This window comes from Chitinophaga sp. SVR4-12A (assembly GCF_056754765.1).
In genome coordinates this window covers 1,095,761-1,153,431 of the sequence record NZ_JBPGWP010000002.1, presented here as the reverse complement: position 1 = coordinate 1,153,431, position 57,671 = coordinate 1,095,761, and the positions used below count along the sequence as shown (strand labels likewise).

Below are 57,671 nucleotides of genomic sequence, written 5' to 3'. Positions count from 1 at the left end.
ATCCATATAACAATGCACCTTCATCGATGGCCATCCAGTTGAACATATCCAGGATAAGCCGGTAATGTTGCCGGGCGTACGTAGTATCGCGAACGGGCAGTCCATTAGAAAAACAGATGGGCTCATGATGAGCAATTCTATTTCTAATGCCGTTAATTTTTTCTAACTCACCAAATACAAAAGTATTATCGTATTGCAAAGCTGGGGTGCTTTTGGGTTTAGCTGGGAAGATAGCCAACAGCGTTTTGCCAAACGCAGCATATTGATGTTTTGCAAACATATACCGCCAAAACCCAAAATCCATTTTAGCTATTAATTTTGGATGGCAATAATTTACTGTCAGATCCGAAACAGCTTTGTTAATGATGGCCTGGGTTTTTACACACTTGGGAGTATCCAGCGCTCCGCCTGCGGCCCCGGCGGCTCTTAACCAATCATTACCTCCGGAAACTTTATAGTGGCGATCGATAGCGTTCCGTAATGCCACTTCAAAGCATGAAATGATCGTAAACAGTTCCTGAGAAGCCTGAAGGTTCAGCCGGTACAATTTCATTGCATTACGTGTGTGGCCACCCGTTGCCGTAAAATACCTGACAAGCCGCTCAGTAGACATTATAGCTTCAAAATCCCTGTACCTCACGCTATTGATTCCAATAAATTTTGCTAATTATCAAAATAAGGCTATCTTTGATGCATAGTTCCCGGTTGTCCCTGGCTTGCCAAACTTCCGGGTTTTTTTATGCCTGTACATTTCTGCAGATAAATTACCAGAGCCTCCTGGTATCGTTCCATTGTTAGTACGTAACTTATCTTCATACCTCAAAAAAAAAGTTTTTGTAACATAAAGCGGTTAATAAGAAGTTAATAAGATCTTGATTTTTAATACCTCCTTCACTACTATTTCATATCCATAAGTTGTTCGAATATTCTTATCTTTAATCAACTTAGAACACAGGATCAAGACCCCGAATCATGTTCCCTACCCTACCACATAACCGCATTATTAAATTCGCATATGGCATTGTATTTTAATCAAATACAACAAGGCCCGCAAACGCACATCCTTATCATCGGCGTTGGCGGCTACCCTTACCTGAATGGCGGTACCAAAGCCGTTCCGCAAACATTCGATGGCGCACAGCTACTGGGCCAATTGAGCTCACCCCCTGTATCGGCAGAAGCTTTTTACAATATGGCCCTGGAGCTGCACAATGAAGGCGCCTGGATCAAGCCCCTGGGCAGTATCAATGTACTGGTATCCCCGGACCCTACGGCCGGCAACCTTTTCGCCGGACAAACACTGGAGCCGGCCACCATCAGCAATATCGAAAACGCTTACCTGGATTGGAAAAAGCTTTGCAACAGCGATTCGGAAAACGTTGCCATCTTCTTCTTTTGCGGCCATGGGCTGGATAAAGGAGAACACTATCTGCTGGCAGAAGATTTTGGCCAGCGGGCAGACAATCCCTGGAAAGGCTCCTTCGCGTTTGATATGACACGACGCGCCTTCTTCTCCTGCAAGGCCCGCACGCAGCTCTTTTTCGTGGACGCCTGTCGCCAGCTTACCTCGGATATGCTGAAAACAGATCTGCCCAGTAATCCCATTGAGCCGCCCAGCCTCCTGGCCAAAGATTGTGCATTCAACCTCACCCAGAAAGCAGCTGCGGCCAATGAGAGCGCCTATGGCAAAAAGAACGAAGTTTCCTTTTATACCAAAGCGCTTATAGGCGCGTTGAAAGGCAATGCCAGCAACAATGATATCGGGGAATGGCGGATCGCTACCGGCACCTTGTCTTATAAAATGAACAGCTTCTTACAACTGGAAGCGCCCGGACAAGGCTACCCACAAAGATGTATCAGCACTACAAGCGACACAACGGATATCATCCGTTTTACCAAGCCGCCCATGGTGCCGTTAAAAGTGACCTGTACGCCGGATGAAGCCCTGGCCTTCGCGCAATTATCCTGCCTGGACCCCAATACCAACCAGGGTGAAACGCGGGCCCCGGAAGGCAATCCATGGGAAACCAGGATCAAGGCAGGCCTTTATAAGATCGAAGCCAGCTTCAGCGGAGGAGAATATAAATCCAATTCCATCTTCAGGTTAGTAACGCCTCCATCCGTTAACCAGACATTAAACTGCATGTAATGAGCACTACCTCAAAAACACCGCAGGGCCAATTACAGATCGTGGTGGACAGCCACACGCCCGAATCAGCATACATTCCCAAACATCTGCAGATCATGGGGGCAGACCTCAGCGTGCAGCAGTCGGCCTGGATGAATAGCAAAACCTGGGAGCACGACTTACAGCCAGGTGTATACATGGTACGCCTGAACCTGGCCTCCGGGAAACACCTGGAACAGGTAGTGCAGATTCAAGAGGGACAAGCTACCACATTGGATTTCGATATCGCCCAGTTTAGTCCGCGGGAATCCCAGGAATGGGCCTATCTGACCAAGGCCAGTGCGGGCAACAACCCGGATGGTCCGGCCTTCAGAGGCGCCGGCAATAAAGAATCAGCGAGGTTTTTGAATAATATTAACGGCTACCGCTGGCAACTGAAGGACGCTGTCTGGACCCTCGTGAACGATATTCCTATCAACAATGCAATGATCGATGAGTATGGAGAAACTTATACCTTCCAGGTGCCCCAGGAAATGCAGCTGTTGGAAGTGGAAGTGCCGGGCAAAGCCTCCGCTTTTGTATGCCTGCCGCCCTCCGATCTGGCCTGCATGATAAAAATTGCGGAAGGCCCGCAAACGGTAGTGCCGGAGCTCGATATTTCCATCAGTACCCGTAATGAAAAAGCACAGGTATTACTCTCGCTGATCATGTCCGGCGATATGGCAAGGGCTAAAAGCCTTTCCTCGGTGAAGGATGCCGCAGCGCTGTTATACAGTAAAATGCAGGACCCTGCCGCAGCAGCCATTGGCGGCTACTTCCTGCTTAAAACAGGTGAGCTGCAAAAAATGCATGACTGGGCCAATAACCTGGCCGACTGGTTCACCTGGATGCCTGATGGCGCTATTATCCATGCCTGGCAAGTGATCCAGGAAGGTGGCCCTAATATCAACATCAAGGCCATCAGGGACCGACTGATTGAAGCGGTGAACCGGGGCATTCCTATTTATACAGAAGGCCTCCGCCTGCTCTACGATGGATTGACGATGCTGTCCTTCGAGCACAAGCAGGAGGACCAGGCGGTAGAAGAGGCGCTCAGCCGCATCAAACAATACATGGCCTATGCAGACATGAGCCAGGAAACCACCACTTTCTCCGGCGCCTATCCCGACCAACCGGGCGGCAGTAAAAAGGAAGCTGCGATGACCAGCAGGCCGGTAAAGAAAATAGATTAAACTATAACAGACACCCCATGAAATTCAATGTCAACTTTCTGCCTGCGAAGTATGGTGATTCCATCTGGATCGAATATGGATCAGCAGGCGATACAAAAAGGATCCTGATCGACGGAGGCACCAGCGGCACCAAAAAGCATATCCGCGAACTGCTGGATGCCATCCCCGGTGATAAGCATTTTGAGCTGATCGTGGTTACGCATATTGACCGCGACCACCTGGAAGGCATTTTAAGCCTGTTGGAGGAGGATGCGCTGGATTTCACGGTAGACAACATCTGGTTCAATGGCTGGAATCATCTGCCCGGCAATGATCCCATAGAGCCCTTTGGCGCCGTGCAGGGCGAAAAGCTGACCGCTTCTATTCTAAAACATCAACTGCCCTGGAATAAAAGATTTGGGGGAAAGGCGGTGATGATACAACATGACCAGCCTTTACCTAAAATAACCCTGGATGGCGGTATGCAGATCACCCTGCTCAGCCCTACCCTGGAAAATTTGGCGGTGCTGCGCGACAAATGGGAAAAGGAACTGGAGAAGGCCAATCTGATCCCCGGCTTCGGTTTGGCGGAACCGCAGGATGATGGCATCGAGCCCTTCGGCGTAGACGAGCCGGATGTAGAAGCGTTGTTCCAGGAGGAATTCCATGAAGATGAAGCAGCCGCCAATGGCAGCAGCATTGCCTTCCTGGCCAGCTATGGCGGCAAGTCTGTGTTGTTTGCCGGCGATTCCTTCCCCGGTGTGGTATTACGCTCGCTGAACAGGCTGTATGAAGGCAAGGCGCCGGTAGACCTGGTGAAGCTCTCGCACCATGCCAGCGCGCATAATACCAGTCCGGAGCTGATCGCCAAACTGGATTGTAAGCGCTTTGTGATCTCTACTAATGGGTCTATTTATAAACATCCCTCGCAGGTGACGGTAGCAAGGGTGATCCGGCTGCAGGGCCCGGGCACGGAACTGATCTTTAATTATAAAACAGCGTATAACCAGTGCTGGGATCTTGAGCGCCTTAAAGGAGAAATATAATTATGTGGCTACGTTTCCACAGCATGAAGGGATAGAGGTAACAGTCTGATATCATATCATAAATATAATGGTAAGGTAATTTTCACAGGCACTTTCCGGCCTCCGCATTTTCCTATTTTCCATTTAGGCATTTTATATATCACCTTTAGTAGCTCTTTTTCGGCGAAAGTCAGTTCATCCTGTTTTTTCCCTTTGATTCTGGCTCCGAGAACAGCACCATGTTCATCAACTACAAACTGTATTTGAAAAGAAGCCTGAAAAACATCCTGCTCAGGATAATGAAAGTTTTTCGCTATAAAATTTAATAAGGCTGGAGGCCCGCCAGGATACTCGGGTTGTTTATCAACAAAAGTATAAACTTTCAATTTTGCTAAACTGTCATATTCATATGGACAATTTTCCGCTTCGTTTCCCGCTGGCTTACTATTATCTATAAGTAAGGGCAGTAAAAAGATAATAAGACATATTGCTTTCATAACCATTGTCTATTGCTGCCTGTCGTGTTGGATATCCGTCTGAGCATTACTACTTAAATAAAAGGAAATAAATAACCGGGCTAAAAGATAAGACGACTGCTTCATGGGTATAGGATGCCTGTTAATTTCTTAAACGGCTGATTTGTAAATGCAAGATATATAAAATTGACAAATAGCATTCTGCCGTGGCACATGATATCCTGCGAAAAAGTATTATTATTGTTTAATAAAACAATTAAACAATGAAACGAGTAACAGGGATCGGGGGCATTTTCTTTAAATGTCAGGACCCGGAGAAAATGAAACAATGGTACAAAACACATCTCGGGTTTGACACCAGCCAATACGGGGCAAAGTTTGAATGGCAGCAGGCATCAGACGCAACAGAGAAAGGATATACGCTATGGAGCCCGTTTCCCGACAAGACCAAATATTTTGAGCCTTCATCGAAGGACTTTATGATCAATTACCGGGTTGAAAACATCGAAGCACTTGTTGAAGAATTAAAAAAGGAAGGAGTAACGGTGTTAGACGAAATAGAAACGTTTGACGAATATGGAAAGTTCGTCCACATTCTTGACGTTGAGGGCAACAAAATTGAGCTGTGGGAACCGAGCACCAAATAGTACGCGTACTTTCCCGGCAATTCCTTTTTCGATATAAAAAGAATTGCCAGGAAAACACCGGCATTCATCTTTTCAATAAAAGAACTGCTCCAGCACAATCTTCCCATCCCTCACTTCATACAGCATAATCTGGTGGATCTGTATCATTCCATGCCCCTGCACGGTCAGATCCTTTTCCCGCACTACGGCAAAATGATTACCGGTTACAATGGGCGCGCTGGTATAAAGTCTGTGTACTGCTTCTATCCGCTTAATAAACCCATCCGCTTTTTTGCGCACGTCTGCCTTACCTTCGGCATCGTCAAAGTATGGAGAACCTGCGGGCTCTATGCTCCTTACATTGTCTGCAAAGAATTCATCCTGTATCTCATACCATTTTTCCTGCTGGGCCAGTTCATGGAAGCGGGCAGCGACTTCCTCGGTGGTCATTACTTTTTGTTGTACGTTTTCCATGGTCATTATTTTTTAGCTTGGATATTGTACAACAAAAGTAGATTGCGGGTATCATTCTGCGGGGGTGCAAAATAGACATTATGAAGGGCGAATTTGGACATCTTACATTTCAATTTTTCTAGCCGGCAGATCCGGCGGTACCTCTTTAACGATCGCATTGATACTGTCCATATTCGGCTCTGACCATCCCCGCCTGTTAAAGGTGGAACTTTCCGAGATCCCTTTCCGCAGCTGTGCTTCGCAGTAATTGATTACCTGGTCCAGGGAGGAAAGGGCTGTCTTATTCGCCGGTTTATCCAGCTGTGCGAGGTTCAGGTATTTATAGCCCAGCAAAAATTTGTAGGCGTTCAGGTAATCTTTATTATCATAGTAATATTTCCCCATAGAATAATAAATGGCGGGGTTCTGCGTGCCGGATTGCCCCAGGATCGTGAGGCTGTATAATGCACAACAAACCGTTAAAAGAATTTTACGCATGATCATTTAATTTTTAGACTATCTGTCAATGCAGGTTTTACATCGCTGCCGGTAACGGTTGGATTGCCTGGTTGTGAATAGGAAGTGCTGTCGAACTGCAGGCCTTTATAAGTGGAAATGGCCAGGATAAAAGCGCCAAACAGGACGAAGAAGGTGCCGGGCGCCGCTTTCCTGATCAATAGTTTCTTGTCTCTCCAGGTGGCTTCTACATCTCCCGATTTATCAAAAACGCCCTTCACAAACAATTTATATCCCATCAGGATGATGAGTAAGCCGCTTAGCGTGATGATGATCTTGTACAAAAAGATATATAATGCGTACTGGTCCATGTGAGCAGTTTTATTCTTTGCAATCGCCGCATTTTGAATAGTCGATCGTTCCTTTGCTGGCATCGTCCCAGCCCTTTTCTATCATCTTTGCTCTTTTATATTTGTTGGGATGCGACTCTGAATCTTGCTCAGACCCATAGACCATGATACATTTAATAGAGGCACTTTTAGCCGCTCCTAACTTCATCAGTGCAAAGCCGCTCCAGTAATCTGCATCCAGCTCATCATCCAGTGGACTTTCATGGCGGCCAAACCCGGCAATGTGGTGACCGATCTCGTGTGATATGATAGAGATAGCGGCCCATTGGGTGGCGGCGTCTTTATCAACTTTATTCAGAAACAGATGGTCGGCGATGAGCACTCTTCTGCCATCCAGGATAGTGGCAAAGCAATTATCTTCTTTACTGGCGATAAAAACGGAGATGTCGCCGGTAAACCCGATCTGTTTTTTGATGGCCTGTACCACCTCGGGGATCCCTGAATCGTCGCCCATATGCGCTTCCCGGCTGATAAACTGCTTAGCGGTTGTTCTGTCGGCGCCGAAATAACCATCCTTGAGGCTGAAGCCGCAAAAGGGGACACGCCTGCTTTTTTTAACAAGCTGCTGGCCCTTCATCGTTGTGGAAAATAGTAAACCAAGCGACAGGAGGATCAGCACATAGCGTATAAAATACCTTTTCATACACCTGGTTTGAGTGGGTTAATGCTTTCTGTACCCGGAGGCTGTTTTGGGAATGGTGATCCTGACGGCTTTTGAGTCGTCCACATCTACGGTCAGGTCTTTGATCTCTTCCGTATTGATTTTATTATTTGCGTCAGTGCCCTGCTTTACCTTCGGTGCGGGCCCGCCGCTGCTCTCTGAAGGAGATTGGGTAGTACAGCCTTTGACGATCTGCGTGTACAGTGTATTTACATAATTGGCCTGCTGGTAGTACCAGACGTTGAGCTGGTAATACCATTGATAGCGGCAATATTGCACCAGGGTGGGATTGTTCACTACGCCGTAGGCGTTTACTTCCGGGCACTGGTTGGGGATTGCCGTCCAGTAATAATAGACATACAGCTGGTTTACCTGCGTGGCATAGTTCTGCAATTGCGTCACTGCATCTGCACAGTTCGTGGATTGCGAAAAACAGCATGCAGCAGGAAATAGTACGGCAATGAAAGTGCCCGAAAAAGCCTTTTTCAGCTGCTGACAAAATTTTGGGGCGTCCATACAGGGGGAAATTTAATGTTAACAAATAAAGGCCTTAGAAGCATGATCTTTGGGCTAACAACGAAATACGTGCTCACATGACTCATGCAAGGTAGGAAAAGTGGAATACCGCGGGAGAAAATTGGGTAAAAAGGATATTTTAGTTTGGGAACGTAGGAAAATAAAAAGTATGGTGTCTTATTAGGAGAAATGATACTTTAAGGTTAAGTAGATATTATGATTTACACACTTGGGACGGTTCATAGATTTTTTTTCGAGTAACCGCTTTTAGCAATAAACGCCTTGTCGTCCTTTATCTCAAGAATATCTTTTACTGCCTGCTTCTTATCGAACATATATAAAAATTGCCTGAATTGCCTATATTTCCTCCGCAAACTTATACCTATACCTATGCAAGCAAATAAGGCTATCGTCAGGACGTCACGAGTTGTATATATTTTCCCTGCTATGATGACATCTTTTCTGCTTATTGTTTATATTGTTAACATCAGGAAGCTCTTAATAATAAGCCTGTTTGGCACCGTGTTGCTGGCTATTGTACTGCTATGCCTTAATATTCCATGCTGGTATAGGATGCTTGTCAGCCGGGTTGCTATCGTTATCAATAATGACGGCATTTATTATCGAAAGGGATTAGTATGCTGGGCTGACATCAAAAGCTTTCAAACAATTGACGAAGATACAGGTGATGGCCCTTCATCAACGCTTATAATAACTTCCTGGGACGGCACCCTGGATCTGCGGATCAATATCACCGAATTAACTACTGATGCAAATCAAATAAGGAAATATATCTCCACTTTTACAACTAATCCTGAAGTTGTAGACGAAGGACATTTCCAAAGGATAGCAAGCGGTATATAGGTATTCCCTATTCCCTCCTGCTCTCCACCGTATACACAAAGCTATCCGCCCTGTAATACCCCAGGTTATATTCAATCGGCCTTTCTCCCTGGTCATACACAAACCGTTTCCTGAAAAGTATCGGGCTGCCCGGCTCCACTTCCAGCTTGCCTGCCAGGAACTTATCCGCCGATTTCGCAGTGATCTCTTCTTTAGACAAAGTGGCTATTACATGGTGATCTCTTTCGAGGATATCATACAAGGGGCGTTTAAAATCTTCTTCACCGGTCAGGCCTACACGCGGATGGAAATACGAGATAAAATATACAAAGGGGCCTTCTGCCTTGCCGCGCAGGCGTTCCAGCTTCAGGATCTTCTTGTCTGTTCCGATGCCAAAGAAATTGGCCACGCCTTCATCCGGTGTTACCCAGGTAACATGCAGCTCAAAGTTCCGGATGGTGATGCCCCGGGCCGTCATTTCCTGTGTGAAGCTCAGCCAGTTCTTGGATTTGGAGCTGATGGCCGGCTCGGCCACTTTTGTGCCGATACCTTTCTTCCGTACCAGCAATCCTTCATATACGAGTTTGTTGAGGGCCTGCCGTAAGGTAGACCTGGAGATTGCCAGCTGCTTGGCCAGCTGTACTTCATTAGGTAAGAATTTCCCATTTGCGTATTGCGGGTCATTAATAATCGCGCGCAGCAAGTTTTCCGCCTGGAGATGCAGCGGAAGGGGATTTTTGTGATCAATACTAAAGTTCATAGTCGCATTAGGTAATGCGCAAATTAGTAAAAAATCTGATGTGCCTGCCTGCCACTTTGATGGTATGTCTGGTCATGATAAACAACGATCAGGATGCAAAAATAGTATAAAAGCATCCTAAATAGCTAATTATCAATCCAAACTCAGCAATTCCGTCCGCCTGTCATAATTTTTTATATCTACTTGCAAAAATAGAATTATGTTTATATGTTTGTACATATTAAATCGGGCTATTCGCATGAGGCTCATCTTTACATTTCACGTTATCGGCTTTTTACTCTGCTCTCAGCTCTCTTTTTCGCAAACGGGCAATGATCAACTGGCAGCTTCCATCCTGGCAGACAGCCGCCTGGATACTATTCAGGCACGCGCACTCCACCTGCTCACGGGTTTTACCGCCGGCACCTCCTATGGGGAAGTATGGATCAGGGATTTTAACACCTTTATTAATGGCTCCCTGAAAGTACATCCGCAGGAGAAAGTGAAGGATATGCTGCTGCTCTTCTTCAAAATGCAGGGCCCTACCGGCGATATCGTAGATGGAATGATCGACTCCACCAAGGCGAATGTCAATTATAAATTCCGCTATTTTAAACTGGCCCCCGGCTGGGCCGCACATAAGAACACGGTGGAAACGGACCAGGAATCTTCCCTGATCCAGGCCGTGAAGAAGTACATCGATGCCACCGGCGACCGCTCCATCCTGAGCGAACAAATCGGTGGAAGATCTGTCATCCAGCGCATGGAAGCCGCGCTTAATTATATACTACAGGAAAGATGGTCCCCTAAATACGGCCTGGTAACCGGCGCCACTACGATAGACTGGGGCGATGTACAACCGGAAACGGGCTGGGGCGTAGCGATCAACGATAAAACAAAATGGGCCATCGACATCTATGACAACGCAATGTTTGTGCTTGCCCTGCAGGACCTGCAGGCCCTGTTGCCCCCCAATTACAAACCCCTGAAGGATTGGAAAAATATTGAAAACCAGGTGCGCGCCAACGTCCGCAAACACCTTTGGCTCAGCAACACACAAAAGTACCTGCCACATCTCTACCTGGATGGCAGTCCCTTCTCCCCTGCTTTTGACGAAAAAGAGATCCTATATACCGGCGGAACCGCCTGCGCCGTACTGGCAGGCTTTCATACCCCTGAAGAAATAGCCGTCATCAACCAGCAAATGGTACAGGCAGCAGGCAAAGAGAGTCATGCTACCATCGGCATCACGGTGTATCCTCCCTATCCGCTAAAAGAATTTCCGAATATGAAGCCGTATCTGTATCAGAACGCAGGCGACTGGACCTGGTTCGGGGGACGCATGATACAGGCATTAATTAAAAATGGGTTTATAAAAGAAGCCAACGCCGAACTGGCCCCCATGATAGACAGGGCCATTGCCAACAAGGGCTTCTTTGAGTGGTACGATGTACAAACAGGTCAACCAAAAGGTTCAGGGGATTTCAGGGGGAAGCAGGAGTTCTCTACGATGTGATTACTTTATTACGACAGTGGGCCATGCAAAATAAATAAGTCGTCAGTCGTCAGTCGTAGGTCATCAGTTTGTTAGCTGTTAGTTATTGGTATCCACTAATCACTAATGACTAACAACTGACGATTTACGACTGACAACTGGCAACACCTCACTTTTAAACATCCTTTCATAAACAAAAAAACCAGGTTATGAAACAAAGGTTCATTTTTGTCATCGCATGCATGCTGCTTGCAGTAAATGCGATGGCGCAGCTCCGTATAAGCGGGCGGGTTAAAGATGCAAAAGACGCATCGCCATTGCCCAACGTGACCATCCAGGTAAAAGGTACCAGCACGGGTACCATCACAGATGTAGACGGGAAATATTCCATCAACGTGCCTGACAACAACGCCGTATTGGTCTTCTCCTACACCGGGTATACCTCGCAGGAAGTCCCGGTAGGCGCACAAACCACGCACGACGTAGGACTGGAACTGAAAACCAACGTACTGACAGACGTAGTGGTAGTAGGTTATGGTACTGTCAGAAAATCAGACCTCACCGGCGCGGTGAGCACCATCAAGGCAGAACAGCTGATGGACAAGCCCGTGCCCAACGTCTCGCAGGCGCTGCAGGGTAAGATCCCCGGCGTAGACGTAAACATTAACAGCAGCGCCCCCGGGCAAACGGCGAAAGTGCGGGTGCGTGGTATCGGCTCCATCAACTCCAACATCGACCCCCTCTATGTGGTGGATGGTGTGATCGGTGTAGACGCCAACCAGCTCAACCCAAGCGACATCGCCTCCCTGGAAGTGCTGAAAGACGCCTCTTCCACCGCTATCTTCGGGGCCAGGGGCTCTAACGGCGTGATCCTGGTGACCACCAAACGCGGGATACGCGGCGACGGCGCTCCGCGCATCTCCTACGAAGGCAATGTGAACGTGAGCACACTTGCGCGTCATGTGAAGACACTGAATTCAGAGCAGTTCGTGAAGGTGTATAACGAGGCCTTCGCCAACGCCACCAAATTTGATCCGGCAGGTGGTACCTGGGCTCCTCCGGCCCCCCTGAACCATGCCACCTTTCCGCTGTTGTTCGATGCAAACGACAAACCACTGTACAATACCAACTGGGAGAAAGAAGTGTACAAACCGGCCGTATCTAATAGCCACTATCTGCTGATGCAGGGCGGCAGCGAGAAATCGGCCTACAGCCTTTCCCTGGGGTATCTGGATCAGGGCGGTCTGATGACAGAATCCTGGTTCAAGCGATATTCTGTGCGGTTAACGATGGATAACGACGTCAACAAATGGCTCACCGTTGGCGGCAACATCTCTTTCATCTCCGGCAAACAAAGGGTAGTATCTGATGCCAATGGCGCCCTCAACGTGCCCCGCATGGTGGCGGAAGAAGTGCCTATTTTGCCAGTGAAATATCCTGACGGCACCTGGGCAGGCAATAACGACATCGCCGGCCTGGAAGGTGGTCCTAACCCGGTGCACATCGCACAGAGCAGGTACACCATCAACAATACCCTGCTGACAATGGGAGATGCTTACCTCCTGTTCCACATCACCAAAGACCTCGATTTTAAAACAGACATTGGTTATAACCTCAACGGACAAAAGAACAATTTCTACTCAGGTATAGACTTGCCCCACCTGTCGCAAGACCAGAGCGGCGAAGCAAGCATCACCAATTTTACCAATACTTACTGGCAATCTGAGAACTATCTCACCTGGAATAAACAGATCAATGCCCGCCAGAAACTGACGGCCTTGCTCGGTATCTCCTTCCAGCAATACAACCAGGAACAATCTTATGCAAATGCCCAGAATTTCACCTCGGACTTCTTCCAGTGGCATAACCTGGGCGCCGGTTCCGTACGCAACGACATCACTTCCTCGGATTATAAATGGACGATGAACTCCTACTTTGCCCGTGTTACGTACAACATCGACGGGAAATACCTGTTCACCGCTACCGGCCGTTACGATGGTTCTTCCAAGTTCGGCGAGGACAACAAATACGGTTTCTTCCCCTCTATTGGCGCTGCCTGGAATATCTCTGAAGAGGATTTCATGAAAAAATATGGGTGGATAAACAACCTGAAGGTACGCGCCAGCTATGGCCTATCCGGTAACCAGGAAATACCGCAATACCGCTCGCTTGCACAGATCCAGCCAGACAATACCGTACTGGGAGGCGCTAACCAGGCCAGTTTGCTGCCAGGCTATATTGGCAATTCCGGCCTGAAATGGGAACGCTCCCTGCAGTTTGACGCCGGTGTGGAAGCAGCGCTGTTCGATGGCCGTATTAATATGAACGTAGATTACTATCGCCGTACCACCAAAGACCTCCTGTTGCAGGCGCCCATCGCCTGGTCCTCCGGTATGGTGGATGCCAACATCTATCAGAACGTAGGTTCTGTGCGCAACTCCGGTATCGAGGTGAACCTGCATACGGAAAACATCAAGACCAAAAACTTTTCATGGTCTACCGATTTCATCTTCGCTTCCAACAAGAACGAGATCCTGAAACTGAACCAGGGCAATGCAGACATTTTCCCTGGTCCTAACTTCCTTGGACAAACGAACGTGCTGCGCGTAGGCTCGCCCATCGGCTCCTTCTACGGCATGACCCGCCTGGGCACCTATAGTGAAGACGAAGCTGCAGAAGCGGCAACGCAGGGGTTAAAGCCCGGCGACAGAAAATATATCTATAACAAAGACGGCAGCCCCTATTATAGCATCATCGGACGCGCCTATCCCAAATGGACAGGCACTTTCTCCAGCACGATTAATTATAAAGGTTGGGACTTCTCATTTGACATACGTTTTGTACAGGGTGTAAATACTGCCGCTACCTTCAAGCACTCTACAGAGGATCGCCAGACACTGGCCAACAGCCTCGCCACCGTACTGGATGCCTGGACCCCCCAGCACCAGAACACCATGATCGCACAGGTACGCAGCTATAAGTTCACACAGGATTCCCACTTTGATACCTGGTGGGTAGAAGATGGTTCCTACATCCGCGGACAAAACTTCACGCTGGGTTATACCCTGCCGGAATCTTTCAATCAGCGTACAGGCATTACCAAATTACGTATATACGCCAGCGTACAGAACCTGTTCCTGATCACCAATTATACCGGCTACGATCCTGAAGTGGATACTTTCGTTTCAGGTTATGGTTCCAATACCGGTTTTTCACAGAACCTGGACTTCTTCTCCTACCCCAGGCCCCGCGTATGGAACCTGGGCGTATCATTAGGCTTCTAACAATTCAAACTGAAAACAATGAAGACATTAAAACATATCCTGGTAGCGGCTTTGATACTCCTGAGCTTTTCGTGTAAAAAGTTCCTGGAAGAAAAGCCTACCGGTTTTATCTCCCCCGGCGCCGATCTTGCCGGTGAGAAAGTGGCCCGCGCCTTTACCAACGGCTGTTATCAGAACCTGCAGGGATTGCTGAACGGCCAGTCCGGATCCTATGGCGGCAATACTTACAACCTGCTGGAGTTCATGACCGGCAAGGCCAATAGCGACCTCGGACAGACAGGTTTCGTGAATTTCCAGAACCTGATCTACAATAACACTTCTTTTTATGTGGATACCTGGTGGCAACACCTCTACCTGGGTGTAGGCGCGTGTAACAATGCGCTGCAATACATCCCTAAAGTGAGCGGTGTGGCGGATGACGTTAAGACCAACATGATGGCCGAAGCGCATACCCTGCGGGCCTTGTTCTACTTCTACCTGGTACGTATGTACGGCGCTGTGCCGATGGTGACCAACGTACCAACCAGTGTGGATGAGATCAATATGCACCGTACACCGGCGAAGGCGATCTATGACAGCATCATCATACCGGACCTGCTGGCAGCTGAAGGATCTACACTCGCCTGGCAGGACAATAACGGTTATGTGTCCATGGGCGCCGTGAAGTCGATCCTGGCAGACGTATACCTGACCTACGCAGGTGCAGCCATCAATGGCGGTGCCCAGTATTACGCTGAATCTGCCAAACGCTCCAAGGAAGTGATCGATAACGGTGGTTATTCTCTGTTTCCCCGCTATACAGACATGATTAACCCGGCTAACAAGAACAGGGGTGAATTCATTTTCCAGGTGCAGTACTCTGCCTCCGTGCCCGCGCCTAATCCGCTCACTCCGCTACTGCTGCCTAACTATGCAGGGATCTCTTCCTATTCAGATGAATACGGATCAGTATACCCCACGCCACAGTTCATTGCTTCTTATCCTGCGGGGGATAAAAGGGTGCAGGAAAGGCAGTTCTTTTTTACAAAGTATAAAAAGCATAACGCCGCTGATACCGTGAAGTTCCATGCCCATTATGTGTATAAGTACTTTGATTCCGCAGCCGTAGCCAACGGCGCCAAATCGGACCTGAACTATACCCTTTACCGCCTGGCAGATGTGTACCTGCTTTATGCAGAAGCTTCCAACCGGGCAGAGGGCGGGCCGAATGCCAATGCCATTGCTTATGTGAACGCCATCCGTGCGCGGGCAGGTTTGGCACCTATCGCAGCGATGCCGCAGGCCGCCTTTGAGCAGGAAGTATGGCTGCAGCGTTATTACGAGCTCTGCTTCGAGAACAAGATGTGGTTCGATATGGTGCGTACCCGCAAGGTGCATAATGATGTGACCGGGGCCTGGGACAATTTTGTGGGTCATAAAACAGTGTTCAACGCCACTTTTGGTGAGAAACAACTGTTGTTCCCGCTGCCAAAGCAGGAAACGGATGTAAATCCGAATCTGCTGCCGAACAACCCGGGATTCTAATATCATATGTTCATACATATATAGGATTTTAGGTTGTTTAAAAGTTGGGAAAAAGGTTCAGTGTACGGGCGATCTACAGCTCGTCCGTCCTGAACCTCCCACCAAACCAGACCAGGGTGTTCGTTCTCCGTCATTGCGAGGAGCAACAAGGGTTAGCGCGTGGGACGACGAAGCTATCTCACAAACGGCAAATGGCGGTAATGGTGTTTACTGCTCAGTATTTGCCGTTTGTGAGATTGCTTCGTCGCAGCTCCCCGCAAGGGCTCCTGGCTCCTCGCAATGACGGAGGATGAAGACTTGTCTCTTCCCGGCAATGTTCAATGGCTGGCTCAAGGAAAACTTGCAAATCTCCAAATATGTCCATATGTTTGTACATATACCTTTTGCGGATGAAACTCAGACATCTCTTCTTTTTTTCCTGTTTATTTTCCACGTTTTGCTTTGCGCAAGCGCAAAAAGATTTTACCTCTATTGAGTTGCAACCTACTGTAGCTTACCTCAAACCTGACAATAGCCGGATGGTACGCCTGCTTTTCCACGGGGGCCTGAGCTATGCTGCCGGCAAGCTGGTATATTCCTTTAATGGCCGCCAGGATAGCCTGGACATTCCTGCTGCGGCCCAGGGTATCTCTGTATTTGAGATTCCCCTGCCCGGCGATCCGGTCAATAAAGATGCCCAGCTGTCTGTAAGCCTCCGCTCCGGCAAGCAGACTTACGGCGCGCGTTGTATCGTTTCTCCTGCCCGCCGCAACTGGAATGTGTACGTGATGCCGCATTCCCATGTAGATGTAGGCTATACCAACGTACAATCTAAAGTGCTGGCCATCCACATGAACAATATTGACGAAGCCATCAAAATAGCGGAACACTCCGCTAATTACCCGCCCGAGGCCCGCTTTAAATGGAATACGGAAGCCATCTGGGTGGTAGAGCATTACCTGGCCCAATCTGATGCCGCCAAACAGCAACGCTTCTGGGACGCTGTACAGAAAGGATGGATCAACCTGGACGGCGGCTATGGCAATATCAATACCAGCGCTACCAGTCCGGCGCAGCTCCTGCACATGTTCTATACCGGCACCCGGCTGGCAAAAGACCATGGCCTGCAGGTACAAACCATGTTCCAGGGCGATGTGCCCGGGGCCTCCTGGGGCCTCTCCGGCCAGTCGGACATCAGCGGCATTAAATATTTCCTGAGCGCACCCAATGCCTCAGACCGTATCGGCAGTGCCGACACCTGGCGGGATCATCCTTTTTACTGGGTCTCCCCTTCCGGTAAGCAAAAGTTACTGTTCTATCAATCTTCTCCCTATTCCATCGGCTATACGCTGAAGGGCAGTAAGATCCCTAACTTCTTTACCAACGACGATCCCCAACCGTATTTCACCGGCAAGCCCTCCGAGAACTTTCTCAATCCCTTCCTTTTTGACTACCTGGCCAGGCTGGAGCAGAAAAGTTCTCCCTATAACATGACCCTGCTTACCTGGGCCATGAGCGACAACGCGCCTATCGATCCCGAGCTGCCGGAAGCCGTAAAGGCCTGGAACGAGCGCTACGCTTCTCCCCGCCTGATTATCACCTCTGTAAAACAATTCTTCCAGGACCTGGAAGCCAATTATAAAGATCAGATTCCCGTCATCGCTGGTGATTATACAGAGTTCTGGACAGACGGCATTGCCTCTGCCGCACGGGAAACCGGCTTAAACCGCCGCGCTTCCGACGAGCTGCAGCAGGCTGCCGCTATCTGGGCAATTCGTAATAAGCCTGGCTACCCGGCCCGCGATTTTGACTCCGCCTGGACCAACATCGTCATGTTCAATGAACATACCTGGGGCGCTTTCAACAGCGTATCCCACCCTGAATATCCGAAGGTTATCTCCCAATGGGCCTATAAACAGGCCTTTGCATTGAGAGGGGATTCACTGACGAAGGTTTTGCTGGCCAAAAGCACCGCTGCAGACAATACAACCGTCAATGCAGTAGATGTGTATAACACGCTGGCGCAGGAACGCAGCGGACTGGTCACCATTCCGGCTGCGCTTAGCAGCGCGGGCGACCTGGTAAAAGACAGTAAAGGTAAAAAAGTGCCTTCCCAGCGCCTTTCCAGCGGCGAGCTGGCCGTCTTTGTACCAACGCTGTCGCCCTTCTCTAAACAACGTTTTACTATCCATACAGGCGCTGCTTACAGCAACAGCCGCGCAGCTGTTACGGATCACACCCTGCAAAACGGCATCTATTCCATCACCCTGGATGGCAATACCGGCAATATTATCCGGCTCACAAAGAAAGGCATTGAACAAAACCTGGCGGACTCCGGCGGTTTAAACGAATACACTTATTTACCCGGCGATTCCCTGGAGAAGATCCAATACGCGGCAAAGCCCAATATCAGCATAAAGGAAAAAGGACCGCTGGTGGTAAGCCTGCTGGTATCTTCCGAGGCGCCCGGGGCCAACAAGCTGCAAAGAGAGATCCGCCTGGTGGCCGGTATGGATCGCGTGGAGCTGATCAACACAATCGATAAAAAAGCGGTTCCTACGAAGGAGAGCGTGCACTTTGTATTCCCCTTCAATATTCCCGGCGCACAGGTGCGCTACAGCATTCCCTGGGGAAGCATTACTGCGGAAGCTGATCAGCTGCCGCATACTAACAGGAACTGGTATACGCTGCAGCGATGGGTAGATGTTTCCAATGGCAATATCGGCATCACCTGGTCAAGCCCGGATGCTCCGCTGTTCGAGATTGGCCGTACCACCACGACGGCAGGCCTGGTAGGCGGCCTGCACGATTCTCCCCTATGGAAAACATTTACAGAGCAACAGCCTGCCATCTCTTCCTGGGTGATGAATAACCTCTGGCATACCAATTTCCGCAGAGACCAGGAAGGACCTGCTACTTTTCGTTATTACCTGCAGGCGCATAACAAGGGTTATGATGCCGCTGCCGCAAATGAATATGGGCTGGACAATCATCAGCCTTTGATAGCAGCGCCTGCTGCCGGTGCGGCAGACGAATCACTTTTCTTTAGTATTTCCGGCCCCGGTGTTTATGTAGAGAACATCAGCCCTGCCCGCAATGGCAAAGGCGTGGTGTTACAGCTCGTAAACCCATCATCCATACCCGTCGCCGTTACCTTGTCCCCCAGGGATCGATCATCCCTCCTGGTACGGCAAAGCAATTTGCTGGAAGAAGACGGTGCAGAGATGGGCAAGACCTTTACCCTGCCTGCGAAGGACCTTATCATGATACACGTAGCATCAAATTGATTGGAAGAATGAACGAAAACAAGACAGCAACCATGGCCTGGCGACAATCTACCCAGCCTGTAATGCCCGCGCGGCGCAGTACCCAGCGACCTGTAGGATACGACCTCTATCCCGCACATGCGCTCGGCGAGGGAAAGATCCATGCCGGGCATGCAACACTGGCAGACTGGATCGCCACACAGCAGATAGTATTAATAGACGGATTCGCCGGCATCTTCTGGGACACCCTGCACGAAGCCCTGGACACGGAACTGCAAAACCGCGGCCTGCGCATCAGCTGGCATTTCATGCAGGACGCACAAAAAGATCCGGGCATTATACAAGCGCTGGTGGCTCCCTTCATTGGAAAAGAAGGCGAAGTATGGGGCACGAAAACAAGCCTTGGCATCACGGATTTCTTCGAGGCGGATAAACTGTCACCCCAGCTGGATACCAATGCAGACGTCAATATTATCATCGGTACCGGCGCAGCGCTTACCCATTCTGAAGCGCCCCTTATCTATATTGACATTCCCAAGAATGAACTGCAATACCGTATGCGCGCGGGAGCTGTCGCCAATTTCGGTGCGGTATCTGCCATCGCTGCGGATGAAATGTATAAACGCGCCTACTTTGTGGACTGGGTAGTGCTGAATGAATACAAACGCAACCTGCTTAACCGGATCGATATCATGGTAGACGGCCAGCGGCCTGACACGCCCACCTGGATGTTCCTCCAGGATCTGCAGCAGGGTATTGACCGCCTCAGCCGTTCCCCCTTTCGCGTGCGTCCCTGGTTTGAACCGGGCGCCTGGGGCGGGCAATGGCTGAAGCAACACATTCCGCAGCTGAACAGGAACGTCGTGAACTATGCCTGGTCTTTTGAGCTGATCGTTCCGGAGAACGGGGTGGTGTTTGAAAGCGATGGCTACCTGCTGGAGATCCCTTTTGAGTGGATGATGTACTATCGTCATGCCGCTATCCTGGGCCGCCATGCCGCCATCTTCCGCTATGAGTTTCCTATCCGCTTTGATTTCCTGGACACCTTTGACGGCGGGAATCTTTCTATTCAGTGCCATCCCACTTTTTCTTATATCCGGGAGCATTTCGGCGAAACCTTTACCCAGGATGAAACGTATTATATCCTGGACTGTAAGGAGGACGCGGCGGTGTACCTTGGCCTGCAGGAAGGCATCGATGCAATGAACTTTAAACAAGCGCTGGAAGAGAGCCAGGATCATAACAAAGCGGTAGACATTGAACAATATGTACAACGGCTACCGGCCCATCAGCATGACCTTTTCCTGATCCCGAACGGTACTGTGCACAGCGCCGGCGCTAACAACCTGGTGTTGGAGATCAGCGCGACGCCGTATATTTTTACTTTCAAGATGTACGACTGGCTGCGGCTTGGACTGGACGGCAAGCCGCGGGCCATCAACATTGCGCACGCCTTCAACAACCTGGATCTTAGCAGGCAGGGAGCAGTAGCCAGAGAGCAGTTAATATCCACGCCCCGCGTCATTGAGCAGGGGCCAGACTGGCAGATCGTTCACCTTCCTACCCATGCCGCTCATTTTTATGATGTACACCGCCTGGAATTTGATAACGAAATAAGCATTCATACAGACAATTGCTGCCTGGTGCTGATGTTGGTGGAAGGCGCTTCCATCACGGTAAGCACGGCAAACGAAACCACGACTGTTTATCATTATGCAGAAACCTTTGTAATACCTGCCGGAACAGGCGCCTGCCGTATAAAGAACCAGGGCAGTTCGCGGGCGAAGTTGATCAAAGCTTTCTTAAAACAGGAACATTATGTTTTCAGCAACATCACATCCGGCCGCCATGGAAACGCTGTCCAACAATAAGCTGGCGTACATCACCTTCATTGCTTCGCTGGGCGGTTTCCTCTTCGGCTTCGACATGGCCGTGGTATCCGGCGTGCTGCCATTTGTACAACAGCAGTTCGGCTTATCTGCTGCGCAGGAAGGCTGGTTTGTGTCTTCTGCGCTGGCCGGCTGTATTGCAGGCGTGCTATTCGCCAGTGAGTTCACCGATCGCCTGGGCAGAAAGAAGCTGTTGCTCCTGGCAGCATTGCTGTTCCTGCTGACGGCGCTCGGCTGCATTGTGCTACCGACCTTCTCTTTACTGATTGCCGCCCGTATACTGGGCGGTATGGCGGTAGGCGTTGCATCCAGCGTGGTACCGCTCTACCTGTCGGAGATTGCGCCTGACAGCAAAAGAGGGCGCCTGGTTACTTTTTATCAGCTGGCAGTGACCATCGGGATCTTTGTTGCTTACCTGAGCAATGCGCTTTTGTTACAATACGGATCAGGCTTCCTATCTGGCCTGGACCTATGGAGAAAGATGTTCGGCGTAGGTATGTTGCCTGCCCTGCTCTTTCTGCTGGGGCTTACGGGCATTCCTGAAAGTCCGCGCTGGCTGAAGCAGCGACAGGTACAGTCCACCGCTGCTGCAGGCACTTATCGTCAACTATGGGCGCCGGCTTTACGCAGGGCTTTGCTGATAGGCATCCTGTTGCCATTGTTCTCGCAGTTCAGCGGGATCAATGCCATCATCTATTACGGGCCTACGATCCTGCACAATTCCGGTATTACCCTTAGTAATTCTTTACTGAGCCAGCTGTTTTTCGGGGCGGCCAATGTGCTTTTCACGCTGATCGCTATCTGGAAAGTAGATAGTCTGGGCAGGCGTCCTTTGTATCTCTGGGGCACGGCGGGAGCGGCCCTCAGCCTGATCTTCACCGGGGTCTGTTTTTACACCGGGGCTACCCAGGGCTTGTACCTGCTGTTTTGCGTACTGGCATTCCTGGCCTTCTTTGCTTTCTCTATTGGCCCGCTGAAGTTCGTGATCGCTGCGGAGATCTTCCCTGATCATATCCGTGCAAAGGCTTTGTCTTTCAGCATCATGGTGATGTGGGTGGCAGATACGATCGTGGGACAGCTAACGCCGATGCTCTTACATTCATTTGGCACGGCGCAGACCTTCTGGTTCTTTGCCTTGTTCTGCGTGCTGGCATTTATTACGGTATACCGGCTGATCCCGGAAACAAAGGGACAATCTTTTGAACAGATCCAGGCACACTGGAACAATATAACACACTAAGTATGAGCAATGCTATTGTTTTGGGGGTAGACATTGGTGGATCGCACATCACCACCGCGCTGATAGATCAGCAGAACGGCGCGCTGCTGCCCGGTTCCTGGCATCGTGAACGGATCAACTCACGTGCGGGGGCAGATGAGATCATCCGCAGCTGGAGCAGGGTAATGAAGCAAAGCCTGGAGGCCGCGCCGGGTGTCTATCGTGCCGGTATTGCCATGCCGGGCCCTTTTGATTATGAAGCCGGTGTGTCGCTCATCAAAGGACTGCATAAGTATGACTCCCTGTATGGGCTCAACGTAAAACACCTGCTGGCAGACCAGCTGCATACGGAAGCGCAGTATATACATATGGCCAATGATGCGCAATGCTTTTTGCAGGGCGAGCTGCTGAGCGGGGCAGCAAAAGGCTACCAGGACATCACCGGTTTAACCCTGGGCACGGGCTTTGGGGCGGCCATTGCGGAGAAGGGCATTGCCAGGGAATGCCGGTATTTTGAAATGCCTTTCCTGGAATCTACAGCGGAGGAGTATTTCTCTTCCCGGTGGTTCATTAAACGATACAAGGAATTGACCGGTAAGCAGCTGGCCAATGTAAAAGAGATTGCAGCCGACGTAAAAGATACGCCGGACGCCATGCTTATATTCCACGAATTCGGGTCCAACCTGGCCTTGTTCCTTTCGGAGCTTCGCCCGGTACCAAAGGTGGTCTTGCTGGGCGGTAATATTGCGCATACCTATGCGCTGTTCAGTCCTGCTTTACAGGATAAGCTGAATGAATACGGCCTGCAGATCACCTTTGTTTTATCTGCATTGGATGAAAGGGCGACTTTGTTCGGTGCGGCAGGCATAGCGTAATTATGGTTATCTTCGGGTAATTGTGATATGCTATGTTCTTCCATTTCCGGAATAAATTTCCTCAACTAAACGCCTATTGGGATAAATACCTGCCTTTTCAAAAGCGGCTGGAAGCGCCTGCAAAGACGGTGCTGCTGGAGGAAGGGAAAAAGTCGCAGCACTATATCTTCATAGAGCAAGGCTGTGTACGTGCCTATTTTGATAAGGACGGTGAAGATAAAACCATGCAGTTCTTTTTCGAGAACGAAGGGCTCAGCTCTTTTGACAGCTTTGTGAACAATGTTCCCAGTCCAATTACGATCGAAACCATTGAGCCTTCCGTGCTCTATCTGCTACCTAAACGCTACGTGATGCAATTGCTCAATGAATTAAGCACAGAGCCGGGCTTTGCGGAGATGGTACTGCAGATGACGGCCCAGCGGCAGGTTCATTATATCAATGAATTTGTATCCTTTATCCGCGACACGCCGGAAGAACGTTATCAGCGCCTGCTGAAAGAACGGCCCCATATTATCAAACGCGTGCCCCAGCACTATGTCGCCTCCTACCTGGGCGTCAGCAAAGTGCACCTCAGTCGTATTAAAAGTAAGCTCGCCAAAGGAAAAACGCGTTTCTGAACTTGATAACATATGTTATCGTCCCCTGGCTGCTGCCTGTTCTAATTTTGTGTCAACAAAAAAAAAGAAATGAAAGCAGCAGTAATGTATCAGCCAGGCGAATTGCCTCAATATGTAGAAGTTCCTGAGCCGGTTGCCCGGAATGGCAACGAGCTATTAGTAAGCGTGAAAGCCGCGGCCGTGAAACACCTGGACAGAGGCAGGGCCTCCGGTAAACACTATTCATCGGGTTCCGATGCCAAAGAGCAGGGCCGTGTGATTGGCGGCGACGGTGTTTGTTTATTGCCGGATGGCACCCGGGTATACGCCATCGGCGTCAGCGGCATGCTGGCAGAAAAAGCCACTATTGAAAAAGATCGCTTTGTTCCGATTCCGGATGGGCTGGATGATGTTACCGCAGCCGCATTGCCCAATGCCGTTATTGGCGGAGCGATGGCCCTTAAATTCAAAGCAGATATACAGGCGGGCGATGTAGTGCTGATAAACGGCGCAACGGGTGTTACCGGCCGGATAACGGTGCAGCTGGCCAAATACTACGGGGCAGGGAAAGTGATTGTCACGGGTAGAAATACAGCATCACTGGAAGCACTGCGGGCACTGGGCGCGGATGAGATCATCAATATCTCACAGGATGAGGAGGCTTTTAAAGCGCAGCTGACAGCCATACATACGAATACTCCCTTTGATGTCATCATTGATTACCTCTGGGGACATACGGCAGAAATGATCCTGGCGAGTTTAAAAGGTAATGGTTCCTTTACTAATCGCGTCAGATATGTATCCGTAGGTAGCATGGCCGGGGAACTGATCACATTGTCCGCCGCCAATCTCAGAAGCGTTGACCTGCAGCTAAGCGGTTCCGGGATGGGCGCCTGGTCAAAGCAACAGGTAAGACAATTGCTCAGTGAAATATTACCGGAGATGTTTGCATTGGCGGCTGCTGGCAAGCTTACTATAGAAACGGTAGCGGTCAAACTGGAGGATATCGGGGCGTTGTGGAATATGGAAGTACCGGGTGGGCAAAGGCTGGTGGTCACGATTTAATTAGCGGGTATGATAGCAGCGTTGTTAATTGCCGCATGGTCGTTTATTGTGCTGGTGGTGCGAAAGGTACGCAGGAAGCAATGAACAGGAAGGAGCCTGTTCATTGCCTGCCAGTGTATCCCCTCCATGTTACCATTGGTTGCCGACGTTCACCTCGCCGGCAGGGATTAAAAAACGGGCCTTGGCTGGCGTGACCGCCCGGCGCCGCCCCATCAAAGCCCTGCCGTCCACCCGCCCTCGTACGCCCCATCTTCTTCCTCACAGCCAGGCGCAGCCCGTTTTTAATCCCTCCGGCACTGGCCCCAAAACCGCCTTCTAAACCGTCCCTTACCAACTACTGCGCTCCATCCCCCACAAGTGTAAAACTTACGCTTTATTCCCCCAAAATTCCCTATTTTACCCCCTTAGCATCATTCACGTTCATTTTTTTAAATCTATTTTCACAATGCCACGTAAAACACTCATCGTCCTTTTTTCACTCGTCGTCCATTCCACATTCATCACGAGCGCCTCGGCGCAAACACTCAAAACCCGCTGGGCCTCCAAAGTATCTTCCACTGCTCCACTGCCGGAATACCCACGGCCGCAGCTGGAAAGAAGCCAATGGCTCAACTTGAACGGCCCCTGGCAATACGCCATCCTGCCAAAGTCACAGGAAACCGCTCCTGCTTCCTTCGCCGGCAATATCCTGGTGCCTTACGCGGTAGAATCTGCCCTCTCCGGCGTGCAGAAAACCGTTGGTAAAGACAGTATCCTTTGGTACAAACGCACTTTTACCGTACCTGCTAATTACAAGAATAAGAACATCCTCCTGCACTTCGGCGCGGTAGACTGGCAAACCGATGTATATATCAACGGTAAACACGCCGGCACCCACCAGGGCGGTTATGATCCTTTTACTTTCAACATCACCTCCCTGCTGAAGAAATCCGGCACGCAGGAAATCGTTGTAAAAGTATGGGACCCTTCCGATCAGGGCCCTCAGCCCCGCGGTAAACAGATCATCAAGCCGCACGGCATCTGGTATACGCCCGTTACCGGTATCTGGCAAACCGTATGGTTAGAGCCTGTAGCACCTACGTATATCGCCTCCCTGAAGCCCGTGCCTGACATCGATAAACAATCCCTCCAGCTGGCGGTGAACACCGAAAACCTCCAGCCTGGCGACCAGGTAAAGATCACTGCCCTTGACGGCGCGCAGCAGGTGGCAGAACAAACGCTGGACAATGCCGCTGCCGCCACTCTGAACATCGCCAACGCGAAATTGTGGTCGCCCTCCTCTCCTTCCCTGTATAAGCTGAAGGTGTCTATTCTCCGCAAAGGCAAGGTAATAGACGAGGTAAAAAGCTATTTCGCCATGCGCAAGATCTCCATGGCGCCTGATCAGCAAGGCACCCAGCGGATGCTGCTGAACAACAATTTCGTGTTCCAATTCGGTCCGCTGGACCAGGGCTGGTGGCCTGACGGGCTTTATACCGCCCCTACCGACGAAGCCCTGCGTTTCGACATCGAAAAGACCAAAGAACTGGGCTTTAACATGATCCGCAAACACGTGAAAGTGGAACCTGCCCGCTGGTATTATTATGCAGACTCCCTGGGCATTCTCGTATGGCAGGACATGCCCAGCGGCGACCTGGGTAACAGGTGGGATAACCGTCCAGGGATATATGGCCGCGCTACAGATAAAGACCGTACACCGGAATCTGAAAAGATCTACCGTAGCGAATGGAAAGCGATCATGGACGCCGTTAATTTCTTCCCCTCTATCGTGGTATGGGTGCCGTTCAACGAAGCCTGGGGCCAGTTTAAAACAGAAGAGATCACCAAATGGACCATGGAATATGATCCCTCCCGCCTGGTGAACAGCGCCAGCGGCGGTAACTTCTATCCCGTTGGGCATATCATAGATCTGCATAACTACCCCGATCCTGCTATGCCAGACGAGAAGATCTTCGGCGCTAAACAAGTGGTGGTGCTGGGCGAGTTCGGCGGCCTTGGACTGCCCCTCGACGGCCATACCTGGCAGCAGAAAGATAACTGGGGCTATCAGAGCTTTAAAAATGCAGACGAACTGTTTAAAGTATACAGCGGCTTCTGTGAGCGGCTGAAAGATCTCATTCAACACGGGCTTTCAGCAGCCGTTTATACGCAGACCACCGATGTGGAAATGGAAGTGAACGGCCTGATGACCTACGACCGCGAGATTATCAAAGTACCGGCGGAAAAGATCAGCGCAGCCAACAAGGCAGTTATCAGCAGTAAATAAAATTAGTTTGAGGTTTGAAGTCTGAGGTTTGAGGTTCGTTAAAAGTTAGAGGTCTAGATCAGGTATGCAGGGCCAAACTACTTGTTTCAGATGAACTTCAAACGTCAAACTTCAAACCTCAGACTTTTAAAAAAATTGTTCCGCCTGAAAAGGCGGAACGTTTCATCCCTCAAATATATAGACACTTCCCCGGCTAGGAACCAGGGTTGTGACCGGAATCTTTAGGTCCATTGTAAGGTCTGCTATAAATTTCCGCATAATATCCGGATGTCTTGGTAGACTTTCGGATCAATTTTTTGAGAAAAGAGTGGAAAATCGGGTCAGAAATGCCGGCGGATAATAGCTAAAATTTGGCTAAACGGCAAATTTCAGGTATCTTCACTGGATTTTAATAGTATTTTAACTATACCCGTGGGACAACAGAAAAACCTCAGGTAAATTTCTTAATAAAGATTAACGAACATTGAACTTTCACGAATTTGGATTTGACGACGATCTGCTGGACGGCATTTATGCCATGGGCTATGAAAAAGCCACTCCTGTACAGGAACAGGTAATACCACCCATCATTGCAGGCAGGGACATTATTGCATCGGCGCAAACAGGTACCGGTAAAACCGCCGCATTCCTGCTGCCCGTGCTTCACAACCTGCTTACACAACCCCGTGATGAAAAGAGTATCAACGCAATGGTGATCGTGCCTACACGCGAACTGGCCGTCCAGATCGCACAAACGCTCGAAGGCCTTACCTACTACACCTCCATCAGCTCTATAGCCGTATATGGCGGCACCGGCGGCGCTTCCTTCGCCGCAGAGAAAAAGGCGCTGGCTACCGGCGTGGATATCGTTATCTGCACCCCCGGCCGCATGATCGCCCACCTCAACATGGGCTATGTGAACGTAAAGCAACTGAAATACCTGGTGCTGGACGAAGCAGACCGCATGCTGGACATGGGCTTCTTTGACGATATCATCAAGATCATCTCTTACCTGCCCAAAGAAAGGCAGAACCTGATGTTCTCCGCCACCATGCCGCCTAAAATAAAGCAGCTGGCGCTCCGCATCCTGCAGGAGCCGGTAGGTATCTCCATCGCCCTGAACAAGGCGCCGGAGAAGATCGTACAGAAAGCCTTCCTGGTGCATGAGCAGCAAAAGGCGCCATTGATCAAGCATGTGCTTTCACATCAGCAGTTTGAAAGCGTGATCATCTTCTGCTCCAGTAAACAGAATGTAAAACAGCTGTACGCAGAGCTGAAGCAGGCGAAGTTCTCCACAGAGCTGATCCACTCCGACCTGGAACAGGAAAAGCGCGAACAGGCCTTGCTGGACTTCAAGAACAAAAAGCTGAAGATACTGGTAGCTACGGACATCCTGAGCCGGGGTATCGATATCGAAGATATTAACCTGGTCATTAATTACGACGTACCTAAGGATGCGGAAGACTACATTCACCGCATTGGCCGTACGGCCCGCGCCGCCTCAGACGGTACCGCCTATACGTTTGTAAGTGGCAAGGAACTGGGCCGCTTTGCACGTATAGAAAGAACATTGGGAAAACAGGTGCCCCGCGGCGAAGTGCCGGAACAATTCGGTCCTGCCCCCACATCCCATGCAAGGCCCGAAGGAAGGCCGGGCAGGAATAACAACGGTAAGCCTCGGCGCAATGGTCATGGTAAACCAGGTGGCGGTAACGGCAGACCGGGTGGCAACGGAAGGCCTGACGGGAATAGTAATGCCCACGCTAATGGTAACGGCGCTCCACAGGGCCAGCGGAAACCGAAGAAGAAACCATCAAATAATTACAACAATAATAAAAGCAGTTAGCAATACACTAACTGCTTTTTGTTTTTACCCCATCTGATCTCTGCAAAAAACTCAAATCTGCACTGGTAACAGTATCTATGCCTGCACTAACTTTACGGCAGACAGCACAAACAAATACTATGCAACCAAAACAAAAGATCTACCAGGTAGACGCCTTTGCAGCAAAAATGTTCACCGGCAACCCGGCCGCTGTATGTCCCTTTACAAGCTGGCCGGATGAGCAGCTGATGCAAAACATTGCCACAGAAAACAACCTGGCGGAAACCGCCTTCTACGTAAAAAAGGAGAACGGATACGAGATCCGCTGGTTTACACCCGCCGCAGAGGTAGATCTTTGCGGGCATGCTACCCTGGCGGCAGCCTATGTGCTGTTCAATCGCGAAGGGCACCAGGGAGACCGCATCGATTTTCATTCCCCCCGCAGCGGCCCGCTTACCGTTACCAAACGCGGTGAGCTGCTCACCCTCAACTTCCCTACCGATGTTTTTGAACCGGTAGCACTATCGGATGAATTGCTGGCAGGCTTTAATTTAAAGCCCCTGGAAGCGTACAAAGGCAAAACAGATTACATGCTGGTCTTTGAAAAAGAAAGCGATATCCGGGCGATCGTACCAGGCTTTCCTGAGATCGCCAGGCTGCAGGCCCGTGGCGTGATCGTGACGGCTAAAGGAGATCAGGCAGATTTCGTTTCCCGCTTCTTTGCGCCGGCCGTAGCGGTGGATGAAGACCCTGTTACCGGTTCTGCGCATACCACCCTTATTCCTTACTGGGCCAAAAAACTGGGGAAGAATGAACTGACCGCTATGCAGCTGTCTAAGCGCACCGGCCAGCTGCAATGCAGGTACCTGGGTGACCGCGTAGAAATAGGCGGCTATGGGCAACTGTATATGGAAGGGGAAATCGTATTTGCTTAAAGCACATGGATCTTATTGCGTAGTATCCGCCGCTCTGTTTCTGATTGTGTTTGGGTGATCGCCGTTTCAAAATACTGTTTTGCTGCTGCAGGAAGTCCCAGCCTTGCATAGAGCTCTCCCAGCAAGCTATTGTAGAGGTAGAAGGATGTGAGCTTCGGAAGATCGCTTATTTGCTCTAATTCCTTCAGTGCTGCTGCCGGCCCGTATACCTGCATAACAACAACCGCCCTGTTTAATTCCGTTACCGCAGACGGCGCCATTTCGCAGAGATAATCATAATATTCCAGGATCCGTTCCCAGTTTGTCTGCGCGTAGCTATCCGCCGTGCAATGTTCATAGGCGATGGCTGCTTCGAGGTGATAGCGGCTGATCACATTGCCAAATGCTGCGCGCTCCATATAGGCGTTCCCGGAAGCGATCAGCTGCCGGTCCCACTTGCGGCGGTCCTGGTCTGGCAGCAGAATGATCTCCCCGCTGGTGGTGAGCCGGCTTTCCGTACGGGACGCATGGAAACACATCAGCGCCATTAAAGCAAAGGCGCCCGGTGTTTGCGTATAGTCATTCTCGGTAAGCAGGCGGCAAAGCAACATCGCTTCTTCCATCACATCCCTGCGGATCAGGTCTTCTGAATGCGTGGAGTTATATCCTTCGTTGAACAGCAGGTAGATGGCATTTAGTACCGCTTCTGTACGGTGCTGTATATCGGCAATGGAGGGGATCTCCAGTTTGATCCTGTTCTCGCGGAAGCATTCTTTTGTACGGTACAGTCTTTTGGAAATAGTGTCCTCTGAAGTAAGAAATGCTTTTGCGATCTCCGCGGTGCTAAAGCCACAAAGGGTTTTCAGGATGATGGTCACCTGGTTCTCTTCAGACACCCCGGGATGGCAGCAGGCGAACATCATACGCAGCATATCATCTTTTACAGGGGCTTCCTGCCAGAAATGGTCCATAGTTGCACTGAGGGAGTAGTTGGAAGTAAGTAAAACGCGTTCATCGTCGCTGAAATCAAATTGTACGGAATGCTTATTCCGCCGGATAATATCAATGGCCTTGTTCTTGGCCACGCGGAACAGCCAGGCGGAAGGGTTGTCTGGAATGCCTTTGTCGGCCCAGGACTGCATGGCATGCAGGAGGGTGTCCTGCACTACGTCTTCGGCAGTTTCCAGGTTCTCTGCGCCGAAGATCTTTGTGAGCACAGCCACCATCTTTCCCGCCTCGCGACGGAAAAGATGGTCTGTAAGCTGGTTGATATGATCAGGTGAAATGGCCAATGGATCAATTATTAGGTGCTACTTCGCGGATTTCCATCACCCCTTCGTATTCAAAAATGGGGTTGTCTTTGGCGATCGCTACGGCTTCTTCCAGGCTTCCTGCCCTGACGGTGACAATACCATTCACGATCTTTTCGTCTTCTGTCAAAGGCCCTTCACTTAGCAGCTGTTGCTTTCCACTCATCACTGCTCCGTTGCGTTGCAGGCGCACTACGCCATTCAGCTGGCCATTGCCGGCGATCTGCCCTATCCACTCCTTGGAGCGGAGCAGGATCTGCTGCAGCTCTTCCGGCGAGGCTTGCAGGAAGCGTGGCCCTACCCTGAATAATAACACGTAATCTTTCATGCTACCGGTTTTTAGGGTAAGACCATATCAGGAGGCAATTTCCCTGATCTCTGTACTAACGTCATCGTGCTCAAAGATAGGGCATCCTTTAGCGAGGCTAATGGCCTGATCAAGATCCGCTGCTTTGATAACGAGATAACCGGCAACAATCTCTTTGCCTTCGGCGAAGGGGCCATCGGTCAGCTGCGCTGCTTTACGGCCTTTCAGTACAGCCCCGGTGCCGCCGCCTACCAGTCGCTGGCCCTGCGGAACATGGCCGCTTTTCATCAGGCCTTCCATCCATGCCCTCCAGTTGTCGGAAATAGGCTGTCCGGGTTGAGAGGTGGGCACATACTGTGGTCCTCCGCGGAATAATAACAGATAGTCTTTCACTTTGTTAAGTTTTAGTGTTAATTAATTGCTTGTACACTTAAATGACGAATGAAAGAACAGGAATTTGGACATGCGTAATAAAATATTTTGCTAAGGTTTTGCTCTTTCATATTGCAGTGGCCAGTTGATCTTTTCTTTGAGCTCCTGTGCGGCCTGCAAAGGGAAATAAGGATTACGCAGAATTTCCCTTGCCATGAAGATCATATCTGCGTCACCGTTAACCAGGATGGTCTCTGCCTGTATAGCGTTGGTGATCATCCCCACGGTGCCGGTAAGTATCCCGGTCTCTTTCCTGATCCTGGAAGCGAAAGGCAGCTGGTATGCCGGTCCTACAGAGATATGCTGATGTTCTGAGAGGCCACCGCTGGATACATCCAGCAGGTCTACGCCTCTATCTTTTAACAGACGTGCCAGTTGTACCGACTCATCCAAATTCCAGCCGCCTGTTACCCAGTCTGTAGCGGAGATCCTGACAAAGAGCGGCAGTTCATCCGGCCAGACGGCTCTTACGCTGCCTATGATCTCGAGGAGCAAGCGGATACGGTTCTCAAAGCTACCGCCATAATTATCTGTACGATGATTGCTTAAGGGCGACAGGAACTGATGCACTAAATAGCCATGGGCCGCATGCAGCTCTATCACTTTAAACCCGGCCTGTAAGGCTCTTTTAGCGGCCGCTGTGAAGTCTGCAATTACTTTGCGGATACCATCGCTGTCCAGCGCTACGGGTGTAGGATACGTTTCAGAAAACGGTATCGCGGAGGGGGCAAAGGTGGTCCATCCGCCATGTGCTGCTTCCACTTTTCCGCGGCCTTTCCAGGGCACATTGGTGCTGGCCTTACGGCCGGCATGAGCCAGTTGTATACCTGGTATGCAGTGCTGTGCAGCGATGAACGAGGTGATCTGTAAGAGTTTATCAATATGCTCATCTTTCCAGATGCCAAGGTCATGCGGCGAAATCCTGCCTTCCGGCGATACTGCAGCGGCTTCGGTAATGATCAGGCCTGCGCCACCTGTTGCGCGTGTGCCCAGGTGAACCAGGTGCCAGTCGTTGGCAAAGCCATCGGTTGAAGAATACTGGCACATGGGAGATACCGTGATCCTGTTTTTGAATTGGACAGTCTTTATGGTAAGTGAAGAAAATAGTTGTGACATATGTTTCCGTTAAATGAACCTGCTGTTAAAGTAAATTTTTTTCGTCAAAATGCGCAACGTATAAAAATCTTCACTAACTTTGAAATACAAAGTGCTTTTAAAACTATGATTACACAAAACAAAAGGCTTATCGGCATCGTGCTCACCGTAGTGCTGATATTGCTGATCCCTTTGATTGCTATGCAGTTCACCAGTGAAGTAGACTGGTCTCCGTTTGATTTCCTGGTGATGGGTATCTTGTTGCTCGGTACCGGGCTTGCCTGTGAGCTTGTATTGAGAAAGGTGAAAAAGACAGCTTACAGAGTGGCGATTGTTGCGGGGATACTGGTGGCTTTACTGCTTATATGGGCAGAATTGGCGGTGGGTATTTTTGGGACGCCGTTTGCGGGCAGTTGAGAAAATTAATTCTTATTTGGCAATGAGTAAGCCGGTGACGAGGCCCAGCGCAACTCCGCCTAAACCGAACTTCAATGCATTGGCATTCCTTCTGCGCGCTTCTTTCTTCAGCTGTTCCTGGGTTTCGTCCAGCAATTTCTTTGTATTCTCAAGGCTCGCTGTAACTTTCTCCAAACGCCCGGAAGCATCTTTTAACCTGTTATCTGTTTGATCCAGGAATTTAAGGTTGCTGCTAACAAGCGAATCAAATTCCGCTTTGAGCTGCTGATAATAATTTTGCCTGATGTTCAGCAAGCTGTCTTTCTGGTGAATAATAGACATAAAAGAAAGCACGATCTCTTCACCGGAATTAGAGTCTAATCCCGGGCTTTCGTAAGACTGACGGTAAAGGGCAAAAGTGCGCTTATTGAGTAGATAGGCCGTATCATACAAGATAACGGCGTGATCGTTACGCTTCAGCGTATAAACGCGGAGCCCGGTACTGTCGCTGTAGATCTTTGCGGCTTGTTGTGCTGAAGCGGCAAAGCCGGACAAAAACATGATGGTGCAAGATATTGTCCTCAGTATATGCATATATTTCATGATGGTCAGGGAACTATTTCTATTACAGGTCGTGTTTTCTTCCGGAGTGTTTCAAGGGAATCCAGTTTATGCTTTAACTTTTCCCACTCAGCATCTATCCGCTTTTGCACGCCTGCTTCTTCCTGCTCCTTCTTTGTGTTGATGGTAGCCACACGGGTTTGCGTGTTCTGAACTGTATTTCTGAAGACGTTAAGGTCTGACCTTACACTGTCAATCCCGTTCTTTGCCGCAGCAACCTCCTTCATGGCGGCTTCAATCTGGCGCTGTGATAATTCTATATTCTTTTGGATCTCCTTCAGCTGGCTTTTTCCCATCCAGATCAGGATAACATTCAAAATAGTAACGGCCAGTACAACGATGATAATAATGCGTGGTGTTCTCTCCATTTAGGGGTCGTTAGTTAGCCAGGTAAAAGGGATTCATGTTATACACTGGATAAAAATAATGTTTTTTATATTCAAAATGATTTATTTTTGTTTGCATATCATTTCAGCCAAAATATATTCTATACCATGAAGCTAAGAGCAACCCCAGGCATAATAGTTTGCCTTTTCATTGTTTTGAAGGGACATTTGGCGGCAGGCCAGGAAGCGGGAGACACAACAGGTAAAAAAGATTGCTGTGATAAAGATGCGCAGACGTTTTTGTATTATGCCCTCTTAGGCCCCGAAAACATTAAAAAGGATACGATTTTCCTGGAAAAAAATGTTTATATCTACAAAAACAAAGTCAATAAGCAGTTATTCTTCAAGAAAAAAGACCAACCGCCTTTTCATATTCCGGCCTCTGCCTATAATGATCTCAGCGATTATATTTTCACGAATTTCCTGCCCACCGATGCTTATAAGATCCTGGAGCGTATGGCATCTATGAACGGACTGCTCAAAAATGCACGCCTGGGAATGGATATTGCCAGCCACCAATCCGGTGTACCTATCAACTGGACAAAGGTGAAGAAGGATACGGTGAACGCTCCAATACGCTTCGTGTTCATTCGTTCTACACTCGGCTATAACAATAACTTCGATCCAAAGCTGGAAGAACATTATAAAGCCGCCACCAGCAATGGCTACACAGTAGGCTTCTATCACAATTTTGTATTGAACAAAACCCGGCGCCAGGATTTTGTTCAGCATGCAAAAGACCAGGCCCATAAATTTGTGGAAGCGTACAAGAACAGGAATATCCCTGTTAAACCCATACTGGATATTGAAGTACATCCCACCTACGCCGTAGTGGAAAAACAATTTACACCGGCAGAAGTACGTGAGGCTACAAAAGCCTTCGTAGACATCGTAGAAAAAGAACTGAAAACAGATCTGATCATCTATACTTTTGAAAGCTTTTATAATACCTATCTTAAAGGATACTACGACAACCGGTATGTGTGGATAGCGCGCTATCCCCATACCCCGGAATTCGGCGACCGCCAGATGTACCCCGGCGCTAAAAATCCTTACCTGGGCATTTCTTACGATTTCGATAAAGAAGAATTCAACTATACACTGAAGAACAGGTCCATTGGCTGGCAATTCTCTGAAAGTGGACAGGTAGACGGTATCTCTAACAAGGTAGATCTGAACATCATCCTCGAAAAAGATTATCCGAAATGGTTACGCGGACAATAAGCTGGACCTGGATACTATTGTTCCTTTCGGTCCCCTTATTTGCGCAAAAGTTTACCAATCATGCGCTGATCATAGGTGTGGATAGCTATAAAGTGCTGTCCTCGCCATCACAGCTGGCAACGAATATAGACAGCGTGATCAGTTATGTAAACCAAAGCCCCTTTCATTTCCAAACAAAGATACTTCGCAATAATGCGGTATCACCAGCCGCGGTGAAGGAGGCATTCCGGAAATTGCCCCTTAATGAAGGAGATCATGTATTCATATACATGACAGGACACGGCGAGCAGGTTAAAGATCTGAACGGCGACGAAAAAGACCATTACGACGAAGCATTTGTTTGCCACGACGCTTCGCTTAAAGATGCCAAGGCGGACCATTCCAATATTTTGTTGCTGGATGATGAGCTGGACCTCTTATTGACAGACCTCCGGGAAAGAGCAGGTACAAGCGGCCAGGTGTTTATGGTAGTAGAATGCTGTCACTCTGCCACCATCAATAAAAATGGGCACGAATTGCCATTCCGTGACTATAGCCGGGAGTGGCAGGCGGCTTTTCTGAGCGAAAAAGGCGAACCCGCCGTACCAAAAGCGCCGCTGATCGTATTTTCGTCTTCCCGCGCCTCTAACGAAACAGCCACCGCATCCAACTATACACAGCGTTTCCTTACCACCCTCAACAAATTTCAATCGGGCTGCTATGCAGACCTTTTCTACCAATTTTACCTGCAACAGCGGAAGAATGAGCTGAACTATTCCGTTTCCGAGCAGACAGTCAATGTATATGCGGATTATGCAGATTACCTGCGCCTGGGAGTATTTACGGACTCCGTTTATCCCTACCGGGAACCTACGAGGGTGATCAATGTGGATGACGGCTACCCGGTGACGCCTTTGCTTGAGATCAACAAAGGATTGTACCAGGGCCTTACCAACGGATCTGTAGTAGAGATCAGCACTGGAGAGCAGCAGGTATGGAAGGGAAAAGTATCGCAGGTACAAAGCAGTACGGCCTGGGTGCAGCTGGATGCAGGCGTTGTGGCACCTGATCGGGAGAAACTATGGGAGATGGACGTTAAAATAGCTTATTATAACTTCGAGGATACCCTTTTCCTTGCTATTGATAAAAATCTGCCGAAAAAGTTATATAACGATATTAGCAGCATCGTTAAAAATGCCAGTTTCGCCAAGATCAACAAAGACACACAAAACGGCTATACCTTTTCTTACGTGGATGGGAAAGGTCTGTTCCTGAGAAGGAATAAGGATGGGAAAGCCCTGTTTCCTGTAACAGATATCCAGGCTGCCATCCTGAAATTGCAGATCAGCCGGTTTATCCGGCAGATAAGATCAACAGCTGCAAACGGTATCACCTTAAAGGTGATCCGTCAAAAGGATACGCTCACCGAGCGGCAAATGAGTTTACTGAGAAGAGGTGATCAACTCTACCTCTATGTGCATCCGGAGCAATTGAAGAGATCCACGTTTTACTGCCTGCTGCAGATGGAAGACGAATTCATCAAGCAGCTGGTGCCTGTAAATTTCCAGATCAATGACGGGGAATGTAAACTAAGCGCCGGAGAACAGTCAGACATCCTGATCGGCGAAGTAAAGGTAGGCAGCCTGGATGGCCAGTTCACCCTCGTTGCCAGCGAAAATCCCATAGATCTGCGGGAAGTGCTCTTTGATCCGGTTAACACCAAAAGCCGCGGTCTTGTGCAACACAGCTTCAACGATATAGAGTCACTGGTAAATACTTTGTTCCTGAACAGGAATGGCCAGCAGCACTTATATAACCCCGATCAGATCCAGGTGCACAACCTTGTGTACCGGATCTGCCAATAACCTGACGATGATGAGATTATGCTTATTACTGATAGGGATACTACAGCCGCTCTTTACAGCCGCGCAGATCAATTTTGTGCTTACGCATGAGAAGGTGCTGCCGCATGCGGATGCTACACTCTGGGATATCAGTGAAGACGAGCGCTATGTGCTGATGAGCGAAGAACGGGAAAGCCGGCCCGGTTATCTTGACAACCTGAAGGAAGAGAGCAGGAATTTTCTCTTCGTATATGACCTGTACCACGAAGAACCGGTAATTACTATCTCATCAAAAAGCCCATACGAGCTGGCCGGCGCCAAATTTAATAATGCATCAGACAAATTACTCCTTTATTACGAACCGGGCGGGCCAGCCAGCTCTCTGACAAAAACACGGCTACCTTACCAGCTTAGCATAAGCAATGGAAAATTAACTGTATCCACCTATCCCCTGCCGGTTGATGGAAATAAAGAGATCTCGGCATTCAGGATCTTCAGGAACTTGCTGATGGTGGAAGCGGGAAAGCGGTTCTATGACGAAGAGAAAACGATGTATGTGATGGACGTCAACACGCTGCAGCCGGTAAAAGACCTTTCAGAAGCCATCACAAAAGCGTTCAGAAAGGCATACAGATCTTACTGCCTGGTAGATGATGATAGAAAGACGGCATATGTAATACTGGGGCATGAACCGGAAAAGACTGGTACCAAATGCGAGATCATACAGTTCGGCTACTATAACAATGGCTGGAAAAAGAAATACACCAGTGAATTAACGACCTGGGATGACGCTATATTCGGTGGCAGGCCCGAGCCCCTTAATGGAGGAGATGCCGAGTATTACCTGACGAATGGCGGCATGCATATTATCACACTTTCTTACGGCGGATGGGGCTGGCCTTTTAAACTCAATAGAAATGATGGAGATGTGCAATTGAATGTATTCAACACAGCCACACGAAAATCAGACCGGCACGTATTCAGCGGGAAAAGCATAGGGCGCCAGGTAGATTCCCTGGTTGCAGCGCTTGGCGGATTGAATATGGACAATATCAGGCAGGGATATAGCTGCGGCAACTCCGGCTATAGCGGAAATTACCCCTTGGAAGTCTATGGTTTTAATGGCGATTCGCTGACTGCCTACAAAAAGGAAACAGAACGGATAGCGCTGGAAGACTTTACAGGAAATACCTTTACAAGAAAGAATAATATAGCCGTTGTTGGCAATCTTCTTGTGAATTTTAAAGAAGGTACAGCTACCCTGTTAAATCTCGCCCCTGCGCTGCGCGATGGTTCACACGAAACATCAAAAACACTTGACAGCTTCGAATCCTACGAGCTGATACGGGAATCACCCTTCAACATTGCGATACCGGCAATAAAATTCAGATTTAAAGACAGACTGGCCTGCAAGGATAAACCAGATCAGAAAGAAGAACTGTCTGAACTACATTTCTCACTCGATGACGAACGAATAGACAGCGGATGGAGGAACTGTAACACAAACAAGGCTTTTCTTGCACTAAAAGGACATGTACATGAAATACAGACAGATATTTTGCAGGATACAGTCATGCGGAGATTTGGAATAAAAGCAGGTGATGCACAACACAACATCGAGGAAATTTCATTCCGATCAATCAACTACCCGGATGTTTATATTAAGACCTACGATAATAAGCGCATCTCCCTCAGTCTTGCCTGGAATATGGAGCATAATACGGTCAGCAGGCTATATCACTATACCAGGAATGGATATGATGATATCTGGAGGAAGACCAGGGAAAGCGACTCCATCAGTATCTTCTGGGATATGCAGGAAGCAGTAAAAACCGATCCTGTATGGTCTACCGTGGAGCGCAGCACTACACTAAAGTTGTTTTCCTACAGCTATCAAAACGGACGTATATCCTTGCTTGATACCCTGCAGATAGGAGAAGGAGATCTGAAAGTCAATATGCTCGGAGATGCCTACGAATTTTATGAAGACCTGGGCCTGGCAGTTTTCGTATTCCGGCACCGCAACCGGCAGCGGGTGGTCGCATATGATGTAAGTGAACGAAAAAGAGTGATGGATGCTAACATTGCAAATTATGGTGACAATGATCTTAGTAAACAGCTACAACCGCTCATTCAGTATATTTTACAGCACAAGCCTTCCGCAAACAAAAACATTATTGACTGTCCCCTTTTCTCGACCCTGATCTATTCGCCGTTCTTAAACGGTGAGGCATGCAGGATAGACAAAAAAGAAAAACTGGTCACCCTTGCAACTGACCGGCAGATCTACTTTTTTAACATTGAAGGGGATGCCGTACATAAACTCAACAACTACAATTTTGAAGGGCTCCTCAACAAAATTGATTACGACAGACAGTTGCTCACAACATTGACGTCCGGGCAGGACAAGATCTATAGTGTATATAACCTGTTTTCCGGCAAGCTGCTGTTCACCGCAGACTTTGATGAACAAAAGGTACACTTTGAAGACACCAGCGGTCATTTTGCTGAGTTGTATAACATCAATAACGAAAGCCCCTCTACCAGCGACATGTTGCTTAACCGGCCCGATCTTCTGCTTTCTGCCATGAACAACAAGGATGAAAAGACCGGCTTTCTTTATGACCGGGTAGTAAAACTCCGGCAGTCCAAACTGAACAAAACAGCCATTGACGCAACAAGCCGGCCACAGGTGTACATTCTGAGCAGTAGCGGCATGAAGAAGCTTTATACATCCACTAATATCCTGAAACTAAAGATCAGGGCAGCCGACAGTTTGCATGCTATCAAAAAATACAATGTATGGATGAATGGAGTACCGATCTATGGGATCTCGGGCAAACCCCTCACGCTGCAGCAGAACGAACAGGAGCTGGACATACAGTTGGCTGAAGGCAGGAATATGGTACAGCTCGAAGTAATGAACAAAAGCAATGTATGGAGCAAAAGGGCGAGTTATCTTTGCTACTATGCCCCTGACAAACAAGCGCCCAGCCATATTTACTTTATCGGCATCGGCATGTCTGAATACCGGGATACTACAAAAATGCTCCATGCCAGCGCCGAGGATATCCGCGACGTGATCACCACATTCCTTTCACAAACCAAAGGATTCGTCGTTACAGATACGCTGATCAATACCCGCCTGCCTTTCAGGCAGCAATTAGCAGGTATCAAACAAAAGCTCATGCAAACGGGTATTAACGACAAAGTGATACTGATGCTGAGCGGGCATGGCCTGTTGTCCAGCGACAAGCTTACCTGGAATTTTGCAGGATATTATACGGACTTCAACCATCCGGATACCAGCACTACACTCACCTATGATGATATAGAAGGCCTTTTTGAAGGCATTCCGGCCCGTAATCGCCTCATCATGATCGATGCATGCCATGCGGGGCAATCTTATTTTGAGTATACCAGTGCCTCTCCTTTTGCGCAGGCGGATAATTATGCAGCAGATAAAACGAAGAAAGACGGCGGAGAACCTGATATATACAAAGACCTGCCATTCAATTTTGTAAGCGGCTTCTCCAGCTTTACACCGGCAGGCCGCTTTGCCCATATAGACTATGAGGCCTTTAAATTGATCACGGAAGCTTTTCCTGACTACAACCAGAACGGTTCGGTGGTGCTGACGGCGTCCCGCGGGGAACAAGCTGCCAAAGAAGGAGAAGATAATGGCCTGTTCACCCGTTCTTTTCTTAAAATATTCAATGCCAGCGCTCCGGGCACCTTAACCATCTCCCGGCTGATCGCTGAACTGCAAAAGGAATTTGCCGGTATGGAAGGACAGAAGCCATCCATTAAAGCTTTCAATCCCGCGGCAAACTGGCTACTGAAATAAACCGCCATTATATACAAAAAATCCTCATACATTTACAGCCCATTGACTATTAATATTTTAAATCATCCATCCCACCGCTCCCCTCTCGTTTTTCTTATACTTTCCCTATAAAAATTGCCAGCTCCCTGCCCTCGTTCTTTCTTTGTATACCGCCGATATCCATCTTCCATATCTCCATCCAAACCAACAAATAAATGTTATGAAAACACCTTTATTCCACGTGTTCGCCCTTCTCCTGTTGGGAGCAGGCGCCACCCTATCCGTACATGCACAAAGCGATGGCCTGCCACGCGGCGTTACTCAACTGCCTTATATACGCTACGAAGCAGAAGCAGCTACCCTGGGCAGCGGCGCCAGTCTGCAGCAATCGCCCCAGTTCATTCAGTCCGACATTGCCTCGGAAGCATCCGATCAAAAGTACGTCAGCCTGGGCAGCAACGGCGCCTCGGTAGAATGGGTACTCACGCAGGCCGCACAGGGCGTGACCGTTCGCTTTACGCTGCCGGATAACAGCAGCGGCAGCGGACAATCAGGCCCGCTGAGCGTTTATGTGAATGATGTGCTGGTAAAGACCGTCACTCTTTCCTCTTACTGGGCCTACCAGTACTTTAACGGGGAAGATCCCCAGCAAACGCCGGGCACTAAAACCTTTATGCGCTTCGACGAGATCCACTTCCGGCTGGATAATGCGGCAGCAGCGGGGAGTAAGATCCGCCTGCAGAAAGACAACAGTTCCCTTACCTATGGGATAGATTTCGTAGAGCTGGAGCCCATACCAGCTGCATTATCCCAGCCCGCCAATTATCTGTCGGTGACCAGTTACGGCGCTACGCCGGATGACCAGACAGATGATTTCGCAGCCTTCAACCAGTGTATCGCCGCTGCAGCTGCACAGGGCAAACATGTATACATTCCGCAGGGCCGCTTCCTGTTGAGCGATAAGCTGTCGTTAAATGTGACCAATATGAAGATCCAGGGCGCCGGCGTGTGGTATACGGAAGTTTATTTTTCTACCGACCGGCAGTTCTATGGCGGCATCATGGGGCGGGCCAGTAACGTGGAGATCTCCCACTTCTCCATGAACACGGCCAATAACGACCGGCTGAAATATGATGAGCCCAATCCACGCGTGCCTGCAGAAAAGTACAAGATCTACAAAGGCTTTATGGGCACCTATGGCGCCAATTCCTATGTGCACGATATGTGGGTAGAGCATTTTGAATGCGGCTTCTGGCTGGGCGGCTACGATCCTCCCTATCCCATAGACATCACCACCAATATGGTGATCTCCAAATGCCGTATCCGCAACAACTATGCAGACGGCGTCAATTTCTGCCAGGGCACTTCCGGTTCTGTGGTAGAACAGTGCAGCCTGCGCAACAACGGCGATGATGCATTAGCCATCTGGCCTGCCAATGCTGCGGGCAATAACCAGACCTGCCGGAATAACATCTTCCGTAACAACACCATTGAGAACACCTGGCGGGCCGGCGGTATCGGCATCTTCGGCGGTACTGGTCATGAAGTGCACCACAACCTGATCAAGGACGGCGTAGGTGGATCCGGTATCCGCTTTACGAATGATTTTGGCGGCTTCACTTTTGAATATCCCGGCGATGTGATCCGTGTGTATGAAAACACCATCAATGGTTGCGGCACCAGCTATGATCTCTGGAACCAGAAGCGGGGCGCGGTTGAGCTCTACGCCAACACCGGTATTTTCAATTTGCAGTTTGATAATAATTCCATCCTGCGCTCGCAGCGCGATGCCGTGCAGCTGTTTGGCAACAACATCCATGACCTGGTCTTCAATAACACTATTATTGATGGCACCGGCCTGGATCCCATTACCCGTGACGTACCCGCTGATGTATATGGCGGTTTCGGCATCTACTGCCAGGCTAATTCGCAGACAGCCACCTTTAACAACCTGACTGTCACCAACGCGGAATCCGGCACTTACATCAACCGTAACACCAATTTCCAGCTGATCATACAGAATGCCAATATCCCCGTTACAGGTGTCAGCATTATTTCGCCTGCGGCAGATACTACCCTGGCCATGGGACAATCTGTTACACTGCGAGCGGCGATACAACCGGTAGATGCTACCAATAAGAACATCAGCTGGTCCAGCTCTAATACTGCTGCCGTGACTGTGGATGCCAACGGTAAAGCGACCGCTGCAGGATTAGGCACTGCCACGATCACCGCAACCACACAAAGCGGATCGTTTACGGCTACGCGTAAGATCTCTCATTGTACCAGGTGTGAATGTCATTGCTACAGATGCCGCTGCAGCGGAAGGTGGCAACACCGGTATGTTCACCATCAGCACACAGGGTATTACGCAGCCTGTTACTGTAGGCTACACCCTTAGCGGTAGCGCCAGTGCGAATGACTATACTGCCAGTCCGGCGCTCACTGGTTCCGTTACGCTGAGCCCTTCCAGCCAGTCCGCTGCTATAACCATTACACCTGTTGATGATGCCAGCTTTGAAGGCCCGGAAAACCTGCGGCTTACTTTAAATCCCGGCAGCGGTTATAACCGCGGCGGCGATACCAGCGCAGTGATCACCATTGCGGATAATGATAACCCGCCTTGCACTTCGCCCGTGATCGCGCAGGTATCCGGCGCAGCCCCGGTGATAGACCAGACCATAGACGCAGCCTGGAGTGTAGCGCCGGCAAAGAGTATCAGCAATGTAACACTGGGCGGTATGCCGGGAGATTATTCCGGCAAATGGCGCGCATTGTATGATAACACCAACCTGTACCTGCTGGTGGAGGTGAACGATGCTACGCGCATCAATGACTCCGGCAGCAGCTGGTGGGAAGACGATGTGATCGAGCTCTTTGTGGATGCGGACAACAATAAAGGCGCATCCTATGATGGTGTGAATGATTTCCAGCTGGGTTTCCGCTGGAACGATAATACGGTGCAGGTAGGCGGGAACTCTGTAAACCGTACCGCAGGCATCAATTTCCGTGAATACGCCACCAGCAGCGGTTATAACCTGGAAGTTGCCATTCCCTGGTCTACACTGGGTACTACTCCTGCCCTGGGTAAAGCCATCGGACTGGATGTGCAGGTGGATGACGATGACAACAACGGTACCCGCGACGCACAGATCGCCTCCTTTGCCACCACGAGTATGGCCTGGTCTGATCCGCGCTTGTTCGGCACCGTTTATCTTACCAGCTGCAGCGGTAATAATAATCCGCCTGACCCACCGGTTGATTCTGCGGGTAAAGTATATGCCTTGCGTATAAACAGCACCGTTACTGTTAATGGCAGCCTGAGCGAAAGTGCCTGGAACCTGAGCAGGTCTATTGCTAAGAATACTGTCAACACGACAAATAACACGGCCACATTTGGTGCATTATGGGACAATAACAACCTGTACATCGGCGTTAAAGTACTCGACGCTTCCCTGTACAACGATTCTCCCGACGCCTGGGATAATGATGCAGTGGAAATATACATTGACGCCAACAATAACAAGCTGTCGGTGTATGATGGCAAAGATAACCAGTTCATTAAGACCTATAACAGCAGCGGCCTTTTTACCAAAGTAGCAGTTAGCGGCGTACAGCACGCCTGGGCTGCCATCCCCGGCGGTTACAGTGTAGAAATAAGCATTCCCTGGTCGCAGCTGGGCCTTACTCCTGCAGCTGATCTGGCTATTGGTTTCGATGTGGGTTATGATGATGATGATAACGGCGGCGCACGCGACGGACAAGCAGTATGGTATGGCAACCTTAATAACTATACGAATACCAGTGCCTTTGGTACCCTGATCCTCTCCGGCGCCAGCACTACTGCGGCGAAGGAAACAGGCCTGTTTATATCCGGCGAAAAACTGCCATCGGCAGAAAAAGCTGCATTACTGATCTCGCCTAACCCCGCTACTGCAGGACAAGCTAAAGTAACGCTCTCCGGGCTGCAGGGCGGTGGCGCCTTACAGGTGTTTGACCTGCAGGGTAAGATGGTGCATACAGAACGGCTGCAATCGCAAACCACACTGGACCTCAGCCGTTTGCCAAAAGGAATGTATGTAGTAAAATATGTGATCGGTAACATTGCTATCAATAGTAAACTATTGATCCCTTAGCCTTGAAGACGTGATGTTGTGGAGCCCTCCGATGGTTGACGGGGGGCTTCTTTAGCTTTTAGCAGTTGGCTATTAGCTCTTAGCTGGCGCGACAGATAAAAAAGCAGGATTTCTTAAGGGCCCTTAAGGGAAGATGATTAGCTTGCGCTCATGAATAAATTTGATCTGGAATTAAACCCGCTGGTGCCGGCTAATTGGGAGCAGTTTGAATCCCTGATGGGTGAAAAAGGAGGTTGTGGAGGATGTTGGTGCATGGTGTTCCGGTTACCAACGAAAGCGTTTGCAGCCAATAAATTTGATGGCAATAAAGATCTGATGAGAGGTTTGGTGCGTGCAGGTAAACACACGGGCCTGATAGCTACTTTGCATAAGATACCTGTTGGATGGATTGCCCTGGCGCCCAGGGAAGATTATATCAAGATCGAGAACAGCCGGAGCTTTAAAAGGATAGATGATCAGCCGGTGTGGTCTATTACCTGTTTTTTTGTTAAGAAGGAATACCGCAGGAAGGGTCTTTCAAAGCGCTTAATAGCAGCAGCGGTGGCCTATGCCCGGAAGCGCAAGATCAAAGTGCTGGAAGCCTATCCGGCGATACCGTATGATGATAAGGTGCCGGCGCCTTTTCTGTGGGTGGGGATATTATCGGCTTTTACCGATAACGGGTTTAGTATTGTGCAGCAAAATGGAAAAAGCAGGGCGATGGTGAGGCTGCAGCTTACCTGAAATTCCTGCCATCAGGGAAGAGCATTTCTATGTTGGCTTCTTTTCCCTCTTCTGTTGCAGAAGCCGTCAACCCACGTAATAACTTCGATGCATCATTACAGCTGCTGAGGATCACATGGACCACCTCTCCTTCCTTTTGCAGCTTGCCTTCTACCATCAACAATCTCGCAGGCAATATCTCTTTCCTGAATTGATCGAATAACTTTTCAAACACTACCAGGTTGGCAGTGCCGGTTTCATCTTCAATAGTAATAAAAAGGATGTTGTTGGCAGTGCCCGGCCGCTGGCGTACCAGTACCAGTCCGGCAACCTTTACCAGTGCGCCGTCGCTCAGATTGTCCAGCTCTTTGATGGGTATCACATGCAACAGTTCCAGCTTCTCGCGAACAAAGCTCACCGGGTGAGCTTTCAGGGACAAAGAAGTAGCTGCATAATCATGTACTACATGCTCAGACAAACGCATCTCCGGCAGTGCTGCAGGCGCTTCAACGGCGCTCTCTGAAGGCAGGCCTGTGAATACCCCTATAGGACGGTCGTGCAAGGCAGATACTTCCCATAATGCACGCCGCCTGTCCAGTCCCATTGACCGGAAAGCATCCGCATCCGCCAGTTTCTCGATAGCAGTTTGCGGTACACCGGCATCGCGCAAAGCGTGAACATTAGTATAGCCGTTTCCCCTGGCGGCAACCAGTGCCTGCATATCATCTTCCCGCAGGCCCTTTACCTGGCGAAAACCCAGGCGGACTGCATAAGGCTTGCTTTCCTTGTTTTCAATCGAATTATCCCAACCGGAAAGATTTACATCTACCGGCCTCACTTCTACCCCATGCTTTTGCGCGTCTATCACGATCTGCGCCGGCTGGTAGAAACCCATGGGCATACTGTTTAACAATGCGCAGGCAAATACATCCGGGTAATAGCATTTGATGTAGGAAGATACATAGACGAGTAAGGCAAAGCTTACGGCATGGCTTTCGGGGAAGCCGTAGCTGCCGAAGCCTTCCAGCTGTTTGAAAATACGATTGGCGTATTCGGGAGAATAACCTTTTTTAATCATACCCTGCACCAGCTTCTCTTCGAAATTCGAGACCAAACCTTTTGCTTTAAAAGTGGCCATACTACGCCGGAGCGCATCTGCTTCCGTGGGGGTAAAATTTCCGGCTACCATGGCAATCCTCATGGCTTGTTCCTGGAATAAGGGAACACCTAGTGTTTTATGTAATATCTTTTCTAACTCATCGGAAGGATATTCAACAGGTTCCTGGCCATTTCGCCGGCGCAAATAAGGATGCACCATATCTCCCTGGATAGGCCCGGGCCGTACAATGGCCACTTCTATTACCAGGTCATAAAACACCTTTGGCCTTAAGCGTGGTAGCATAGCCTGCTGTGCACGGCTTTCTATCTGGAATACACCGATGGTATCTGCATGGCTGATCATTTCATATACGGCGGGATCATCTTGGGGTATATTGGCCAGCGTGTAATCCTTATGGTGATGCGCTTTCAATAAATTGAAAGCCTTCCGTATACAGGTCAGCATACCTAAGGCCAGCACATCTATCTTCAGAAATCCCAATGCCTCAATATCATCTTTGTTCCATTCAATACAGGTGCGATCTTCCATACGGGCGTTCAATATAGGACAGAGATCTGTCAGCTTGCCTTCCGTGATCACAAAGCCGCCTGTATGCTGTCCCAGCTGACGTGGAAAGCCCATGAACTGTTCTGTAAGCGCTATCACCTTACTGAGGTGCGGATCTGTAGGATCTAATCCCTGTTCAATGATACGTTTTACATCTATACCATCATCCCTATAATGCCAGCCTGCTCCTGCAAGGAGGTTGAGCGTATCGATGGAAAGCCCCATGGCTTTCCCTACATCACGTACGGCTCCTTTCTGATGCAATTCGGTCACAGTGGCTACAATAGCAGCCCTGTCACGGCCGTATTTATTATAGATGTACTGCATTACTTCTTCCCGGCGTTCATGCTCAAAATCCACATCGATATCCGGCGGTTCGTTACGCGCAGCGGAGAGAAAACGTTCAAATAATAAGTCAAATTTTTCCGGGTTAACAGAGGTGATGCCGAGGCAATAACAAACCGTGGAATTAGCCGCGGATCCACGGCCCTGGCACAGGATATCCTGGCTTCTGGCAAAACGTACAATATCGTAAACGGTGAGAAAATAAGATGCATAGTTTCGTTCTTCAATAAACTGTAGCTCCTTTTCAATGTTGGCATGTGTCTTTGCGGGGATCACATTACCAAACATTTCATTTGCTCCCTTATACACCAGGAATCGCAGCTCCTCCTGCGGTGTGCGGCCTTCCGGCACTACTTCTTTCGGATACACATACTGCAGTGTATCCAGGGAGAACTGACAGGCATCCGCTATTTCCTGTGTGCGGCGGATCGCATCAGGATAATTGCGGAACAGGCGGCACATCTCTTCTTCCTGCTTCAGGTACCTTTCTGCATTCTCATGCAAACGGTAACCTGCGTTATAAACAGTGCATTTCTCCCGGATGCAGGTCAATACATCCTGCAACTGCCGCCGATCCGGGTAATGGTAATGTACATCATTGGTGGCTACCATGGGAACATCATAACGTTCGGAAAGCTGAAAAAGGCGATGCAGCTTTTTCAGATCATCTCCCTGGTAAGAACGGATGGCGCCCAGGTAAAGCTGAGCGCCCAAAGCTTCGCGGTATGTTTTCAAGGACTGGATAAAAGCCTTGTCAAACTCAAACTTTTCATTTAATGCAGCAGGCGGCACTACAATAAATTTCATTCCTTTCGCATGCTCAAAAACATCTGCTTTATACAGATCGCATTTACCTTTCTCGGTACGGAAATTACCTTTGGTAAGCAATGCAGAAAGCCGTCCATAGGCTGCTTTATCGGTAGGATATGCCAGCAGGCTGGGGCCATCCAGCAGGTCCAGCCGGCAGGCGGGAATAAAACGAATGCCTTTCTCCTTAGCGGTAACATGCGCGCGTACAATACCGGCAAGCGTATTACGGTCTGTAATCGCAATAGCAGTATATCCGTAGATCGCGGCCTGTTCTACCAGCTCTTCCGGGTGTGAGGCGCCCCGCAGGAAGGTGAAATTGGAAGTGACCTGCAGTTCTGTATATTTCAATATTTCTGTTCTTGCTTTCATGAAAAAAAACCATGGATGAACCATGCATTTGATTTATCAGCATCATAATGGCCTGAGCGGAAAAGCCAGTAACGCCGGCCTTCCTGGTCTTCTACGGAATAATAGTCGCGGTGCTCTCCTTCCTCCAGCCACCATTCACGTTCAATGCGCTCGGGCCCGTCTGCCTTCTTTATCTCATGCACCACTCCCTTATAGCGGAACAGCATGGGCGGATAATCAGGTATAGGTGCAGAAACAAATACCGGCTCCGGTTGTGCTAAGAGACGGATGGGCCGGGGCCTGTCTGTACGCCAGGGTATGGCCGGTCTTTCTCCAAGCGAAGCTGCCAGCTTGATAGAACGTTCGGGCCAGTGATGTTCGTCGGGCACATAACGGCGAATGCCATCTTTGGCTGCCTTTGCCGCCAGGCGGTCCAGCAATTCAGCCAGGCCTGCATCTTCCATTACACCGGCATCCCGCCATAGCGCTTCCTGCGAGCTTGTTACATCCTCTACTTTGGGCGCTTCCAGTACAAACAGCTCAATACCCGGATCAGGGCTGATGCCGTTTATTGTAAGCTCAAACAGCTTGAAAAGATGATCCACATGGTGCGAAGCACGGTTGGTGCCGATAGCTGTCTGTTCTATTTTACCATCCATGCGGTAACATTTGAGAACGGCGCTACGCATGCCTTTGCCCTCCTGCTGCAAACGCTGGCACAGTGTATTTAACAGGCGTTCCAGGGCTATTTCAATTCCTTTGCGGTTGATGATCGGCTCCAGGCAAGGCAGCCGTTCCTGGTAAGGCTCAACAGGCACTAAAGGCTGAATGGTTTCCTGTTCCATGCCGATGGCCTGGTCCAGCCGTAAGAGCATCTCAACACCAAAACGCCGCCGCAGGGCAGAACGTTGCATGCCAATAAAACTGCCGATATGGTGAAGGCCCAGTTTGAGCAGGCGCTCCACTACCGGCGCTTCCAGGCGTAAGGCAGCCGGTGGCAGGGCCAGTAAAGCCGCCCGCTGTTCGCCGGCAGGAATGATGGTAGTGATCTCTTTTACGGAATGCGCCACTGCCCATGCAGCGCCAATGGTATCTGCCATGGCGGCGCGTACATGATAGCCGGCATTTTTCAATCGTGTGGTAATATCTTCCAGGTAGGGTTGTTCTCCTCCCCAGAGATGCGCACAGCCGCTGGCATCAAGGATCAGCCCATCGGGCAGGTCAACCGCTGTCAGGGGGGTAAAACGGATGCACCATTTGCCCAGCGCATCCAGGAGCTTTACTGCTTGTGCAGGCATATCGTCTATCACCTGTAAAGATGGATGAACAGCCCTTGCATCTGCCACGGCCATGCCTGCTGCAATACCCTGCCATTGCGCAAGGGGATTGGCTGCCGTGATGATCATCCGGCCATGATCAGGCGCTGCGAGTACAAAAGCGGTATTACGCAGTTCCGGCCGGCGGATGGAAAACCAGTCCGTCATTAAGTGCGGAAACCATATGTTGACAAAGCGTTGCGGCATAGACTTTTAAACTCTCAAACGTGTTTCATGTTCAGGCCCGGCAACAGCAGGAGTTGTTAACAGCTTACACCTTCCGCCGGACCATTCCACCTGCCAGACACCCGGCCGGCCGTTACGGATCTTCAGCAGCGCTACCTGCCAGCGGGGAAAGCCAATGCCCGGCATTCCCTCTTCCAGCTTACTGGGCAAGGGTGTGATCTGCCAGCGGGAAACACAGGCGGTCACCCCTGCGTAACGGGGCTGGTGACGGATAATAAAACCCGTCACGTTGCTTTGTTCCACCGCCAGCTGCAAGCGCCGGGAGGCCATAAAGCTGAGCTCTTTTATTTCTCCGACCACTGCTGCCAGTCCTTTACATTTCAATGCTTCCTCCATTGCCCAGAGCACATCCTTTTCCCGTTCCATGGTCACAAAGATGACCTGGTCAGGTTCAATCCCAAAAACTTTCAATGCAGGAGGAAATAGTGAGCGTGCAGTACTGATCCATACACAGGCCCCGGTATTTTGCATCAGCCGGCCCAATAAACCGCTGATAAAACCGGCCGTTGCGGCGGAATGTTCTGCCGCGCCGCTTATGAACTCATGTACTGCATCTGTAGGAAAAGTAGCGTTGGGGAAAGCATGTTTGATAGGCCCTAAGCCAAGATCTGCCGCAGTGCTTTTCGCGGTAGACCTGAAACCTTGCAGGGCAAGAATATCCCTTTGCAATTGCGCAATAATATCAGCTTTGCTCCCCCCCATGGGTAAGATTACGGTTTAGAAATTACAAACTAACTTGTTTAGCAAACATACTAAATTTATTAGTATTTCTTATGGCTTATTTTTTGGACGGCCCTTCAGTATGAAGATCAACAGGTTCCTTTCAGGATGGCTGATAATTGTTACTATTCATGCTACAGCCCAAACATCCGCCGGCTTTAAAACTCTTGCGCCTGGTGTATATCAAACACAAGGGGGAGCACCGGACCGCTTCACGCCGTCTGCCTTGCGCGCATCCCGGCCTTTACTGCCCGCCATGCAGGATTTGCCTGCAGGTAGCCCTGCATTCAAAGCCAGTGATATTAAGATCAGCATCACGGCAAGAGGATGTATCGTGGAAATTCCCCTGAAACCTAATGAGCACATCTATGGTTTCGGCCTTCAGATGAACGCTTTTGACCATAAGGGTTTAAAGAAACGGCCTATCGCTAACGACAACCCGCTGAATGACCTGGGGCTTACGCATGCGCCGGTGCCCATGTATATTTCTTCTGCGGGTTATGGCATCCTGATCAATACTTTAAGATATACCACCTTTTACTGTGGCACGAACCGCAAAAAGAATACGGCACTCAAACAACCCAAGGCAGATAGTCTGCAACGTGGACAACAATCTGTGGCATCATTGTATAAAAAGGGAGAAGGTAGTTCCGGCTATGTAACCGTAGACATTCCCGGCGCTAAAGGAATTGAGGTACTGGTATTTAACGGGCCTTCCATGATGGATGTGATCCGGCGTTATAACCTGTTTTCGGGCGGAGGGGCGTTACCTGCCTTGTGGGGGCTGGGCGTAAAATACCGGGTAAAGGCAGATTTTAAAGAAGAGGATGTATACCGGATGGCCGGGTATTTCAGGCAGCATCATATTCCCTGTGATGTGATCGGACTGGAGCCGGGCTGGCAAAGCGCATCTTACTCCTGCTCCTATGTATGGAACCCGGTTAATTTTAAACGGCCGCAGCAGCTGACAGACAGCCTGCGGCAGCTGCATTACCAGCTCAACCTTTGGGAGCATGCTTTCATCCACCGGGTATCTCCTTTATACCCCGTGCTCGAAAAGCAGTCGGCCGATTACCTGGTTTGGGAAGGACTGGTGCCGGATTTTATCAACACGGCTGTCCGTCGCAACTTTGCGACCTATCATGATACCGCATTGATCAGCCGCGGGATCAGCGGCTTCAAGCTGGATGAATGTGATAATTCCAATCTTACAAGGGGCGATAAAACCTGGAGCTTCCCGGAATGCAGCCAGTTTCCCTCCGGTATTACGGGCGAACAGATGCACCAGACCTTCGGCAACCTCTATTGCCGCAGCCTGTACGAAATATATGAGCAACAGAACCGGCGTACCTATTTTGATATCCGTTCACTGGGCGCTTTTGCGGCTCCTTTCCCCGCAGCGCTGTACAGCGATACCTATTCACACCAGGAATACATCCGGATGATCCCGAACGCCGGCTTTAATGGCCTGTTATGGTCGCCGGAAGTAAGAGAATCAGGTTCTGTAACAGAACTGATCCGCCGTACCCAAACCGCTGTGCTGGCAGCGCAAACGGTTTTTAACAGTTGGTATCTTAAAAATCCGCCCTGGCTGCAGACGGTAACAGACCTGAATAACAAAGACAGTCTCTTGCCACAGGCTTTGGCCATAGAGGATATCATCCGTCAGCTGCTGCAATTCAGGATGGCCCTGGCGCCTTACCTGTATAACGCATTTGCACAATACGCGCAAAAAGGCATTCCGCCCTTCAGAGCGCTGGTAGTAGATCACCCGGATGATCCCAATGTGTATAATATTTCTGATGAATATATGATAGGAGCAGGTATACTCGCGGCTCCACTGGCTGATAGTGACAGCAGCCGGACGGTATACCTGCCGGCAGGTAACTGGTATGATTATAACACGCATAAAAAGTACGCCGGCGGCCATACTTACACCTTCTACAACGCTTACAATGAAATACCCGTATTTATTAAAGAAGGGACGATACTGCCTATGGCGAAACCGCTGCCTTATCTTGGCGGGCAGGGTTTCGACATCACCTGCTACGTGTTTGGCGACGGCCCCGCTACAGGCGGTTTATTTGAGGATGACGGTGTTAGCAATAATTACCGGAAAGGAAAATACAATAGCATACTACTGAGCTGGAACAATGGGCAGCAGCTCATCCAACATACACACCAGGGATATGCGGATAGCTTATATCATATTGAAAAGTGGGTACAGATAAAGTGAATCCATTAATTGAATACACCATGAGAAACATGATCAGTTTTACGGCCTTGTTGTTCTCCATTATCACGCTGTCGGCCTTAATGGCTCACCTGCTGGCGCTGCCGGCCAAGATCCATTTATCAGCACAGGATTACCTCACCGTACAGGGCATCTACAGGGGTTGGGCATGGCTGGGGGTATTTGAGCTGGCGGCTATTATATTCATGGTGGTATGGACCATACAGGAATATCACCATAACGAGCGCTTTGCCTTTCTGTTTGCAGCAGCGTCCTGCCTGATCATAAGCACAGCCATCTTTTTCCTGTTCACTTTTCCGGCGAACAGGGCTACCCACAACTGGACTAAGCTCCCTTTGAACTGGGGAGAGCTCAGGATACATTGGGAATATTCTCATGCAGTACGTGCATTGTTAAACCTGGTAAGCGTTGCGCTTTTGCTGATCATGCTGCTGAGAAAGAACGATTAGCTTTGTTCTATCAGCTGTATCCCTGTTTTGGTGAACGCGATCTTATGCTGCTTATACAAGGCGCCGGTAACCATCTTGAAGGTTTTCTTGCTCATGCCGAAGAAAGCGTAGATCTCCTCAGGATCTGATTTATCATGGTAAGGCAGGTAGCCATTATTCTCCTGGAGCAGCTGCAGGATCCTGCCGGTTTCATCTTCCACTTTCTTATAGCCGGCTTGTCCGGCTACCACATCAATCCTGTTCTCTTCCTTGATCTTCTTTACAAAGCCCTGCAGGCGGTCGCCGATGTCCACCGGGCGGAACACCTCATTAAAATGCAGCAGGCCGGTATGCTGCTGGTTGATGATGACCACGTAACCAATGTCTGTACGCCGGTAAATGATCAGGTCTACCGGGTCCATTTCCTTTACGGTGAGGTGCTCATTACTCAGATAGGGGTCTATTTTCTCCGTGGCGGCAATACGGCCGCTGAGATTATCTATGTAGATCTTTACCAGGTATTCCTGGCCTTTATGCATACGGGTAAGCTGTTGTGATTTAGGCACAAACAGGTCTTTTGCCAGGCCCCAATCAAGAAATGCTCCCTGCTCAGTAACATCTACTGCCTTCAGGTTCACAATATCGCCTACGATACCTTTAGGCCGCTCCGTGGTAGCGGTCAGCCTGTTCTCAGAATCATGATAAAGGAACACTTCCAGCTCATCACCCGGTTTAGCCCCGGCCGGTACATATCTTTTAGGCAGGAGTATTTCCTGGTCTCCTCCGTCCATAAACAGTCCGAAATCAGAGCTTTTCTTCACTTTTAGCCTGTTATAGGCGCCGATGGTAATCATTTATTAAGTCGTTAGTCGTAAGTCGTTAGTCATTAGTGATAAAGGCGGCCAAGACCGCAGTGATCAACACAAAGGTACAATATCGAAACTGTAATTTATTAAGGTTTGTTTATCAATAATTTACAAAATTCACCTCGATTACTAACGACTAACGACTTATGACTAACAACTTTTTTTCAAGCCTACTGACATAAGGCTGTCACTTCCCCATTGTTGCTTTGTATCATAAAACAAAAACTATGTTACAAACTGCAACTATCACCCAAACTTCCGCCAACCTTGCCACCCTTACACGTGACTATGCAGCCTACAACCACTGGGCTAATGAACAGCTGGTCAACTGGCTGAAAGACAAACCAGCTTATCTGCAGGAGGAAGCCGTAGCATCGAGCTTCTCCGGCATCAAGCAAACCTTATATCATATCCTGCAGGTACAGGAGTTCTGGCTTTCGAGCCTGATAGGCGTAACGCCCGAGCTCACCTATGGCGCCGTTTTCATGGGCAAGGTGGAAGACCTGTATGCTGATATCCTCGAACAGTCTGCACAATTTGTACAGCACCTGCAATCCCTGAGCGATGAGGAGCTGGCGGAAAACTGTTATGTGAATATTCCTTTTGTAGGAGAAGTGAACCGCCCGGTATTCGAGATCGTTCAGCACACCATGAACCACAGTACTTACCACCGCGGTCAGCTGATCACCATCGGACACCACCTGGACTGGCACGATGCGCCCATGACAGATTATATGTTTTACCTTTTAATGGCTAAATAAATACGTTGCAAATGTGATAGAAATTCGTTTAATTCGTTGAACCTACCCTATCACCATGACCAACTGCAAAAACTGCGGTGCAACACTTACCGGTAAGTACTGTGCACAATGTGGGCAAAAGGCCTCGGTAAGCCGCTTCACCCTCTCAGAGCTGATACATGAGCTGTCTCATAGCATCACACATGTAGAAACGAATATTCTGGGGCTGACTGCGGCCCTGATCTCCCAACCCGGGCAAACTGCGCGTAATTACCTGGAGGGGCAGCGTAAGAAATATTTCAACCCCTTCATTTATTTCCTGATCATGCTGGGTTTGCAGAGTGTGGCATTTTCGCTGGTACATCATGCACCGCCGCATGCCAGCCCGGCGCAGCTGGAGGCTTACGAGATGCAGTCGTTCGTCTTCAAATATCTTAAGATCTTTTTCGTATTCCTGCTGCCGGTCAGCGCGCTGCTGATGTACTTATTCTACCGGCGGCACAATTATGCAGAATACTGTGTGATCAATGTGTTTATAGCAGGCACGATCTCTTTATCCCATGTTCTGCTGTACTTATTGCTGGGCAGCAGTATGGAAACAGACAGCAGAACGATGCTGTATGTACAACTGCTGATAGCGATCAGTTACACTACGTTTATGGTAAGTGGTCTATACCGCGAAATACCTTTGTGGAAAGTGCTGTTGTACCAGTTGATCATTACCATCCTGTATTACAGCTTTAACGTGGCGCTGGTGGTGCTGGCCATTAACTTATTCAGGCATTAGCGGATGCAATAAACAGCAAATTACTAGTTCTTTACAAAGGTCAGCGATTCTTCACTGGCGGAATTATCATCCTCCAATTTGATCTCAGTGGCGCTGATGGAGACGACCACCCAGTTATCAGTTAATTCGCCCAGCGGTTTATTGGCGTCTGTTTTAGCACCAAAATCGAGGTTGAAGCGGGTAACGTCGCTGTTAATGCTCCATGTTCCCTGCTTGCTATTGCCGCCAGATGTAGCCATTGCCGTGCCATTGGCAGCAAAAGAGAAAGTATAGCCGTTGAAGTCAGCCGTTTCATCATTGCCGCTATCCGTAAACAGGGCAACATGCCAGCTTCCGCTGGTGATCTCCGCCGTGTTCCGGGGCGAATTATTATCATCATCACTGCAGGAAAAAACAAAAAGGCATAGCAAACCCGTATAGAAAAGATAAGCCCATTTACGCATACAGATTGTTTTGGCGTAAAGTTACAGAAATGGCGGCAATGCACGCCTGAGGCGGTCAGCGGGAAAATGACCATCGTCAGGCGTGTGGGTTTACGCTCCTAAATAGAAATGAAAACTATCTCCTCTTAAGCCTACACGCATTGCTTCAAGGGCGATCACCTCATAAGGCGGGATGTTGCCCAGGTTGGCATTACAGCCTACCAGGTCGAGGAAATACAGCTGCTGGTTCTTCAGCGGGGCTTCCCATATGATTTTTTCGTGTGGGATCTGGGTAAGGATCTCCTGCACCAGTCCTTCGCGCACTTCACCGGAATCACGGTAAATGCCCACGGTACCGCCCTCACCAGCCTCGGCAACAATATATTGTGCCCCTGCTTCCATTTCGGCCTTCATTACTTCAATGTATTTATAAGGCGGTGTAATATGCTGGCGGTCTTTATCCTTGGAGCCTACTTTGCTGTAAACAGTGCCCAGTTTGGACAGCTTTTCTATATAGCCGCATTTTTCTGCATGAGGAATGGTAATGGCGCCGTCGGATACTTCTATATGTTTGATGCCGTATTCCATGATGGCTTTCAGAAAATCCTCGTACTGGTTACGGATCAGGAAGGCTTCAAAGAGCAGGCCTCCAAAGTATACAGGGATATTGTATGATTGATATAGTTTTATTTTTTCCGCCAGGTTCGGTGTAACATGCGCTGTGCCGAAGGCCAGCTTCACAACG

General features: G+C 49.4%; 48 protein-coding genes (2 of these 48 running past the window's edge). 28 read left to right on the top strand and 20 right to left on the bottom strand.

Annotation, left to right across the window (positions count from 1 at the left end):
• A protein-coding gene (locus ACR9Y8_RS30990) for a hypothetical protein (RefSeq protein WP_481217184.1) crosses the window boundary here: on the bottom strand, positions 1–553 show its 5' portion. The gene continues 44 nt to the left of window position 1, outside the view; only the first 553 of its 597 coding nucleotides appear in the window; its start codon is at positions 551–553; its stop codon lies beyond the left edge, outside the window.
• 462 nt (positions 554–1,015) lie between these two features.
• Here ACR9Y8_RS30990 and ACR9Y8_RS30985 point away from each other — a divergent pair, with 462 nt between their 5' ends.
• Genes ACR9Y8_RS30985 through ACR9Y8_RS30975 form a run of 3 tightly spaced genes read left to right on the top strand, consistent with a single transcriptional unit; the run spans position 1,016 to position 4,385 of the window.
• Positions 1,016–2,149, top strand: a complete 1,134-nt coding sequence (locus ACR9Y8_RS30985; RefSeq protein ID WP_481217183.1) for a caspase family protein — start codon at positions 1,016–1,018, stop codon at positions 2,147–2,149.
• On the top strand, positions 2,149–3,360 hold the full coding sequence (locus tag ACR9Y8_RS30980) for a hypothetical protein (protein ID WP_481217182.1): 1,212 nt from the start codon (positions 2,149–2,151) through the stop codon (positions 3,358–3,360). The genes ACR9Y8_RS30985 and ACR9Y8_RS30980 overlap by 1 nt, the downstream gene beginning before the upstream one ends.
• A 17-nt stretch (positions 3,361–3,377) precedes the next feature.
• Complete coding sequence (locus ACR9Y8_RS30975) at positions 3,378–4,385, top strand: ComEC/Rec2 family competence protein (RefSeq protein ID WP_481217181.1); 1,008 nt, start codon at positions 3,378–3,380, stop codon at positions 4,383–4,385.
• Between the two features lie 56 nt (positions 4,386–4,441).
• Here ACR9Y8_RS30975 and ACR9Y8_RS30970 read toward each other — a convergent pair whose 3' ends face one another.
• Entirely contained in the window at positions 4,442–4,861 is a 420-nt protein-coding gene (locus ACR9Y8_RS30970; protein WP_481217180.1) for a hypothetical protein, read from the bottom strand.
• Between the two features lie 242 nt (positions 4,862–5,103).
• Here ACR9Y8_RS30970 and ACR9Y8_RS30965 point away from each other — a divergent pair, with 242 nt between their 5' ends.
• Positions 5,104–5,487, top strand: a complete 384-nt coding sequence (locus ACR9Y8_RS30965; RefSeq protein WP_481217179.1) for a VOC family protein — start codon at positions 5,104–5,106, stop codon at positions 5,485–5,487.
• Positions 5,488–5,559: 72 nt separating this feature from the next.
• Here ACR9Y8_RS30965 and ACR9Y8_RS30960 read toward each other — a convergent pair whose 3' ends face one another.
• The 5 genes from ACR9Y8_RS30960 to ACR9Y8_RS30940 all read right to left on the bottom strand — a co-directional run bounded on the left by ACR9Y8_RS30960 (position 5,560) and on the right by ACR9Y8_RS30940 (position 7,962).
• Positions 5,560–5,940 carry a SnoaL-like domain-containing protein gene (locus tag ACR9Y8_RS30960; protein ID WP_481217178.1) on the bottom strand — a complete coding sequence of 127 codons (381 nt, stop codon included), beginning with the start codon at positions 5,938–5,940 and terminating at the stop codon, positions 5,560–5,562.
• A gap of 102 nt (positions 5,941–6,042) precedes the next feature.
• Entirely contained in the window at positions 6,043–6,417 is a 375-nt protein-coding gene (locus ACR9Y8_RS30955) for a hypothetical protein (RefSeq protein WP_481217177.1), read from the bottom strand.
• Between the two features lie 2 nt (positions 6,418–6,419).
• Positions 6,420–6,746, bottom strand: coding sequence for a hypothetical protein (locus ACR9Y8_RS30950; RefSeq protein ID WP_481217176.1), 327 nt, complete (start codon positions 6,744–6,746; stop codon positions 6,420–6,422).
• A 10-nt stretch (positions 6,747–6,756) separates the two neighbouring features.
• Entirely contained in the window at positions 6,757–7,428 is a 672-nt protein-coding gene (locus ACR9Y8_RS30945) for a M48 family metalloprotease (RefSeq protein WP_481217175.1), read from the bottom strand.
• Positions 7,429–7,446: 18 nt separating this feature from the next.
• On the bottom strand, positions 7,447–7,962 hold the full coding sequence (locus ACR9Y8_RS30940; RefSeq protein WP_481217174.1) for a hypothetical protein: 516 nt from the start codon (positions 7,960–7,962) through the stop codon (positions 7,447–7,449).
• Positions 7,963–8,352: 390 nt separating this feature from the next.
• Here ACR9Y8_RS30940 and ACR9Y8_RS30935 point away from each other — a divergent pair, with 390 nt between their 5' ends.
• Entirely contained in the window at positions 8,353–8,826 is a 474-nt protein-coding gene (locus tag ACR9Y8_RS30935) for a hypothetical protein (protein ID WP_481217173.1), read from the top strand.
• A gap of 7 nt (positions 8,827–8,833) precedes the next feature.
• Here the strand turns inward: ACR9Y8_RS30935 and ACR9Y8_RS30930 are convergent, their stop codons facing one another.
• Positions 8,834–9,565: a GntR family transcriptional regulator gene (locus ACR9Y8_RS30930; protein ID WP_481217172.1), complete on the bottom strand. Its 732-nt coding sequence runs from the start codon at positions 9,563–9,565 to the stop codon at positions 8,834–8,836.
• A 238-nt stretch (positions 9,566–9,803) separates the two neighbouring features.
• On the opposite strand from ACR9Y8_RS30930, the gene ACR9Y8_RS30925 reads away from it, so the two are divergent.
• The 12 genes from ACR9Y8_RS30925 to ACR9Y8_RS30870 all read left to right on the top strand — a co-directional run bounded on the left by ACR9Y8_RS30925 (position 9,804) and on the right by ACR9Y8_RS30870 (position 29,741).
• The gene (locus ACR9Y8_RS30925; RefSeq protein WP_481217171.1) at positions 9,804–11,060 is read left to right on the top strand and encodes a glucosidase family protein; all 1,257 of its coding nucleotides are present in this window, start codon (positions 9,804–9,806) and stop codon (positions 11,058–11,060) included.
• A 188-nt stretch (positions 11,061–11,248) separates the two neighbouring features.
• Positions 11,249–14,323: a SusC/RagA family TonB-linked outer membrane protein gene (locus ACR9Y8_RS30920; protein WP_481217170.1), complete on the top strand. Its 3,075-nt coding sequence runs from the start codon at positions 11,249–11,251 to the stop codon at positions 14,321–14,323.
• Between the two features lie 18 nt (positions 14,324–14,341).
• Positions 14,342–15,847: a RagB/SusD family nutrient uptake outer membrane protein gene (locus ACR9Y8_RS30915; protein WP_481217169.1), complete on the top strand. Its 1,506-nt coding sequence runs from the start codon at positions 14,342–14,344 to the stop codon at positions 15,845–15,847.
• A 389-nt stretch (positions 15,848–16,236) separates the two neighbouring features.
• On the top strand, positions 16,237–19,113 hold the full coding sequence (locus ACR9Y8_RS30910; protein ID WP_481217168.1) for a glycoside hydrolase family 38 N-terminal domain-containing protein: 2,877 nt from the start codon (positions 16,237–16,239) through the stop codon (positions 19,111–19,113).
• An 8-nt stretch (positions 19,114–19,121) separates the two neighbouring features.
• Positions 19,122–20,963 carry a class I mannose-6-phosphate isomerase gene (locus ACR9Y8_RS30905; RefSeq protein ID WP_481217167.1) on the top strand — a complete coding sequence of 614 codons (1,842 nt, stop codon included), beginning with the start codon at positions 19,122–19,124 and terminating at the stop codon, positions 20,961–20,963.
• Positions 20,911–22,221: an MFS transporter gene (locus ACR9Y8_RS30900; RefSeq protein WP_481217166.1), complete on the top strand. Its 1,311-nt coding sequence runs from the start codon at positions 20,911–20,913 to the stop codon at positions 22,219–22,221. Before ACR9Y8_RS30905 ends, ACR9Y8_RS30900 begins: the two co-directional genes overlap by 53 nt.
• 2 nt (positions 22,222–22,223) lie before the next feature.
• A complete protein-coding gene (locus tag ACR9Y8_RS30895) occupies positions 22,224–23,075 on the top strand; it encodes an ROK family protein (protein WP_481217165.1) in 852 nt (283 codons plus the stop codon).
• A 32-nt stretch (positions 23,076–23,107) separates the two neighbouring features.
• Positions 23,108–23,692, top strand: a complete 585-nt coding sequence (locus tag ACR9Y8_RS30890) for a Crp/Fnr family transcriptional regulator (RefSeq protein ID WP_481217164.1) — start codon at positions 23,108–23,110, stop codon at positions 23,690–23,692.
• Positions 23,693–23,761: 69 nt separating this feature from the next.
• Positions 23,762–24,736, top strand: a complete 975-nt coding sequence (locus tag ACR9Y8_RS30885) for a quinone oxidoreductase family protein (protein ID WP_481217163.1) — start codon at positions 23,762–23,764, stop codon at positions 24,734–24,736.
• Positions 24,737–25,181: 445 nt separating this feature from the next.
• Complete coding sequence (locus ACR9Y8_RS30880; RefSeq protein ID WP_481217162.1) at positions 25,182–27,002, top strand: glycoside hydrolase family 2 protein; 1,821 nt, start codon at positions 25,182–25,184, stop codon at positions 27,000–27,002.
• Positions 27,003–27,465: 463 nt separating this feature from the next.
• The gene (locus tag ACR9Y8_RS30875) at positions 27,466–28,827 is read left to right on the top strand and encodes a DEAD/DEAH box helicase (protein WP_481217161.1); all 1,362 of its coding nucleotides are present in this window, start codon (positions 27,466–27,468) and stop codon (positions 28,825–28,827) included.
• 119 nt (positions 28,828–28,946) lie between these two features.
• Positions 28,947–29,741, top strand: coding sequence for a PhzF family phenazine biosynthesis protein (locus ACR9Y8_RS30870; protein WP_481217160.1), 795 nt, complete (start codon positions 28,947–28,949; stop codon positions 29,739–29,741).
• Here ACR9Y8_RS30870 and ACR9Y8_RS30865 read toward each other — a convergent pair.
• The 4 genes from ACR9Y8_RS30865 to namA form a co-directional block, all read right to left on the bottom strand.
• Complete coding sequence (locus ACR9Y8_RS30865; RefSeq protein WP_481217159.1) at positions 29,738–31,012, bottom strand: RNA polymerase sigma factor; 1,275 nt, start codon at positions 31,010–31,012, stop codon at positions 29,738–29,740. The genes ACR9Y8_RS30870 and ACR9Y8_RS30865 overlap by 4 nt on opposite strands.
• 4 nt (positions 31,013–31,016) lie before the next feature.
• Positions 31,017–31,358 (bottom strand): YciI family protein, encoded by a 342-nt coding sequence (locus ACR9Y8_RS30860; RefSeq protein WP_481217158.1) that lies wholly within the window; start codon positions 31,356–31,358, stop codon positions 31,017–31,019.
• 27 nt (positions 31,359–31,385) lie between these two features.
• Entirely contained in the window at positions 31,386–31,730 is a 345-nt protein-coding gene (locus tag ACR9Y8_RS30855) for a YciI family protein (protein ID WP_481217157.1), read from the bottom strand.
• Positions 31,731–31,820: 90 nt separating this feature from the next.
• Complete coding sequence (gene namA / locus ACR9Y8_RS30850) at positions 31,821–32,885, bottom strand: NADPH dehydrogenase NamA (protein WP_481217156.1); 1,065 nt, start codon at positions 32,883–32,885, stop codon at positions 31,821–31,823.
• Here namA and ACR9Y8_RS30845 point away from each other — a divergent pair, their 5' ends adjacent.
• Positions 32,886–33,281 (top strand): hypothetical protein, encoded by a 396-nt coding sequence (locus ACR9Y8_RS30845; RefSeq protein ID WP_481217155.1) that lies wholly within the window; start codon positions 32,886–32,888, stop codon positions 33,279–33,281.
• A 12-nt stretch (positions 33,282–33,293) separates the two neighbouring features.
• On the opposite strand, the gene ACR9Y8_RS30840 is transcribed toward ACR9Y8_RS30845, so the two are convergent.
• Both ACR9Y8_RS30840 and ACR9Y8_RS30835 read right to left on the bottom strand, forming a co-directional pair.
• Entirely contained in the window at positions 33,294–33,821 is a 528-nt protein-coding gene (locus ACR9Y8_RS30840) for a hypothetical protein (protein WP_481217154.1), read from the bottom strand.
• Positions 33,822–33,868: 47 nt separating this feature from the next.
• The gene (locus tag ACR9Y8_RS30835) at positions 33,869–34,249 is read right to left on the bottom strand and encodes a hypothetical protein (RefSeq protein ID WP_481217153.1); all 381 of its coding nucleotides are present in this window, start codon (positions 34,247–34,249) and stop codon (positions 33,869–33,871) included.
• A 126-nt stretch (positions 34,250–34,375) separates the two neighbouring features.
• Here ACR9Y8_RS30835 and ACR9Y8_RS30830 point away from each other — a divergent pair, with 126 nt between their 5' ends.
• The 6 genes from ACR9Y8_RS30830 to ACR9Y8_RS30805 all read left to right on the top strand — a co-directional run bounded on the left by ACR9Y8_RS30830 (position 34,376) and on the right by ACR9Y8_RS30805 (position 45,999).
• Positions 34,376–35,491, top strand: a complete 1,116-nt coding sequence (locus tag ACR9Y8_RS30830; protein ID WP_481217152.1) for a glycoside hydrolase family 25 protein — start codon at positions 34,376–34,378, stop codon at positions 35,489–35,491.
• Positions 35,473–37,335, top strand: coding sequence for a caspase family protein (locus ACR9Y8_RS30825; protein ID WP_481217151.1), 1,863 nt, complete (start codon positions 35,473–35,475; stop codon positions 37,333–37,335). Before ACR9Y8_RS30830 ends, ACR9Y8_RS30825 begins: the two co-directional genes overlap by 19 nt.
• Before the next feature lie 7 nt (positions 37,336–37,342).
• Positions 37,343–41,161 carry a caspase family protein gene (locus ACR9Y8_RS30820; RefSeq protein WP_481217150.1) on the top strand — a complete coding sequence of 1,273 codons (3,819 nt, stop codon included), beginning with the start codon at positions 37,343–37,345 and terminating at the stop codon, positions 41,159–41,161.
• Positions 41,162–41,360: 199 nt separating this feature from the next.
• A complete protein-coding gene (locus tag ACR9Y8_RS30815; RefSeq protein ID WP_481217149.1) occupies positions 41,361–43,541 on the top strand; it encodes a glycosyl hydrolase family 28-related protein in 2,181 nt (726 codons plus the stop codon).
• Positions 43,432–45,276 (top strand): sugar-binding protein, encoded by a 1,845-nt coding sequence (locus ACR9Y8_RS30810; RefSeq protein ID WP_481217148.1) that lies wholly within the window; start codon positions 43,432–43,434, stop codon positions 45,274–45,276. The genes ACR9Y8_RS30815 and ACR9Y8_RS30810 overlap by 110 nt, the downstream gene beginning before the upstream one ends.
• A 150-nt stretch (positions 45,277–45,426) precedes the next feature.
• Positions 45,427–45,999: a GNAT family N-acetyltransferase gene (locus ACR9Y8_RS30805; protein ID WP_481217147.1), complete on the top strand. Its 573-nt coding sequence runs from the start codon at positions 45,427–45,429 to the stop codon at positions 45,997–45,999.
• Here ACR9Y8_RS30805 and ACR9Y8_RS30800 read toward each other — a convergent pair.
• Genes ACR9Y8_RS30800 through ACR9Y8_RS30790 form a run of 3 tightly spaced genes read right to left on the bottom strand, consistent with a single transcriptional unit; the run spans position 45,992 to position 51,411 of the window.
• Positions 45,992–49,168, bottom strand: coding sequence for an error-prone DNA polymerase (locus ACR9Y8_RS30800; protein WP_481217146.1), 3,177 nt, complete (start codon positions 49,166–49,168; stop codon positions 45,992–45,994). The two genes, ACR9Y8_RS30805 and ACR9Y8_RS30800, sit on opposite strands and share 8 nt — an antisense overlap.
• On the bottom strand, positions 49,165–50,670 hold the full coding sequence (locus tag ACR9Y8_RS30795) for a Y-family DNA polymerase (protein ID WP_481217145.1): 1,506 nt from the start codon (positions 50,668–50,670) through the stop codon (positions 49,165–49,167). The genes ACR9Y8_RS30800 and ACR9Y8_RS30795 overlap by 4 nt, the downstream gene beginning before the upstream one ends.
• A 6-nt stretch (positions 50,671–50,676) precedes the next feature.
• Entirely contained in the window at positions 50,677–51,411 is a 735-nt protein-coding gene (locus ACR9Y8_RS30790) for an ImuA family protein (RefSeq protein WP_481217144.1), read from the bottom strand.
• Positions 51,412–51,511: 100 nt separating this feature from the next.
• On the opposite strand from ACR9Y8_RS30790, the gene ACR9Y8_RS30785 reads away from it, so the two are divergent.
• On the top strand, positions 51,512–53,665 hold the full coding sequence (locus tag ACR9Y8_RS30785; protein WP_481217143.1) for a TIM-barrel domain-containing protein: 2,154 nt from the start codon (positions 51,512–51,514) through the stop codon (positions 53,663–53,665).
• Between the two features lie 20 nt (positions 53,666–53,685).
• Positions 53,686–54,132, top strand: a complete 447-nt coding sequence (locus ACR9Y8_RS30780) for a hypothetical protein (RefSeq protein ID WP_481217142.1) — start codon at positions 53,686–53,688, stop codon at positions 54,130–54,132.
• Here the strand turns inward: ACR9Y8_RS30780 and ACR9Y8_RS30775 are convergent.
• Positions 54,129–54,965 carry a CvfB family protein gene (locus ACR9Y8_RS30775; RefSeq protein ID WP_481217141.1) on the bottom strand — a complete coding sequence of 279 codons (837 nt, stop codon included), beginning with the start codon at positions 54,963–54,965 and terminating at the stop codon, positions 54,129–54,131. The genes ACR9Y8_RS30780 and ACR9Y8_RS30775 overlap by 4 nt on opposite strands.
• A gap of 239 nt (positions 54,966–55,204) precedes the next feature.
• On the opposite strand from ACR9Y8_RS30775, the gene ACR9Y8_RS30770 reads away from it, so the two are divergent.
• Both ACR9Y8_RS30770 and ACR9Y8_RS30765 read left to right on the top strand, forming a co-directional pair.
• Positions 55,205–55,738, top strand: coding sequence for a DinB family protein (locus ACR9Y8_RS30770; protein WP_481217140.1), 534 nt, complete (start codon positions 55,205–55,207; stop codon positions 55,736–55,738).
• A gap of 55 nt (positions 55,739–55,793) precedes the next feature.
• Entirely contained in the window at positions 55,794–56,504 is a 711-nt protein-coding gene (locus ACR9Y8_RS30765; RefSeq protein WP_481217139.1) for a DUF3667 domain-containing protein, read from the top strand.
• A 23-nt stretch (positions 56,505–56,527) separates the two neighbouring features.
• On the opposite strand, the gene ACR9Y8_RS30760 is transcribed toward ACR9Y8_RS30765, so the two are convergent.
• Together ACR9Y8_RS30760 and ACR9Y8_RS30755 are read right to left on the bottom strand one after the other, a co-directional pair.
• On the bottom strand, positions 56,528–56,947 hold the full coding sequence (locus ACR9Y8_RS30760; protein WP_481217138.1) for a hypothetical protein: 420 nt from the start codon (positions 56,945–56,947) through the stop codon (positions 56,528–56,530).
• A 90-nt stretch (positions 56,948–57,037) separates the two neighbouring features.
• Positions 57,038–57,671 carry the 3' portion of a phosphosulfolactate synthase gene (locus tag ACR9Y8_RS30755; RefSeq protein WP_481217137.1) on the bottom strand. The gene runs 134 nt beyond the window's last position, so 634 of the gene's 768 nt are visible here — the last part of the coding sequence; the start codon falls outside the window, past its right edge; it ends in the stop codon at positions 57,038–57,040.

Coding starts and splice junctions, on each gene's coding strand:
- ACR9Y8_RS30890 (WP_481217164.1), top strand. CDS start 23,108: ATGTTCTTCCATTTCCGGAATAAATTTCCTCAACTAAACGCCTATTGG.
- ACR9Y8_RS30955 (WP_481217177.1), bottom strand. CDS start 6,417: ATGCGTAAAATTCTTTTAACGGTTTGTTGTGCATTATACAGCCTCACG.
- ACR9Y8_RS30785 (WP_481217143.1), top strand. CDS start 51,512: ATGAAGATCAACAGGTTCCTTTCAGGATGGCTGATAATTGTTACTATT.
- ACR9Y8_RS30920 (WP_481217170.1), top strand. CDS start 11,249: ATGAAACAAAGGTTCATTTTTGTCATCGCATGCATGCTGCTTGCAGTA.
- ACR9Y8_RS30765 (WP_481217139.1), top strand. CDS start 55,794: ATGACCAACTGCAAAAACTGCGGTGCAACACTTACCGGTAAGTACTGT.
- ACR9Y8_RS30975 (WP_481217181.1), top strand. CDS start 3,378: ATGAAATTCAATGTCAACTTTCTGCCTGCGAAGTATGGTGATTCCATC.
- ACR9Y8_RS30970 (WP_481217180.1), bottom strand. CDS start 4,861: ATGAAAGCAATATGTCTTATTATCTTTTTACTGCCCTTACTTATAGAT.
- ACR9Y8_RS30935 (WP_481217173.1), top strand. CDS start 8,353: ATGCAAGCAAATAAGGCTATCGTCAGGACGTCACGAGTTGTATATATT.
- ACR9Y8_RS30930 (WP_481217172.1), bottom strand. CDS start 9,565: ATGAACTTTAGTATTGATCACAAAAATCCCCTTCCGCTGCATCTCCAG.
- ACR9Y8_RS30760 (WP_481217138.1), bottom strand. CDS start 56,947: ATGCGTAAATGGGCTTATCTTTTCTATACGGGTTTGCTATGCCTTTTT.
- ACR9Y8_RS30860 (WP_481217158.1), bottom strand. CDS start 31,358: ATGAAAGATTACGTGTTATTATTCAGGGTAGGGCCACGCTTCCTGCAA.
- namA (WP_481217156.1), bottom strand. CDS start 32,885: ATGTCACAACTATTTTCTTCACTTACCATAAAGACTGTCCAATTCAAA.
- ACR9Y8_RS30870 (WP_481217160.1), top strand. CDS start 28,947: ATGCAACCAAAACAAAAGATCTACCAGGTAGACGCCTTTGCAGCAAAA.
- ACR9Y8_RS30880 (WP_481217162.1), top strand. CDS start 25,182: ATGCCACGTAAAACACTCATCGTCCTTTTTTCACTCGTCGTCCATTCC.
- ACR9Y8_RS30845 (WP_481217155.1), top strand. CDS start 32,886: ATGTTTCCGTTAAATGAACCTGCTGTTAAAGTAAATTTTTTTCGTCAA.
- ACR9Y8_RS30910 (WP_481217168.1), top strand. CDS start 16,237: ATGAAACTCAGACATCTCTTCTTTTTTTCCTGTTTATTTTCCACGTTT.
- ACR9Y8_RS30925 (WP_481217171.1), top strand. CDS start 9,804: ATGAGGCTCATCTTTACATTTCACGTTATCGGCTTTTTACTCTGCTCT.
- ACR9Y8_RS30965 (WP_481217179.1), top strand. CDS start 5,104: ATGAAACGAGTAACAGGGATCGGGGGCATTTTCTTTAAATGTCAGGAC.
- ACR9Y8_RS30815 (WP_481217149.1), top strand. CDS start 41,361: ATGAAAACACCTTTATTCCACGTGTTCGCCCTTCTCCTGTTGGGAGCA.
- ACR9Y8_RS30940 (WP_481217174.1), bottom strand. CDS start 7,962: ATGGACGCCCCAAAATTTTGTCAGCAGCTGAAAAAGGCTTTTTCGGGC.
- ACR9Y8_RS30985 (WP_481217183.1), top strand. CDS start 1,016: ATGGCATTGTATTTTAATCAAATACAACAAGGCCCGCAAACGCACATC.
- ACR9Y8_RS30900 (WP_481217166.1), top strand. CDS start 20,911: ATGTTTTCAGCAACATCACATCCGGCCGCCATGGAAACGCTGTCCAAC.
- ACR9Y8_RS30770 (WP_481217140.1), top strand. CDS start 55,205: ATGTTACAAACTGCAACTATCACCCAAACTTCCGCCAACCTTGCCACC.
- ACR9Y8_RS30980 (WP_481217182.1), top strand. CDS start 2,149: ATGAGCACTACCTCAAAAACACCGCAGGGCCAATTACAGATCGTGGTG.
- ACR9Y8_RS30950 (WP_481217176.1), bottom strand. CDS start 6,746: ATGGACCAGTACGCATTATATATCTTTTTGTACAAGATCATCATCACG.
- ACR9Y8_RS30915 (WP_481217169.1), top strand. CDS start 14,342: ATGAAGACATTAAAACATATCCTGGTAGCGGCTTTGATACTCCTGAGC.
- ACR9Y8_RS30775 (WP_481217141.1), bottom strand. CDS start 54,965: ATGATTACCATCGGCGCCTATAACAGGCTAAAAGTGAAGAAAAGCTCT.
- ACR9Y8_RS30945 (WP_481217175.1), bottom strand. CDS start 7,428: ATGAAAAGGTATTTTATACGCTATGTGCTGATCCTCCTGTCGCTTGGT.
- ACR9Y8_RS30840 (WP_481217154.1), bottom strand. CDS start 33,821: ATGTTTTTGTCCGGCTTTGCCGCTTCAGCACAACAAGCCGCAAAGATC.
- ACR9Y8_RS30790 (WP_481217144.1), bottom strand. CDS start 51,411: ATGGGGGGGAGCAAAGCTGATATTATTGCGCAATTGCAAAGGGATATT.
- ACR9Y8_RS30795 (WP_481217145.1), bottom strand. CDS start 50,670: ATGCCGCAACGCTTTGTCAACATATGGTTTCCGCACTTAATGACGGAC.
- ACR9Y8_RS30830 (WP_481217152.1), top strand. CDS start 34,376: ATGAAGCTAAGAGCAACCCCAGGCATAATAGTTTGCCTTTTCATTGTT.
- ACR9Y8_RS30780 (WP_481217142.1), top strand. CDS start 53,686: ATGAGAAACATGATCAGTTTTACGGCCTTGTTGTTCTCCATTATCACG.
- ACR9Y8_RS30800 (WP_481217146.1), bottom strand. CDS start 49,168: ATGAAAGCAAGAACAGAAATATTGAAATATACAGAACTGCAGGTCACT.
- ACR9Y8_RS30835 (WP_481217153.1), bottom strand. CDS start 34,249: ATGGAGAGAACACCACGCATTATTATCATCGTTGTACTGGCCGTTACT.
- ACR9Y8_RS30805 (WP_481217147.1), top strand. CDS start 45,427: ATGAATAAATTTGATCTGGAATTAAACCCGCTGGTGCCGGCTAATTGG.
- ACR9Y8_RS30895 (WP_481217165.1), top strand. CDS start 22,224: ATGAGCAATGCTATTGTTTTGGGGGTAGACATTGGTGGATCGCACATC.
- ACR9Y8_RS30960 (WP_481217178.1), bottom strand. CDS start 5,940: ATGGAAAACGTACAACAAAAAGTAATGACCACCGAGGAAGTCGCTGCC.
- ACR9Y8_RS30820 (WP_481217150.1), top strand. CDS start 37,343: ATGATGAGATTATGCTTATTACTGATAGGGATACTACAGCCGCTCTTT.
- ACR9Y8_RS30825 (WP_481217151.1), top strand. CDS start 35,473: ATGGTTACGCGGACAATAAGCTGGACCTGGATACTATTGTTCCTTTCG.
- ACR9Y8_RS30905 (WP_481217167.1), top strand. CDS start 19,122: ATGAACGAAAACAAGACAGCAACCATGGCCTGGCGACAATCTACCCAG.
- ACR9Y8_RS30885 (WP_481217163.1), top strand. CDS start 23,762: ATGAAAGCAGCAGTAATGTATCAGCCAGGCGAATTGCCTCAATATGTA.